The sequence below is a fragment of the Streptomyces coeruleorubidus genome (assembly GCF_008705135.1).
Lineage (GTDB): Bacteria > Actinomycetota > Actinomycetes > Streptomycetales > Streptomycetaceae > Streptomyces > Streptomyces coeruleofuscus.
This window is the reverse complement of sequence record NZ_CP023694.1, coordinates 3199191-3256861: the sequence shown is the minus strand read 5'-3', so window position 1 is coordinate 3256861 and position 57671 is coordinate 3199191. Positions and strand designations below refer to the sequence as shown.

At 71.4% G+C, this 57671-nt stretch carries 50 protein-coding genes and 2 tRNA genes (1 of these 52 only partly in view); 41 read left to right on the top strand and 11 right to left on the bottom strand.

Annotation, left to right across the window (positions count from 1 at the left end; all coding sequences use genetic code 11):
* From CP976_RS42910 to CP976_RS14980, 9 genes are all read left to right on the top strand, one after another.
* Nucleotides 1-142: the 3' portion of a hypothetical protein gene (locus CP976_RS42910; protein ID WP_086602241.1), read on the top strand. Its footprint begins 23 nt before the window's first position; 142 of the gene's 165 nt are visible here — the last part of the coding sequence; its start codon lies off the left edge, out of view; it ends in the stop codon at nt 140-142.
* An 84-nt stretch (nt 143-226) separates the two neighbouring features.
* Nucleotides 227-970, top strand: coding sequence for a nicotinate-nucleotide adenylyltransferase (gene nadD / locus CP976_RS15015; protein ID WP_150480819.1), 744 nt, complete (start codon nt 227-229; stop codon nt 968-970).
* A gap of 16 nt (nt 971-986) precedes the next feature.
* On the top strand, nt 987-2684 hold the full coding sequence (locus tag CP976_RS15010; protein ID WP_150480818.1) for a LytR C-terminal domain-containing protein: 1698 nt from the start codon (nt 987-989) through the stop codon (nt 2682-2684).
* Nucleotides 2685-2788: 104 nt separating this feature from the next.
* Nucleotides 2789-3235: a ribosome silencing factor gene (rsfS, locus tag CP976_RS15005; protein WP_086843922.1), complete on the top strand. Its 447-nt coding sequence runs from the start codon at nt 2789-2791 to the stop codon at nt 3233-3235.
* Nucleotides 3226-3900 (top strand): histidine phosphatase family protein, encoded by a 675-nt coding sequence (locus CP976_RS15000; RefSeq protein ID WP_150480817.1) that lies wholly within the window; start codon nt 3226-3228, stop codon nt 3898-3900. Before rsfS ends, CP976_RS15000 begins: the two co-directional genes overlap by 10 nt.
* Nucleotides 3901-3974: 74 nt before the next feature.
* Nucleotides 3975-4047 (top strand) — tRNA-Ala (locus CP976_RS14995).
* A gap of 200 nt (nt 4048-4247) precedes the next feature.
* Nucleotides 4248-4418, top strand: a complete 171-nt coding sequence (locus tag CP976_RS14990; protein ID WP_150480816.1) for a hypothetical protein — start codon at nt 4248-4250, stop codon at nt 4416-4418.
* 3 nt (nt 4419-4421) lie between these two features.
* Nucleotides 4422-4655 carry a hypothetical protein gene (locus tag CP976_RS14985; RefSeq protein WP_006136074.1) on the top strand — a complete coding sequence of 78 codons (234 nt, stop codon included), beginning with the start codon at nt 4422-4424 and terminating at the stop codon, nt 4653-4655.
* Nucleotides 4656-4783: 128 nt separating this feature from the next.
* A tRNA-Ala gene (locus tag CP976_RS14980) sits at nt 4784-4856 on the top strand.
* 109 nt (nt 4857-4965) lie between these two features.
* Here the strand turns inward: CP976_RS14980 and CP976_RS14975 are convergent.
* Nucleotides 4966-6582: an NADH-quinone oxidoreductase subunit NuoF family protein gene (locus tag CP976_RS14975; RefSeq protein WP_167537343.1), complete on the bottom strand. Its 1617-nt coding sequence runs from the start codon at nt 6580-6582 to the stop codon at nt 4966-4968.
* Nucleotides 6579-7844 (bottom strand): cytochrome b/b6 domain-containing protein, encoded by a 1266-nt coding sequence (locus CP976_RS14970; protein WP_150480815.1) that lies wholly within the window; start codon nt 7842-7844, stop codon nt 6579-6581. The genes CP976_RS14975 and CP976_RS14970 overlap by 4 nt, the downstream gene beginning before the upstream one ends.
* Before the next feature lie 467 nt (nt 7845-8311).
* Between CP976_RS14970 and leuS the strand changes: the two genes are divergently transcribed.
* The 9 genes from leuS to holA all read left to right on the top strand — a co-directional run bounded on the left by leuS (nt 8312) and on the right by holA (nt 20310).
* The gene (gene leuS / locus CP976_RS14960; protein WP_150480812.1) at nt 8312-11185 is read left to right on the top strand and encodes a leucine--tRNA ligase; all 2874 of its coding nucleotides are present in this window, start codon (nt 8312-8314) and stop codon (nt 11183-11185) included.
* A gap of 138 nt (nt 11186-11323) precedes the next feature.
* Nucleotides 11324-12085 carry a hypothetical protein gene (locus CP976_RS14955; RefSeq protein ID WP_150480811.1) on the top strand — a complete coding sequence of 254 codons (762 nt, stop codon included), beginning with the start codon at nt 11324-11326 and terminating at the stop codon, nt 12083-12085.
* A 72-nt stretch (nt 12086-12157) separates the two neighbouring features.
* Nucleotides 12158-13003: a DegV family protein gene (locus CP976_RS14950; protein ID WP_150480810.1), complete on the top strand. Its 846-nt coding sequence runs from the start codon at nt 12158-12160 to the stop codon at nt 13001-13003.
* A gap of 119 nt (nt 13004-13122) precedes the next feature.
* Nucleotides 13123-14271, top strand: a complete 1149-nt coding sequence (locus CP976_RS14945; protein ID WP_150480809.1) for a ComEA family DNA-binding protein — start codon at nt 13123-13125, stop codon at nt 14269-14271.
* Nucleotides 14268-16994, top strand: coding sequence for a ComEC/Rec2 family competence protein (locus CP976_RS14940; RefSeq protein WP_373304839.1), 2727 nt, complete (start codon nt 14268-14270; stop codon nt 16992-16994). The genes CP976_RS14945 and CP976_RS14940 overlap by 4 nt, the downstream gene beginning before the upstream one ends.
* Before the next feature lie 4 nt (nt 16995-16998).
* A complete protein-coding gene (locus CP976_RS14935; protein WP_150480808.1) occupies nt 16999-17838 on the top strand; it encodes an arylamine N-acetyltransferase family protein in 840 nt (279 codons plus the stop codon).
* Nucleotides 17839-18072: 234 nt separating this feature from the next.
* Entirely contained in the window at nt 18073-18954 is an 882-nt protein-coding gene (locus tag CP976_RS14930; RefSeq protein ID WP_150480807.1) for a YceI family protein, read from the top strand.
* A 38-nt stretch (nt 18955-18992) separates the two neighbouring features.
* Nucleotides 18993-19238: a ubiquitin family protein gene (locus CP976_RS14925; RefSeq protein WP_078945276.1), complete on the top strand. Its 246-nt coding sequence runs from the start codon at nt 18993-18995 to the stop codon at nt 19236-19238.
* An 82-nt stretch (nt 19239-19320) separates the two neighbouring features.
* Complete coding sequence (gene holA / locus CP976_RS14920) at nt 19321-20310, top strand: DNA polymerase III subunit delta (RefSeq protein WP_190146794.1); 990 nt, start codon at nt 19321-19323, stop codon at nt 20308-20310.
* A 94-nt stretch (nt 20311-20404) separates the two neighbouring features.
* Here holA and CP976_RS14915 read toward each other — a convergent pair whose 3' ends face one another.
* Complete coding sequence (locus CP976_RS14915; RefSeq protein ID WP_150480805.1) at nt 20405-20842, bottom strand: VOC family protein; 438 nt, start codon at nt 20840-20842, stop codon at nt 20405-20407.
* A gap of 85 nt (nt 20843-20927) precedes the next feature.
* Here CP976_RS14915 and CP976_RS14910 point away from each other — a divergent pair, with 85 nt between their 5' ends.
* Nucleotides 20928-21323: a nuclear transport factor 2 family protein gene (locus CP976_RS14910; protein WP_150480804.1), complete on the top strand. Its 396-nt coding sequence runs from the start codon at nt 20928-20930 to the stop codon at nt 21321-21323.
* A 175-nt stretch (nt 21324-21498) separates the two neighbouring features.
* Here CP976_RS14910 and rpsT read toward each other — a convergent pair whose 3' ends face one another.
* Entirely contained in the window at nt 21499-21765 is a 267-nt protein-coding gene (gene rpsT, locus CP976_RS14905; RefSeq protein ID WP_086849999.1) for a 30S ribosomal protein S20, read from the bottom strand.
* A gap of 238 nt (nt 21766-22003) precedes the next feature.
* On the opposite strand from rpsT, the gene lepA reads away from it, so the two are divergent.
* Together lepA and CP976_RS14890 are read left to right on the top strand one after the other, a co-directional pair.
* Nucleotides 22004-23872 carry a translation elongation factor 4 gene (lepA, locus tag CP976_RS14895; protein ID WP_150480803.1) on the top strand — a complete coding sequence of 623 codons (1869 nt, stop codon included), beginning with the start codon at nt 22004-22006 and terminating at the stop codon, nt 23870-23872.
* A gap of 261 nt (nt 23873-24133) precedes the next feature.
* Entirely contained in the window at nt 24134-26008 is a 1875-nt protein-coding gene (locus tag CP976_RS14890; RefSeq protein ID WP_150480802.1) for an AMP-dependent synthetase/ligase, read from the top strand.
* A gap of 92 nt (nt 26009-26100) precedes the next feature.
* On the opposite strand, the gene CP976_RS14885 is transcribed toward CP976_RS14890, so the two are convergent.
* Nucleotides 26101-26571, bottom strand: coding sequence for a response regulator (locus CP976_RS14885; RefSeq protein WP_150480801.1), 471 nt, complete (start codon nt 26569-26571; stop codon nt 26101-26103).
* Complete coding sequence (locus CP976_RS14880) at nt 26568-30638, bottom strand: HAMP domain-containing protein (protein ID WP_150480800.1); 4071 nt, start codon at nt 30636-30638, stop codon at nt 26568-26570. Before CP976_RS14880 ends, CP976_RS14885 begins: the two co-directional genes overlap by 4 nt.
* Nucleotides 30639-30905: 267 nt before the next feature.
* Between CP976_RS14880 and CP976_RS14875 the strand changes: the two genes are divergently transcribed.
* Together CP976_RS14875 and hemW are read left to right on the top strand one after the other, a co-directional pair.
* Complete coding sequence (locus tag CP976_RS14875) at nt 30906-33197, top strand: ATP-binding SpoIIE family protein phosphatase (RefSeq protein WP_373304848.1); 2292 nt, start codon at nt 30906-30908, stop codon at nt 33195-33197.
* 27 nt (nt 33198-33224) lie between these two features.
* Nucleotides 33225-34457 carry a radical SAM family heme chaperone HemW gene (hemW, locus tag CP976_RS14870; RefSeq protein ID WP_150480798.1) on the top strand — a complete coding sequence of 411 codons (1233 nt, stop codon included), beginning with the start codon at nt 33225-33227 and terminating at the stop codon, nt 34455-34457.
* A gap of 157 nt (nt 34458-34614) precedes the next feature.
* On the opposite strand, the gene CP976_RS14865 is transcribed toward hemW, so the two are convergent.
* Nucleotides 34615-35424 carry a DUF3097 domain-containing protein gene (locus CP976_RS14865; protein WP_150480797.1) on the bottom strand — a complete coding sequence of 270 codons (810 nt, stop codon included), beginning with the start codon at nt 35422-35424 and terminating at the stop codon, nt 34615-34617.
* A gap of 31 nt (nt 35425-35455) precedes the next feature.
* Nucleotides 35456-36187, bottom strand: a complete 732-nt coding sequence (locus tag CP976_RS14860; protein WP_150480796.1) for an MBL fold metallo-hydrolase — start codon at nt 36185-36187, stop codon at nt 35456-35458.
* Between the two features lie 171 nt (nt 36188-36358).
* Between CP976_RS14860 and hrcA the strand changes: the two genes are divergently transcribed.
* The 9 genes from hrcA (at nt 36359) to CP976_RS14815 (ending at nt 46766) form a co-directional block, all read left to right on the top strand.
* Entirely contained in the window at nt 36359-37375 is a 1017-nt protein-coding gene (gene hrcA / locus CP976_RS14855; RefSeq protein ID WP_086854047.1) for a heat-inducible transcriptional repressor HrcA, read from the top strand.
* Complete coding sequence (gene dnaJ / locus CP976_RS14850; RefSeq protein ID WP_086603819.1) at nt 37375-38511, top strand: molecular chaperone DnaJ; 1137 nt, start codon at nt 37375-37377, stop codon at nt 38509-38511. Before hrcA ends, dnaJ begins: the two co-directional genes overlap by 1 nt.
* 100 nt (nt 38512-38611) lie before the next feature.
* On the top strand, nt 38612-39688 hold the full coding sequence (locus CP976_RS14845) for a nitronate monooxygenase (RefSeq protein ID WP_150480795.1): 1077 nt from the start codon (nt 38612-38614) through the stop codon (nt 39686-39688).
* On the top strand, nt 39685-40425 hold the full coding sequence (locus CP976_RS14840; RefSeq protein ID WP_150480794.1) for a 16S rRNA (uracil(1498)-N(3))-methyltransferase: 741 nt from the start codon (nt 39685-39687) through the stop codon (nt 40423-40425). The genes CP976_RS14845 and CP976_RS14840 overlap by 4 nt, the downstream gene beginning before the upstream one ends.
* 105 nt (nt 40426-40530) lie before the next feature.
* Entirely contained in the window at nt 40531-41088 is a 558-nt protein-coding gene (locus CP976_RS14835) for a hypothetical protein (protein ID WP_150480793.1), read from the top strand.
* A 72-nt stretch (nt 41089-41160) separates the two neighbouring features.
* Nucleotides 41161-44364: a S41 family peptidase gene (locus CP976_RS14830; RefSeq protein WP_150480792.1), complete on the top strand. Its 3204-nt coding sequence runs from the start codon at nt 41161-41163 to the stop codon at nt 44362-44364.
* A 123-nt stretch (nt 44365-44487) separates the two neighbouring features.
* Nucleotides 44488-44841 (top strand): histidine triad nucleotide-binding protein, encoded by a 354-nt coding sequence (locus tag CP976_RS14825; RefSeq protein WP_150480791.1) that lies wholly within the window; start codon nt 44488-44490, stop codon nt 44839-44841.
* A 6-nt stretch (nt 44842-44847) separates the two neighbouring features.
* On the top strand, nt 44848-45753 hold the full coding sequence (locus CP976_RS14820) for a ribonuclease Z (protein WP_150480790.1): 906 nt from the start codon (nt 44848-44850) through the stop codon (nt 45751-45753).
* A gap of 20 nt (nt 45754-45773) precedes the next feature.
* Entirely contained in the window at nt 45774-46766 is a 993-nt protein-coding gene (locus CP976_RS14815; RefSeq protein ID WP_167537341.1) for an adenosine deaminase, read from the top strand.
* A 78-nt stretch (nt 46767-46844) separates the two neighbouring features.
* Here CP976_RS14815 and CP976_RS14810 read toward each other — a convergent pair whose 3' ends face one another.
* Nucleotides 46845-48158 (bottom strand): MFS transporter, encoded by a 1314-nt coding sequence (locus tag CP976_RS14810; RefSeq protein ID WP_150480788.1) that lies wholly within the window; start codon nt 48156-48158, stop codon nt 46845-46847.
* A 203-nt stretch (nt 48159-48361) separates the two neighbouring features.
* Entirely contained in the window at nt 48362-49141 is a 780-nt protein-coding gene (locus tag CP976_RS14805; RefSeq protein ID WP_150480787.1) for an IclR family transcriptional regulator, read from the bottom strand.
* A gap of 99 nt (nt 49142-49240) precedes the next feature.
* On the opposite strand from CP976_RS14805, the gene CP976_RS14800 reads away from it, so the two are divergent.
* From CP976_RS14800 to CP976_RS14760, 9 genes are all read left to right on the top strand, one after another.
* The gene (locus CP976_RS14800; RefSeq protein WP_373304841.1) at nt 49241-50200 is read left to right on the top strand and encodes a 5-dehydro-4-deoxyglucarate dehydratase; all 960 of its coding nucleotides are present in this window, start codon (nt 49241-49243) and stop codon (nt 50198-50200) included.
* Nucleotides 50197-51495 carry a glucarate dehydratase family protein gene (locus tag CP976_RS14795; RefSeq protein ID WP_150480786.1) on the top strand — a complete coding sequence of 433 codons (1299 nt, stop codon included), beginning with the start codon at nt 50197-50199 and terminating at the stop codon, nt 51493-51495. The genes CP976_RS14800 and CP976_RS14795 overlap by 4 nt, the downstream gene beginning before the upstream one ends.
* Nucleotides 51496-51634: 139 nt before the next feature.
* A complete protein-coding gene (locus CP976_RS14790) occupies nt 51635-52771 on the top strand; it encodes a carbohydrate kinase family protein (RefSeq protein WP_150480785.1) in 1137 nt (378 codons plus the stop codon).
* 177 nt (nt 52772-52948) lie between these two features.
* On the top strand, nt 52949-54016 hold the full coding sequence (locus tag CP976_RS14785; protein WP_150480784.1) for a PhoH family protein: 1068 nt from the start codon (nt 52949-52951) through the stop codon (nt 54014-54016).
* A 13-nt stretch (nt 54017-54029) separates the two neighbouring features.
* Complete coding sequence (gene ybeY, locus CP976_RS14780) at nt 54030-54527, top strand: rRNA maturation RNase YbeY (RefSeq protein WP_150480783.1); 498 nt, start codon at nt 54030-54032, stop codon at nt 54525-54527.
* Between the two features lie 8 nt (nt 54528-54535).
* Nucleotides 54536-55840, top strand: a complete 1305-nt coding sequence (locus CP976_RS14775; RefSeq protein ID WP_150480782.1) for a hemolysin family protein — start codon at nt 54536-54538, stop codon at nt 55838-55840.
* Entirely contained in the window at nt 55837-56196 is a 360-nt protein-coding gene (locus tag CP976_RS14770) for an MmcQ/YjbR family DNA-binding protein (RefSeq protein WP_150480781.1), read from the top strand. The genes CP976_RS14775 and CP976_RS14770 overlap by 4 nt, the downstream gene beginning before the upstream one ends.
* A 20-nt stretch (nt 56197-56216) precedes the next feature.
* The gene (locus CP976_RS14765; protein ID WP_150480780.1) at nt 56217-56570 is read left to right on the top strand and encodes a cytidine/deoxycytidylate deaminase family protein; all 354 of its coding nucleotides are present in this window, start codon (nt 56217-56219) and stop codon (nt 56568-56570) included.
* Nucleotides 56571-56741: 171 nt separating this feature from the next.
* Nucleotides 56742-57218 carry a hypothetical protein gene (locus CP976_RS14760; protein ID WP_150480779.1) on the top strand — a complete coding sequence of 159 codons (477 nt, stop codon included), beginning with the start codon at nt 56742-56744 and terminating at the stop codon, nt 57216-57218.
* A gap of 21 nt (nt 57219-57239) precedes the next feature.
* Here the strand turns inward: CP976_RS14760 and CP976_RS14755 are convergent, their stop codons facing one another.
* Nucleotides 57240-57578, bottom strand: a complete 339-nt coding sequence (locus CP976_RS14755) for a P-II family nitrogen regulator (RefSeq protein WP_086847395.1) — start codon at nt 57576-57578, stop codon at nt 57240-57242.
* Between the last annotated feature and the right edge of the window lie 93 nt (nt 57579-57671).

Sequence of the window (57671 nt, the reverse complement as noted above, 5' to 3'; positions counted from 1 at the left end):
CCAGTTGGTCACCCTCGCCGCCGAGGGCGAGGAGCACGGCGGAAACCACGAGAGCCTCAGCCCCTACCTCACCGGTGGTGCCGCTCTCTTCATCCTGCTGCTGATGCTGTGGGTCACCACCCGCTTCAACCGCGACCGCTGAGCCCGGCGGGGCGCCCCGCGCGGGGCGCCCAGGGAACCCGGGGGCGGCCGGAGCCCTCAGGCAGGGCCGGTAGGGTCTGCACGCATGGGAGAGCAGGACATGCCTACCGGTCCGGCGAACGAGACGCCGCACGACTCGGCACAGGACACGGCGAGCGGCACCGAGCGACACTCGGAGCCTCGCCGTGCCGTCACGGCGCACCGCCAGATCGACGGCCCCGGAAACGACCGGCCCCGGCTGGGCAAGCGCCGCCTCGGCGTCATGGGCGGCACCTTCGACCCGATCCACCACGGGCACCTCGTGGCGGCCAGCGAGGTCGCCGCGGCGTTCCGCCTCGACGAGGTGGTCTTCGTCCCGACCGGCCAGCCATGGCAGAAGTCCCACCGCAAGGTCTCCCCGGCCGAGGACCGCTACCTGATGACGGTCATCGCGACCGCCGAGAACCCGCAGTTCTCGGTGAGCCGCATCGACATCGACCGCGGCGGCCCCACCTACACCGTGGACACCCTGCGTGACCTGCGCGCGCTCAACCCCGAGACGGACCTGTTCTTCATCACGGGCGCCGACGCGCTGTCCCAGATCCTCACCTGGCGGGACAGCGAGGAACTGATCTCCCTCGCGCACTTCATCGGGGTCACCCGGCCGGGCCACCACCTGAACGACCCAGGACTTCCGGAGGGCGGCGTCTCCCTCGTCGAGGTCCCCGCCCTCGCCATCTCCTCCACGGACTGCCGTGCGAGAGTCGCCAAGGGCGACCCCATCTGGTATCTGGTGCCGGACGGAGTCGTGCGCTACATCGACAAGCGCGAGCTGTACCGCGGCGAGTGAGCCGAGAGGGGCACCGGTGAACGACCGATACGACCCGGGGTACGGGGACGACCAGTACGAGCTCGTCGGCTACGACGAGTACGGCCGGCCTGTCTACCGCCAGGTCCCGGCACAGCAGACCCAGCAGCAGACGTACGACCCGTACGCCCAGCAGCAACAGCAGGGCTACGGCTACGACCCGTACGCCACGACAGGGCAGCAGCCCCCGGCCGCGTACGACTACGGCACCGGTCAGCAGCAGCAGTCTGCTTACGGCTCCTACGACCCCTACGCCTCCGGGCAGCACCAGCACGGCACCGCGCCCCACGACCCCTATGGCCAGGCCGCGGCCGGCGCCGGTACGGCCCAGCAGCCCCGGGTCGCCGAACAGACCGCCCACATCCCGCAGCAGGCGGGCCCGGCCGACGAGGAGGACGTCCGCGACCGGCCCGAACGGGAGTACCACACCGAGCAGTTCGCCTTCGTCGAGGATCCCGACGACAACTCCGAAGACGTCATCGACTGGCTGAAGTTCACCGAGAACCGCACCGAGCGCCGCGAGGAGGCCCGGCGCCGCGCCCGCAGCCGGATCGTCGCCCTGGTCGTCGTCCTCGCGCTCGCCGCGGTCGGCGGTGTCGGTTACCTCTGGTACGCGGGGAAGCTGCCCGCCCTGTCCTCCGACGACTCCGCGACGGGCACCGCCACGGCCGCGGGCGCCCAGAAGCGCGACGTGATCGTCGTCCACCTGCACGACACCAAGGGCGGCGGCACCGCCACGGCCCTCCTCGTGGACAACACCACCACCAAGCGGGGCACCACCGTCCTGCTGCCCAACTCCCTCGCCCTGACCAGCGACGACGGCACCACGACGACGCTCGCCAAGTCGGTCGAGGACGACGGCTCCGACGGCACCCGCGACGCACTCGACACGGTCCTCGGCACCGACATCCAGGGCACCTGGCGCCTGGACACCCCCTACCTCCAGAACCTCGTAGACCTCGTCGGCAACATCGACGTCGACACCGACACGGACGTCCCCGACCCCGGCGCCGAGAAGAAGGGCGCGGCCCCCCTGGTCAACCAGGGCAAGGCACAGACCCTCAGCGGCAAGATGGCCGTCGCCTACGCCACCTACCGCGCCCCCGGCGAGGCCCAGAACGCCCAGCTGGAGCGCTTCGGGCAGGTCCTGCAAGGCGTACTGCGCAAGCTGTCCTCCGACCCGCAGGCCGCGACGACCACGATCCAGACCCTGGCGCAGATCCTGGACCCGTCCCTGACCGACAAGGACCTCGGCACCTTCCTCGCCGGGCTCTCCGACCTCGCCAAGGGCGGCGACTACCGGACGGACCTGCTGCCCGTCCGGACGGACGGCACGCTCAGCGCCCAGGCCAGTGAGGGCGTGGTCAAGAACGTCCTCGGCGGCACCGCCAAGAGCCCCGACAAGGACGCCGCCGTCAGCGTCTCCGTCCAGAACGCCAGCGGTGTGAAGGACAACACGGAGAAGGCCCGCGTCGTGCTCCTCAACGGCGGCTTCACCTTCCTGGAGGGCGGCACGCCCGGCTCCGCCCAGGCCACGTCCAAGGTCACCTACGCCGACGCCGCCGGCAAGGCCGACGCGGCCGAGGTCGCCAAGACCCTGGGCCTGCCAGAGGGCTCCGTCACCAAGGGCCGGATCTCCGCGGGCGCCGACGTCGCCGTCGTCCTCGGCCAGGACTACAAGCCGTCGTCCGACTAGCCGGCAGGAGTACGCCCCCCACCCGGTCCCCGTAATCGCGTGGGGGGCGCACGGCGGTCCGTGAGACCCTTGGTGGCAAGTGACCGCCGACGGAAAGCCTTGTAGTGACCGTGACCGACCGCTCTCACGAGCTGATCAACACCGCCGCCCAGGCGGCCGCCGACAAGCTGGCACACGACATCGTCGCCTACGACGTCAGTGACGTGCTGTCCATCACGGACGCCTTCCTGCTGGCCTCCGCTCCCAACGACCGTCAGGTCAAGTCGATCGTCGACGAGATCGAGGAGCGCCTCAGCAAGGAGCTCGGCGCCAAGCCGGTGCGCCGCGAGGGCGACCGCGAGGCCCGCTGGGTGCTGCTCGACTACGTCGACATCGTCGTCCACGTCCAGCACAGCGAGGAGCGCGTCTTCTACGCCCTGGAGCGGCTGTGGAAGGACTGCCCCGAGCTGGAGCTGCCCGAGGACGCCAAGGCCACCCGCGGCAAGGCCGAGGAGCACGCCAAGCTGCGAGCGGCCGAGGAGGCGGCGGAGCTGGAAGGTGACTGGCGGTGACCTCCTTCAGTGAGGCGTCCGCCGGCAAGGGCCGGGGCCGCCGCATCATCCTCTGGCGGCACGGCCAGACCGCGTGGAACGTGGAGCGCCGCTTCCAGGGCACCACGGACGTCGAGCTCACCGAGACCGGCGTCGCCCAGGCCCGCCGCGCCGCCCGGCTGCTCGTCGGCCTGAAGCCGGCCGCGATCGTCGCCTCCGACCTGAAGCGGGCCGCGAACACGGCCGCCGAGCTCGCCGCGCTCACCGGCCTCGACGTGACCCACGACGAGGGGCTGCGCGAGACCTACGCGGGTGTCTGGCAGGGCCTGACGCACGAGGAGATCATCGCCCGGCACGGCGAGGAGTACGCCGCGTGGAAGCGCGGCGAGCCGGTGCGCCGCGGTGGTGGCGAACTGGAGACCGAGGTCGCCGACCGCGCCGCCCCCGTGGTGCTGCGGCACGCCGAGAAGCTCCCGGAGGACGGCACGCTCGTCGTGGTCAGCCACGGCGGCACCATCCGCACCACCATCGGCCGCCTCCTCGCCCTGGACCCCCACGACTGGGAGAGCCTCGGCGGACTCTCCAACTGCTGCTGGTCCGTCCTCGGCGAAGGCGCCCGCGGCTGGCGCCTGCTGGAGCACAACGCCGGCACGCTGCCGGAACCGGTGCTCGGCGACGACGACTGACCCGGATTTCACTTTCCGGCAGGTCGCAGGCTAAAGTTCTTCTTGTTCGCCCGGCCCGCCGGGAAGGAACAAGAGGGGCTATAGCTCAGTTGGTAGAGCGCCTGCATGGCATGCAGGAGGTCAGGAGTTCAATTCTCCTTAGCTCCACGTCAAGATCCCGTTCCCGTCCAGGGGGCGGGATTTTTCGTGCCCCGGGTTGAGTCACTCGGGCCCGCTGAGGCGTATACCTCTACGGCCACGACGCCTGCCGTGTCCGGACTGGTACTGAGGCGTCGCTGACCGTATTGCTCCGGCCGTGGCAGAATCAAACGGCCGGAAGGGGGCGCGGCCCGACGGGAGGAGTAGCGATGCCTGCGAGCATCCAGGAGGTCGACCACCTCCTCGGAGCAGCATTGACAGGGGATATGTCGACCCGCCTCAGCTGCCCTTCCTGCGGATCCGCGCACGTGGCCCAGATGCTCGGCGACAACGGCGGGATCTCCTACGTGTGCACGGCCTGCGGCCACAGCTGGAGCTGATCGATGGGTGCACACAGGCGGAAATGCGACTGGTGTGGCAGCGGGACTCCGATCGTCCGCGACATGGAGCCGATCAATCCCGACTACCAGTACTGGTGCGAGGAGTGCGCGCGGGCGCTGATCATAAAGGGCGACCCGATCGAGACGTACCGCGAGCTGGAGGGCGAGCCGATCTACGGCCGGCTTCTGGAGGAGCACTGCACGCTCAAGCGGTTCTATTCGTTCGTCACGGCGTAGAGCCCGCAAGGTCGGTGTAAATCCGACATAGCGGGCATCCCCGTACGAGGCGAAATCGATTTGGTGTTGGGCCCGCCGGACCAGTAAAGTTGGCGTCGCCGCCGGGGAAACCCGGAGGGACGCAGCAAGGGGCTATAGCTCAGTTGGTAGAGCGCCTGCATGGCATGCAGGAGGTCAGGAGTTCAATTCTCCTTAGCTCCACAGCAGATGAGAAGGCGGGCCATCCGATCGGATGGCCCGCCTTCTTCGTGTGTGGTGTCCCTGTGCGCGTACGGCGGGCTCCCCTGAGGGGAGCCCGCCGTACGTGTGCTCAGCGGCCGAGAGCGCGGCGGCCGCGGCCCTGGGACAGGACGGGGAGGTTGCGGGACGGCGCGCCGCCCTGAGCGCGCGTGTCCTCCTCGATGCGCAGGGCCAGCGCCGGGCAGCGGCGCACCGCGCGTAGAGCCTTGTCCTCGGCGTACCGCGGCACCTTCGCCTGCGCCACGGTCGGGAAGCCGTCGGCGCCGAGCTGGAACACCTCGGGGAGGATGTCCGCGCACAGGCCGTGGCCCCGGCACAGCGTCCAGTCGACGAAGATCTTCTGACGGCTGGGGCCGTTCTCCTCGGACTCGCCGCCGCCCGGGATGCCCGTAGGGGCCCTGCCGCCCTCGAAGAGCGGCAGAACGCCCTCCACGGGCCGTCCGCAGCCGTTTCCGAGGACATGGGCGGCCAGGTCGTCCGTGAACGCCTTGATGGTCGACTCGATGAACATCGCGGAGCCGTCCGGGTGCGAGCACGCGCCGCGCCGCTTCACGTTCTTGGCGACCTGCTTGAGGGCTTCGAGGGCGGCCGGTCCGCCGCCGTTGAGGATGTCCTCCAGGCCGCGCGCGGCGGCCGGCAGGCCGAGGTAGCAGGGGCCGCACTGGCCCGCGCTCTCCTCCGCCAGCCACTGGGCGACACGCAGTGACTCGCCCAGTGGGCAGGTCTCCTGAGTGATCGGCAGGATCGCGCCGGCGCCGAGCGCGCCGCCCACCGCGTCCAGGGAGTTGCGGGAGACGATCGCCTCGTTGACCGTCGCCGCGTCGATCCACTTGCCGTGGTAGCCGCCGGTGAGCACGCCCTGCGGCACCGGCGGGGCGCCGGCGAGCTGGAGGACGTACCGCAGCGGCACGCCCGTCGGGACCTCGATCACCATGGGGCGGGCGACCGCCCCGGAGACCGTGAGCATGACGGTGCCCGGCTCGTCGTACAGGCCGGTGTTGCCGTAGCGCTCCGGGCCGATGCGGGCGGCGATGGCCAGTTGGGCGAAGGTCTCGGCGTTGGACAGCAGCGTGGGCGCGCCGCCGACGCCGTTCTGCGAGGCGCTGACCTTGCGGCCCGGTGGGATGGCCGGACCGCCGTCGATGGAGCGGATCAGCGACGCGGCGGCGCCGGTGACCATCCGGACCGGATTGCGCTGCACACGCGCGCGGAGTGCCGATCTGCGGCCGTTGCTGAGGCCGCGTTCGGCCAGCGCGGCCTCCATGGAGCGCTGTGTGGACTCACGGGTGACCCCCACCACGAGCGTGCGGGCACCCAGCGCCTCCGCGCACAGCAGTGCGCCGTCCAGGATCAGATGGGGAGCGCGGTTGATCAGCACCGTGTCCTTGCGGCAGGCCGGCTCGTCCTCGCTTCCGTTCACGACGACGACCGGCCGGACGCCGCGTTTGATCGCGGCCTCGGCGACCGAGCGCAGCTTCTTGTGGAAGGGGAAGCCCGCGCCGCCGCGGCCCTTCAGGTTGATGCGTTCGGCGAGTTGCGCGAGCTGCTCGCCGCCCATCGGCTCGAGTGGCCCATGCACCTTCAGGTGCATGGGCAGATCGAGCCGATCGACAAGGTCGAAGCCGGACGTGAGCTGGGGAAGGCCGACCACGCGGACTTCGGGTACGTCAGGCAAAGCCTCGTTCACTTAAAGCCTCCGGAAGGCGTGTTCCAAGGTTCGCCCGAGCCCGGAGCGTCGAAGTCGTAGGACGCACCGGGCAGTGTTTCAGTGGCGGGACCGCTGTTGTACGTGTCGTTCGGGTAGTACGTGTCATAGACGGCGTTCGTCTCACCCGTGTCGTACACGTCACTCGATCCATAGCCGGAGGCGCCTGGATTGTCATAGGCCGGAACGCTTTGACCGGTGTCTTGCAGGGGGTCGTAGGGCGGGATGTTGAAGCCCGTGTCCTGGAGCGGGTCGTAGGCCGACGGCGGGGCCTCGCCGACCGGCGGCGGGGACGGGATCGGCCAGTTGCCCGAGGTGCTGGAGGGGCCGTCCACGGTCGGGATGGTCTGGGTGGGCTGCATGTCCAGCGGCAGTTCCGTGCGGTCGGTCGGCCCCGGCGCGAACGCCTGCTGGCCCAGGGGCGGGCTCGAGACGGCCCGGTAGGCCGCGGCGAAGCCGCTCGTGGACTCCTGGGGAGCGGCGCGCTCCGCCTTCTCGTACCGCGGCCCCGACGAGGAGGCCATGGCCCCCACGGGCGTGTCCCGGCCCCCGTAGCCGGGCAGCGCGGAGCCGGTGCCCGCCCGGGCCCGGCTCTCCTCCAGGTCCCTGCGTCCCAGGCCCTCTCCGGGCCCGATGAGCTGGGCGAACTTGTCGGCGACCTTGCGCTTGACCGGGCGCGGAGCGGTGCGCAGGGCGAGGGCTCCGGCCACGCCGACCAGGGCCAGGCAGTACAGGACGACGAAGATCGGCTTGGCTTGGCGACCCGCGTAGAGGCCGTGGACCAGCGCGGCGCACCAGGCCGGGTAGGCCAGCATGTGCATGGCCCGCCAGCGGGCCGCGACGGGCGCCGGGGACGCGAAGCGGTTGCGCAGCACGCCCGTGATGCCCACGAAGATCATGAGCATGCCCGCCAGGGTGCCCAGGCCGATCAGGAAGGACCTGCCCGCGACCACCTCTTCGTCGGTGAACAGCAGCCCGAAGGGGATCACCGCGGCGATCCACGAGGTGTGCTCCAGCGCCAGCTTCACTCCGATGTGCACCAGCAGGAAGGCGATCGAGGCGACGGCCGTGGTCCGGTGCACGGCCTGCGCCAGGATGCGCCTGCGGGCGTCGAGGAGGATCCGGTCCTGGGCGACCAGGCCCCAGATCACCGAGCAGGTCAGGCATACCAGGGACAGCACGCCCGCGCCGAAGTTGAGGAACTCGGCGAAGGAGTCGTCTGCCGTGGAGTCGTTGGGGTTCACGACCGGCCTCCCCACATCCCGGTGACCGGGTGTAGCGAGCTGTTACTGCGATGAGGGTTCATGGGGGCAACTCCGAGCGGTTCGGGAAAGCGGTCCCGCTGCCGCACTCTAAGCCGCGCCATACCGATGGGTACGAGGTTTGAGTTATTGCGTTGTTATCAAAGGACAATGTGGTTGTTGTGATGTCCCTTAGCGACTGTTACGCGAAGTAACTTTTGACCTTGGTTCAGCTTTTTGGGCAACGAGACGGCCCACCGGAAGCGCGTCGCGACGCGCTGGGGGCCTGCGGTACCCTAACGCCATGCGTGCCGTACGCCTTCTGCTTAGCGGGCCGCGCTGATCAGTCCCGGCCGCCGGACGAGTCGAGTGGCCGGAATCGGCGCGGCGTCCCCTCCTGTGCGAGGGGATTTTTCGTTTCTCGAACGACACAGCCGCAGGCAGAGACGATCGATGGAGCTTTGAGGATCATGAGCGAGACGAACCCCGCTGCCGCCTCCGAGGTGGCAGCGCCGCACCGCTACACGGCCGCCATGGCAGCCGAGATCGAGGCACGCTGGCAGGACTTCTGGGACGCCGACGGCACCTACGGCGCGCCCAACCCGAAGGGCGACCTGGCGGGCGACCGGTCGGTCGTCGCCAAGCCCAAGAAGTTCGTCATGGACATGTTCCCGTACCCGTCGGGTGCGGGCCTGCACGTCGGACACCCGCTGGGCTACATCGCCACGGACGTGTTCGCGCGCTTCCAGCGCATGACCGGCCACAACGTCCTGCACACCCTGGGCTTCGACGCCTTCGGCCTGCCCGCCGAGCAGTACGCCGTGCAGACCGGCACGCACCCGCGCGCGTCCACCGAAGCCAACATGGAGAACATGAAGTCCCAGCTGCGCCGGCTGGGCCTGGGCCACGACAAGCGCCGGTCGTTCGCCACGATCGACCCGGAGTACTACAAGTGGACCCAGTGGATCTTCGTACAGATCTTCAACTCCTGGTACGACCACGAGGCCGGGAAGGCCCGCCCGATCTCCGAACTGATCGGCCAGTTCGAGTCCGGTGAGCGGCCCGTACCGGGACACACGCGCGCGTGGAGCGACCTGAGCGCCGCAGAGCAGGCCGACGTCCTGGGCGAGTTCCGGCTGGCGTACGCCTCCGACGCGCCGGTCAACTGGTGCCCCGGGCTGGGCACCGTACTGGCCAACGAGGAGGTCACCGCCGACGGCCGCTCCGAGCGCGGCAACTTCCCGGTCTTCAAGGCCAAGCTGCGCCAGTGGAACATGCGCATCACGGCCTACGCCGACCGGCTGCTGGAGGACCTGGAGGAGCTGGACTGGCCCGAGGCCATCAAGCTGCAGCAGCGCAACTGGATCGGCCGCTCCGAGGGCGCCCGCGTCGACTTCCCCATCGACGGCGAGCGCATCACCGTCTTCACCACCCGCCCCGACACCCTGTTCGGCGCCACCTACATGGTCCTGGCGCCCGAGCACCCGCTGGTCGAGAAGTTCACCCCGGCCGCCTGGCCGGAGGGCACCCACGAGGTGTGGACCGGCGGCCACGCGACCCCCGGGGATGCCGTCGCCGCCTACCGCGCCCAGGCCGCCTCCAAGTCCGACGTGGAGCGCCAGGCCGAGGCCAAGGACAAGACCGGCGTCTTCATCGGCGCCTACGCGACCAACCCGGTCAACGGCGAGCAGATCCCGGTCTTCATCGCCGACTACGTGCTGATGGGCTACGGCACCGGCGCGATCATGGCGGTCCCGGCACACGACACGCGTGACTTCGAGTTCGCGCGCGCCTTCGAGCTGCCGATCAACTGCGTCGTCGAGCCGACCGACGGCCGCGGCACCGACACCTCGACGTGGGACGCGGCCTTCGTGTCGTACGACGCGAAGATCGTCAACTCCACGGGGGAGAGTGTCTCCCTGGACGGCCTGGGGGTCGTCGACGCCAAGGCACGCATCACCGAGTGGCTGGAGCGGTCCGGCACCGGCGAGGGCACCGTCAACTTCCGGCTGCGCGACTGGCTGTTCAGCCGCCAGCGCTACTGGGGCGAGCCCTTCCCGATCGTCTACGACGAGGACGGCATCGCCCACGCGCTGCCCGAGTCGATGCTGCCCCTGGAACTGCCCGAGGTCGAGGACTACTCGCCGCGCACGTTCGACCCGGACGACGCCGACACCCAGCCCGAGACCCCGCTGTCCCGCAACGAGGACTGGGTCAACGTCACGCTGGACCTGGGCGACGGCCCGAAGAAGTACCGGCGTGAGACCAACACCATGCCCAACTGGGCCGGTTCCTGCTGGTACGAGCTGCGCTACCTGGACCCGCACAACAGCGAGAAGCTGGTCGACCCGGAGATCGAGCAGTACTGGATGGGCCCGCGCGAGGGACAGCCGCACGGCGGTGTCGACCTGTACGTCGGCGGCGCCGAGCACGCCGTGCTGCACCTGCTGTACGCGCGCTTCTGGTCCAAGGTCCTGTACGACCTGGGGCACGTCTCCTCCGCCGAGCCGTTCCACAAGCTGTTCAACCAGGGCATGATCCAGGCCTACGTCTACCGCGACAGCCGTGGCATCGCGGTGCCGGCCGCCGAGGTGGAGGAGCGCGACGGCGCGTACTACTACCAGGGCGAGAAGGTCTCCCGCCTGCTGGGCAAGATGGGCAAGTCCCTGAAGAACGCGGTCACTCCGGACGAGATCTGCGAGGAGTACGGCGCCGACACACTGCGTCTGTACGAGATGGCGATGGGCCCGCTGGACGTCTCCCGGCCCTGGGACACGCGCGCCGTGGTGGGCCAGTTCCGGCTGCTCCAGCGGCTGTGGCGCAACATCGTCGACGAGGCGACCGGCGAGGTCACCGTCGTGGACGCCGAGCCGGAAGAGGAGACGCTGCGCGCCCTGCACAAGGCGATCGACGGGGTGCGCGGGGACCTGGAGGGCATGCGGTTCAACACCGCCATCGCCAAGGTCACCGAGCTGAACAACCACCTGACCAAGGCGGGCGGCGCGGTGCCGCGCTCGGTGGCCGAGCCGCTGGTGCTGATGGTCGCGCCGCTGGCCCCGCACGTCGCCGAGGAGCTGTGGCGCAAGCTGGGGCACGAGGACTCCGTGGTGCACCAGGACTTCCCGGTGGCCGACCCGGCGTACGTGGTCGACGAGACCGTGACCTGCGTCGTGCAGATCAAGGGCAAGGTCAAGGCGCGGCTGGAGGTCTCGCCGTCGATCTCCGAGGACGAGCTGGAGAAGGCCGCGCTGGCCGACGAGAAGGTCGTCGCCGCGCTGGGCGGGGCCGGGATCCGGAAGGTGATCGTGCGGGCGCCGAAGCTGGTGAACATCGTTCCGGCGTAGCCGCCAGGCAGTGCGGACGGCTCTCAGGGTGGTCCCCTACGGGCAGGTTCGGGGTTCTTGTGGAACTCCGGGCCTGCCTGTTGCGTTTACCGTTGAAGAGCGGCGTGAGACGTGCCGATACGCCCTGAGGAGGAGCCGGTGGAAGCAGTGATCGCAGTATTCGCCCTGCTCTTCGTGCTCTTTCTCGGGCTCGGTGTGTACGCCACGGTGAAGGTGGTCGGCGCCGCCAAGCGCGGCGTGGACCGCGGCATCTCGCAGGCCCGCCGCACGGTCGAGGACCACACCCTGCGGGCCAAGTCCTTCGCCCAGCCGGGCGCCGCGGGCGAACTCGCCCAACTCCGGCTGAAACTGCGCACCTCCATGCGTGCCACCCAGGACGCGCTGCACGCGGCCGTCGCCGAGGACGAGTCCCTGAAGGAGTCCCTCGGCCTCTTCGAACGCCTCAGTGCGCACGGGCACGAGCTGGACGACGAGCTGAAGCGCCTGGAGTCCGAGCCCGACCGCGGCGCGCTCGGCGGGCGGCTGCCCGAGCTGCGGGAGCGCACCGAACGCATCACTCAGTCGGCGGACGCCCTGCGCTGGGCCGCCCGTGACCGCGCCCACCGCTTCGCGGAGGACGACCTGGACACACTCAGCGCCCAGATCCACATGGAGGCCGGGGCGCTGCGGCACTGGACGACGACGCCGGAGTCCCAGCCCGCCTCCTCTCCGGAACCGCAGCCCGCCGCGAGGCCGTGGCCCGAGGCTCCCGCCGCCGATGCCGCGACGGCCGGGCAGACCTGGCCGGAGACCCCGCAGTCGAGCCCGGCGGACGAGCCGGCGCGGCCCGCCATCACCCCGCCGGGGCCGCGTCCCACCTACCCCTGGCAGAAGAAGCCCCGCCCCGAGAGCACCACTTGATCCGGCCAGTCGCGTCACAGGGCACGGGGGCCGGGCTGCCGCACGGGCGCTACGGCAGGTAACCTCCAGCTCATGTCCCGCCATGTCGCGATCGTCACCGATTCAACGGCCTACCTGCCGACCCGGACGATGGAGCGCCACGGCATCACAGCGGTACCTCTGACCGTCGTCCTCGGCGACCGGGCGCTGGAGGAGGGCACCGAGATCTCGACCCGCGCCCTCGCCCAGGCTTTGCAGAAGCGGCGCCCGGTGACGACCTCGCGGCCCAGCCCCGCCCTCTTCGAGGAGACGTACCGCAAGGTCGCCGAGTCCGGCGCCACCGGCATCGTCTCCCTCCATCTCTCCGCCGAGCTCTCCGGTACGTACGACGCGGCGGTCGTCGCCGCACGGCAGGCGCCGGTGCCGGTGCGGGTGGTGGACACCGGCATGATCGCGATGGCGCTCGGCTTCTGCGCGCTCTCCGCGGCGGAGACGGCGGAGTCGGGCGGCACGGTGGACGAGGCCGTCACAGCCGCGGAGAAGCGGGCCGCGGGCACGTCCGCCTACTTCTACGTCGACACCCTCGACTACCTGCGCCGCGGCGGCCGTATCGGTGCCGCGCAGGCCCTGCTGGGCTCGGCGCTCGCGGTGAAGCCGCTGCTGCAACTGACCGACGGCCGTATCCAACCGCTGGAGAAGGTGCGGACCGCGTCGAAGGCGATCGCACGCCTGGAGGAGATCGCGGCCGAGCGCGCGGGCAGCGCCAAGGTCGACATCGCCGTTCACCATCTCGCCGCCCCGGACCGGGCATCAGCCCTCGCCGACCGGTTGCGGGCACGGGTGTCCGGGCTTGCCGATCTGCATGTCAGCGAGGTCGGGGCGGTGATCGGGGCGCACACCGGGCCCGGGTTGCTGGGAGTCGTGGTTTCGCCGCAGTGAACGGTCACGGCGGGCTCTGATCACCCGTGTGGGTGGCCCGGTTATCCACAAGTCGGCCGCGGTCCCCGGGAATTGCGCAAGATCATCGCGAGTGTGCCGACGTGGCCGATCCTCGTCGCATGGCACTTCGATCACGTTCACGCACAGCGACTGCGACCAGCGGGCCCGGCCGTGGACCGGCGTCCGACGGCCGCATCCGTCACCGCCGTCACCGGCCTGTCGCACACGGCCGGGCACGGCACCGCCATGCCTCGGCGGAGGAACTCCGCCGCCGCGCGGAAGTGCTGTTCGGCGGGCCTGCCGAACGGGGCGGGGAGCGGCGGGAGTCGGGCCATGGTCCGCCCGAGGAGACGATTGCCGTAGGACGTGCCCGGCATGGGCTGGATCGGCCGGAGACCGTTACGGCAGCCGGTGTGGATGTCGGTGTGGATGTCGAGGTGGCGTCCGCCCGCGTCCCCGACGGTGTCGGCGGTGGGGCGGGCGCCGGGGCAGTCGGCGGGGACGGTCGCCTTGCGGAAGGGGCCTGGCGGGAGCGGGCCCGGCTCGCGGTGCGGGAGCGCATGCCCGTGTGGTTGCAGGCGAGGTGTGGCCTGGAGCGGCGGAGCGTGCTCGCGCTGACGGTGGTGCTCGTCGTCGCGGCGGCGTTCGCCGCGCAGCACTTCTGGGCGGGCCGGACCCAGTCCGTACGGCCGCCCGAGGTGGTGCGAGCGGCCGCACCCTACGGTGAGCGGGCGCAGAGCGGGCCGGCGGAGCCGGGACACGGAGCGGGCGCGCCGGCAGGAGCGGCGAAGGCGGCAGGGGCGGCAGGGGCGGCCGAGATCGTCGTGGACGTCGGCGGCAAGGTCCGTGAACCCGGGATCCACCGGCTGCCGGCCGGTTCGCGCGTCGCGGACGCCCTGCGCGCGGCGGGCGGGGTGAAGCCCGGCACGAAGACCGACGGTCTCAACCGCGCCCGGTTCCTCGTGGACGGCGAGCAGGTGATCGTGGGCGGACCGGCTCCCGCCGCGGGGACCGGCACGGACGGTACGGCTGCCGGAGGCACGGCCGGTGCGGCGGCGGGCGGCGTGCTGCCGGCGGCTCCCGTCTCCCTCAACACGGCCACCGCCGACCAGCTCGACACCCTGCCGGGTGTCGGCCCGGTGCTGGCGCAGCACATCATCGACTACCGCACGCAGCACGGAGGTTTCCGTTCCGTGGACGAGCTGCGCGAGGTGAACGGCATCGGCGAGCGCCGCTTCGCCGACCTGCGGAATCTCGTACGGCCATGAGCGGGGCCCCCGAGCTGCCGGCGCGGCGGGACGAGGCGGCACCTGAGACGCTGACCGCCGGACCGGCCCCTCCCACCGGGTCCGCATCTCCCGCCAGGTCGTCCGTGCACGCCTCCTCCGGCAAGCGGCTGGGCAGCGCCCGTCCGCGGCAGGAAGGACCCACGGACCTACGGCTCGTCCCACCCGCTCTCGCGGCCTGGGGTACGGCGGCGTTGGTGCTGGACGCGCCGCCGGGGTGGGTCCTGGGCATCGTGGCCGGATGTCTGGCCGCCATCGGCCTGCTGCCCCTGGCCCGGCGAGCGGGGTGGGCCTCCTGGTCGCGGGCGTCGGCCGCCGCCGTGCTGCTGTGCGTGGCCGCGGCTGCCGCCTCGGCCGGGCTGCACGGGGCGGACCTGCGCCGGGGGCCCGTGCCCGGCCTGGCGCGGGAGTACGCGACGGTGACCGCCGAGGTCGAGGTCACCTCCGACCCCCGGCTCACCCGGCCGAAGGTCCGGGGCGATCATGTCGCTCCGACCGCCGTGCTGATCGACGCCGAGGTACGGCGCGTCCAGGAGGCGGGTGGCGCGACGGTGGTGACGCGGGCGCCGGTGCTGATGATCGTCGACGTGGAGTCGGCCGGCCGGGTCGTCGAGGGTGGGCGGTCGGCACCCGCGGGCGGGGCGAGCGGGGCCGTCAGGGATGGACAACCCGTGCCCGCGACGGGGTCTGCCGGAGGTGGGCGGCAGACCGCGGGCGGGCCGGTGCGGTCGCCGTGGCTGGGGCTGCTGCCGTCGACGCGGCTGCGGGTCGGCGCGCGGCTGGCGCCCGCGATGACGGGCGGAGACCGGGTCGCGGCGGTGCTGCGGGTGCGGGGGCGGGCCGAACCGGAGGTGGTGGGGGAACCCTCGGCTGCTCAGCGGCTTGCCGGGCGGTTGCGGGCCGGGCTGCGGGAGGCGACCGACGGGTTGCCGGCGGATGCCCGGGCCCTGTTGCCGGGGCTGGTCGTGGGGGACACCTCGCGGATCACCCCGGAGCTGGAGGAGGCCTTCAAGGAGACCGACCTCACGCACACTCTGGCCGTATCCGGGGCCAACTTCACGATCCTGCTCGCCCTGCTGCTCGGGCCGCCGGGCCTGGCGCAGCACGTCGAGCGGCGGGGGCTCGCGCCTCGCCTCGGTGTCTCCCTGCGGGCGACCGCGGTGCTCGGGGGTGTGCTCTCACTCGGGTTCGTCGTCGTGTGCAGACCGGACCCGAGCGTGCTGCGGGCCGCGGCCTGCGGAGCCGTCGCGCTGCTCGCCCTCGCGACCGGCCGCCGCAGGTCACTCATCCCGGCGCTGGCGACGGCGGTTCTGCTTCTGGTCATGTACGACCCGTGGCTGGCCCGGAGTTACGGCTTCCTGCTCTCCGTCGTGGCCACCGGCGCCCTGCTCACACTCGCGCCGCGCTGGAGTGCCGGGCTGCGGCGGCGCGGGGTGCCGCCGCGGCTCGCCGAGGCGCTGGCCGCCGCTGCCGCCGCGCAGGCCCTGTGCGCGCCCGTCGTGGCCGTGCTGTCGGCGCGGGTGAGCCTGGTGGCGGTGCCGTGCAATCTGATCGCGGAGTTCGCGATCGCGCCGGCCACCGTGCTGGGCTTCGCGGCACTGGCCACGGCACCGGTGGCGATGCCGGTGGCCCAGGTCGTGGCATGGTGCGCGCACTGGCCCGCCGAGTGGATCGCACAGGTCGCCCGTACCGGGGCGGCGCTGCCGGGAGCGGGAGTGGACTGGCCGGGCAGTTGGGCGGGTGCGGCGCTGCTCGCGGCCGTGACATTGGTGGTGCTGCTCGTGGGGCGGCGGCTGCTCGGGCACCCCTGGTGGTGCGGTGTCTGCGGCCTGGCGCTGGTGCTGGTGGTCGTGCAGCCGCCGCCGCTGACCCGGGTGGTCACGGGCTGGCCGCCGCCCGGCTGGCGGCTGGTGATGTGCGACGTGGGACAGGGCGACGCCATGGTGCTCGCGGCGGGCGAGGGCAGCGGAGTGGTGGTGGACGCGGGACCCGATCCGCAGCTTGTCGACCACTGCCTGCGCTCACTCGGCATCACCAGGATTCCGCTGGTCGTGCTCACCCACTTCCACGCCGATCATGTGGCGGGCCTGCCGGGGGTGCTGCGCGGACGGGCGGTGGGCGCGATCGAGACGACCGGCTTCGAAGAGCCCGCCGACCAGGCCGCGTTCGTACGGAGACAGGCGACGGCCCGGCGGGTTCCCCTGACGCGGGCCGCCGCCGGGGAGCAGCGCCGCACGGGGGAGTTGTCCTGGCAGGTGGTGTGGCCGCCCCCGAGCCGGCCCCCGACCCCTCCGCCGGGCTCGCATCCGCACCTGCTCCCGCCCCACCCGGCGCCGGAGGGGCCGAACGACGCCAGTGTCGCCATGCTGGTCCGGTCGGCCGGGCTGCGCCTGCTGCTCCTCGGAGACCTCGAACCCCCGGCCCAGCGGGCGCTGGCGAGATCACCGGCGGCCGAGGAACTGGAGAGCGTGGACGTGCTGAAGGTCGCCCACCACGGTTCGGCCTACCAGGACCCCGGCCTGATGGACCGGGCGGCCCCGCGGCTGGCCCTGATCAGTTGCGGTGCGGACAACAGCTACGGGCATCCGGCGCCCGGCACGGTCGCGGCGCTGCGCGCCGGGGGTGCGGCGGTGCTGCGGACGGACCGGGACGGCGCGCTCGCGGTCGTAGGAGGGGGCGGGGAGCTGAGGGTGGCGCGAGACTGAGGGCATGCACTCAGCACAGGTTGATGCCTATCTCCGCCGCCTGGGAGTCGAGCACCCGGCGTGGCCCACCGTCGACGTGCTCCGCGAACTGCACCTACGCCACCTGCGGACCGTGCCGTTCGAGAACCTGTCGATCCACCTCGGCGAGGAGATCGTGCTGGAGGAGAAGCGGCTGCTGGACAAGGTGGTCGGCGCCCGGCGGGGCGGGTTCTGTTACGAACTCAACGGAGCCTTCGGGGCGTTGCTGGCCGCGCTGGGGTACGACGTGGCGCTGCTCGCCGCGCGGGTCTACGGGGACGAGGAGCGGCTCGGGATCCCGTACGACCATCTCGCGCTGCGGGTGCGGACGGTGGACGGGGGCGACTGGCTGGCCGACGTCGGGTTCGGGGCGCACAGCCACCTGCCGCTGGCGTTCGGGGAGAGGGGAGAACAGGAGGATCCAGGGGGCACGTTCCGGATCGTCGAGGCACAGCCGGACGCGGCGGGGGTGCGCGGCGGGCACGACACGGTGGAGGCGGCGGACCTGGACGTGATCCGCGACGGCAGACCGCAGTACCGGCTGGAGGTACGGCCGCGGGTGCTCGGGGACTTCGTGGCCGGGGTGTGGTGGCACAGCACGTCGCCGGTGTCGCACTTCACGCGGTCGCTGGTCTGTTCGCGGGTCACGGAGGACGGAGGGCGGATCACGCTCAGCGGCCGCAGGTTCACGGTGACCGGGGCCGACGGCGGCCGTCAGGAGCGGGAGCTGGGGACGGACGAGGAGGTCCTCGGGGTGTACCGGGAGCGGTTCGGCATCGAGCTGGGCTCGGTGCCGACGGTTCGGGGCAGCGGCCAGGAGAGCTGATCCCAACAGAGGAGCAAGAAGGGAGAAAAGGGGCGATGAGGTAGCGAGGGCAGAAGGGGTAGAGAGGCTCAGAAGCCCCACTTGGGCCACATGGTGCTACTCGTGCGTAGTCCCAGCACAAGTGCTGGATTCCCGTGATGTGGTCTCGTGTTGCCTCGAATGCCTCATCGGTGGTCGAATGCCTCCTCGGTTAACCGTGATCAAACAGCTGACTTCGAGTCGCGCGAGGTGTCCATGATCGGCCGCTGGCTGGGAAGCCGAACCAATCGGGTGCAACGGACGAGTCCCCTGGCGGCGGTGCTGATGCCGCCGAGCGCCGGGGTGCTGGCCTGCCGGGCACTCGACCCGGTCAACGAACCGGTCAGACACGCGGAGTTCGCGGTCACCGACACCATGGGGCGTCCCGTGGTCAGCGGGGGAGCGGATCCGTTCGGGTCGTTCATGACGACGGTGCCCGCGGGGGAGTACCGGCTCGCCGTGTCGGCGGAGGGGTACACGCCGTACCGGGCGACCACGCAGGTCGCCGAGAACTCGCTCGCTTCGCTCGGTGACGTGACGCTCCAGGTGGCCCGGCCGGCGGAGCTGCCGGGGCCCGGCGACTGGGAGATCGAGTCGGCGCACTCCTCGATCGGCTTCACCGCGCGGCACATCGGACTCGCCCGGATCCACGGACAGTTCAAGTCCTTCGCGGGAGTCATACGCATCAGCGAGCCGGTGGAGCATTCGGCGATGCACGTGGTGATCGACGCGGCGTCCATCGACACCAACATGAGGATGCGCGACGACCATCTGCGGTCGGCGGACTTCCTGGACGTCGCGAAGTTCCCGACCCTCGAGTTCTACAGCGACCGGTTCGTGCACAAGGGCGGGAACCGGTGGGCCGTGACGGGGGCGCTGTCGCTGCACGGCGTGACGCGCACGGTCACGCTGGACACGGAGTACCTGGGGCTGGGCAACGGCATGGAGGGCGAGGTGCGGGCGGCCTGCCGGGCCACGACCGAGCTGCACCGGGACGACTTCACGGTGAGCTGGCAGACGATGCTGGCCCGGGGCATCGCGGTGGTCGGGCCGAGCATCAAGGTCGACCTCGACGTGCAGGTCGTGCGCAAGGGCTGAGCGGCCGGGCCGTGAGCCGGTGTCGGACAATGGCCGGCGTGAGTGATGTGCGACATGTGCTGGTGCTGCCCGACCGTGATGCCGCGGAAGAGGTGGTGGAGGCGCTGCGGGAGCGGTTCGCGGTCGTCGAGGAGCCGCAGCTGGTGCGGGACGCGCTGGCCGGTGAGGACGACGCCGAGGACGCGCAGTGGCTGGTCGTCCTGAGGGACGAGGAGGAGCGTCTGGACCCCGGGGAGCTGGACCGGTTCGCCGGTGAGTGGGAGGGCTGGCGGGAGGAGCCGTAGGCCTTTGGGGTCCGGTCCGCAGGCGTGCGAGCCGTAAGCCCTTCGGGGTCCGTTGTCAGTGCCGCGTGGGATGCTTGTCGCGATGGCCAGGAAGACTGCGAATGACGACCCTCTCGCCCCCCTGACGCTCGCCGTGGGCCAGGAGGAGCTGCTGCTCGACCGTGCCGTGCAGGAGGTGGTGGCCGCCGCGAAGGCCTCCGACGCCGACACGGACGTACGGGACCTGACCCCGGACCAGTTGCAGCCCGGCACGCTCGCCGAGCTGACGAGTCCGTCCCTCTTCGCGGAGCGCAAGGTCGTCGTCGTACGCAACGCGCAGGACCTGTCGGCCGACACGATCAAGGACGTGAAGGCCTATCTCGGCGCGCCCGCCGAGGAGATCACTTTGGTACTGCTGCACGCCGGCGGGGCCAAGGGCAAGGGGCTGCTCGATGCGGCGCGCAAGGCGGGCGCACGCGAGGTGGCCTGCCCGAAGATGACCAAGCCGGCGGACCGGCTGGCGTTCGTGCGGCAGGAGTTCCGGGCGGTGGGCAGGTCCGCCACGCCGGAGGCGTGCCAGACGCTCGTCGACGCGATCGGGAGCGACCTGCGGGAGCTGGCGTCGGCGGTGTCGCAGCTGGTCGCGGATGTCGAGGGGACGATCGACGAGGAGGTCGTCGGACGGTACTACACGGGCCGGGCCGAGGCGTCGAGCTTCACGGTCGCCGACCGGGCGGTCGAAGGGCGGGCGGCGGAGGCGCTGGAGGCGTTGCGCTGGTCGCTGTCGACCGGAGTGGCGCCCGTACTGATCACGAGTGCGCTGGCGCAGGGCGTCCGGGCGATCGGCAAGCTGTCGTCGGCGCGTGGCGGACGGCCGGCCGATCTCGCCCGGGAGCTGGGCATGCCGCCGTGGAAGATCGACCGGGTGCGGCAGCAGATGCGGGGCTGGACCCCGGACGGGGTGGCCGTGGCGCTGCGGGCCGTGGCCGAGGCGGACGCGGGGGTGAAGGGCGGCGGGGACGATCCCGGGTACGCCCTGGAGAAGGCGGTGGTCACCATCGCACGGGCGGCGCGGTCCAGGGGCCGGGCGTAATCCCAGCAGCGCCCCGCGCCCCGATCCGGGCCCGGGTGGGTGATCCCAGCAGCACCCCTCGCCCCCGACCGGGCCCAAGTGGCCGAGCCCCCGCTCAGACCACCGGCTCCCCGATCCCCAGCAGGTTCCCCTCGCTGTCACGGAACCAGGCGCCGCGTTCGCCCCGTGCGCCCTTGCTCGGGTAGTTCCCCTCGATCTCGGCGATCCCGCCCTCCGTGCGGAAGCCGGGCACGTCGACCTCCTCGAAGACCACGCCGCGGCGCTTGAGCTCCGCCACGGCGGCCTCGATGTCGCCGACCTCCAGCGCCATCTGGGTGAAGGTGCCGGGCGAGGCTCCCGTCGACCGGAACAGCACGAACTCCGCGCCGCCGCACCGGTACAGCAGCCCACCGGGCCGTTCGTCGGCCGGTTCCAGGCCGAGTTTCTCGGCGTAGAAGCGCCGTGCCCGGTCCAGGTCCTGAGCGGGGAGCCGGGTCGCCACACGGGCTCCGGCCAGCACGTTCCTGTTGTCTGCGTCATCGCCTGCGTCCATGTCTCCACTGTGCCGCCGGAGCCGCCCGGAGGGAGAATCGGGAGTGCAGCCGTACTCGCCAAGTGACGGAGAGGTGGCGACGGACATGGCTGAGCACCCGCACGCGGCGCTGGTCCGCAAGGGATTCGATGCCTTCTCGCGCGGTGACATGGACGCCTTGCGCGGGCTGATAGCGGCGGACGCCACACACCACGTACCCGGAGAGCACCCGCTGTCGGGTGACTTCAAAGGCGTGAACGCGATCATCGAGATGTACGAACGGCTCGGCGCGGAGACCGACGGGACGGCGCGTGCCGAACTGATCGGCATCTGTGTCGACGGCCGCGGTCACGCGGTCGGCATGACCCGCTTCACGGCCGAGCGGGGCGGCAAGCGCCTGGACGACACCGGATGCATCATCTTCCGGATCGTCGGGGACAAGGTCACCGACCTCGACGAGTGTGTCGAGGACATCGACGCGAACAACGAATTCTGGTCCTGAACAGGCCGAAGGCCGCGTGCCCTCCCATGGGGAACAGGAGGACACCCGGCCTTCGCTTCAAGCTGTTGGATCCGCGCCCGCGTGGCGAACGCAGGCCGCGCGCGGACCCGAGGGGTGCCGGACGGGAGCGGATGAGAGAGGGCCCGCTCGATTCCCTCCGGCGTCACATCAGACGTCAGCCCTTGAGCGCGGCGACCTTCTGAGCCAGCGCCGACTTCTTGTTGGCAGCCTGGTTCTTGTGGATGACGCCCTTCGAGACGGCCTTGTCGAGCTGGCGCGCGGCAGCGCGCTGGTACTCGGTGGCCTTCTCGGCGTCACCCGCGGCAGCAGCCTCACGGGCCTTGCGGATCGCGGTCTTGAGGGAGGACTTGACGGCCTTGTTGCGCAGCCGAGCCTTCTCGTTGGTCTTGATCCGCTTGATCTGGGACTTGATGTTCGCCACGAATGAGCCTTCTCAGGTTCTGGCACGGGGCCGCACGGATGCCGCACGGTCTGTACCGGGTGATTTCTTGAGGAGTGCCTCCTGCGAGAGGGCATGAGGCACAGCCCCCCACGGTACCAGCGGGCTCATTCATGGCCCAAACCCGTCCATGGTCCCCACCCGTGGGACCATGGAGGCTACGTATCGATCCGACCCGAGACCGCAGACACTGCGGACGCCTCAAGAATCAGGACCCTGCGTGCCCGCGATCCCTAGCCATGTGCCCGAACCGAGCCGTACCGACCCGGCTCTGATCCGCAACTTCTGCATCATCGCGCACATCGACCACGGCAAGTCCACGCTCGCCGACCGGATGCTCCAGCTGACCGGAGTGGTCGAGCAGCGGCAGATGCGAGCTCAGTACCTCGACCGCATGGACATCGAGCGTGAGCGCGGCATCACGATCAAGTCCCAGGCGGTGCGACTCCCGTGGGCCCCGTCCCACGACAAGAGCAAGACGCACATCCTGAACATGATCGACACCCCGGGGCACGTCGACTTCACCTACGAGGTCTCGCGGTCGCTCGCCGCCTGTGAGGGCACCATCCTCCTGGTCGACGCCGCCCAGGGCATCGAGGCGCAGACCCTCGCCAACCTCTACCTGGCGATGGAGAACGACCTCACGATCATCCCCGTGCTGAACAAGATCGACCTGCCGGCCGCGCAGCCCGAGAAGTTCGCCGAGGAGCTCGCCCACCTCATCGGGTGCGAGCCCGACGACGTGCTCAAGGTCTCCGCCAAGACCGGGCTCGGTGTCGAGGCGCTGCTGGACAAGGTCGTCGAACAGGTCCCGGCCCCGGTCGGCGTGAAGGACGCCCCCGCGCGCGCCATGATCTTCGACTCCGTCTACGACTCCTACCGGGGCGTGGTGACGTACGTCCGTGTCATCGACGGGCAGCTCAACAAGCGTGAGCGCATCAGGATGATGTCCACCGGTGCCACGCACGAGCTCCTGGAGATCGGCACCAACTCGCCGGAGATGCTGTCGTCCGACGGTCTCGGCGTCGGCGAGGTGGGCTACCTCATCACCGGTGTGAAGGACGTGCGCCAGTCCAAGGTCGGTGACACCGTCACCAGCCAGCACAAGGGGGCCCAGGAGGCGCTCGGCGGGTACAAGGATCCCAAGCCGATGGTGTTCTCCGGCCTCTACCCCCTGGACGGCTCGGACTACCCGGAGCTGCGCGAGGCCCTCGACAAGCTCCAGCTCAACGACGCCGCGCTGGTCTACGAGCCGGAGACCTCCGCCGCCCTCGGCTTCGGCTTCCGCGTCGGTTTCCTCGGCCTGCTGCACCTGGACGTGATCCGGGAGCGGCTGGAGCGCGAGTTCGGGCTCGACCTGATCGCGACCGCCCCGAACGTGGTCTACCGCGTCCTCATGGAGGACGGCAGCGAGCACACGGTCACCAACCCGAGCGAGTTCCCCGAGGGCAAGATCTCGGAGGTCTACGAGCCGGTCGTGCGGGCCACCATCCTGGCGCCCAGCGAGTTCACCGGCTCGATCATGGAGCTGTGCCAGACCCGGCGCGGTGTCCTGCTCGGCATGGACTACCTCTCCGAGGAGCGGGTCGAGATCCGCTACACCCTCCCGCTCGCGGAGATCGTCTTCGACTTCTTCGACCAGCTGAAGTCCAAGACCCGCGGCTACGCCTCGCTGGACTACGAGCCCACCGGCGAGCAGACCTCCAGCCTGGTCAAGGTCGACATCCTGCTGCACGGCGACAAGGTCGACGCCTTCTCGGCGATCACCCACAAGGACCAGGCGTACGCCTATGGTGTGCGGCTCGTCGCGAAGCTCAAGGAGCTCATCCCGCGGCAGGCCTTCGAGGTGCCGGTCCAGGCCGCCATCGGCTCCCGGGTCATCGCCCGCGAGACCATCCGCGCCATCCGCAAGGACGTCCTCGCCAAGTGCTACGGCGGTGACATCTCCCGTAAGCGGAAGCTGCTGGAGAAGCAGAAGGAGGGCAAGAAGCGGATGAAGATGGTGGGTTCCGTGGAAGTTCCGCAGGAGGCGTTCATCGCCGTCCTGTCGAGCGATGACAGCGCGGGGTCGGGCAAGGGCAAGAAGTAATCACAGTTACCGTGGGTTACACCCCGAACCGGGTGGAACCGGGGCCCGTCGTGCGGAAGTGCGGCGGGCCCTGTGCGTACGCGGGGTAGCTCTCTGTATGAAGTGACAGGCCGCGGACCCTTACGAAGCGGCCGGTCGCCCTTTACTCTGATCCCTGCTCGATAGTTACTCGCGAGTTAAACAACGCTCGCGAACAGCAGCTCGTGAGTGAAAACCAGCCGCACCTGAGCCAGCCGCACTGTCGCGGGCCCGGAGGATGTCGTGAGCGACACACAGACACTGATCGAGAACCGTCCGCCGTCCGTGGCGGGCCTCTTCCTGGAGCGCGTGGCGGCCACGCCGGACGCCGAGGCCTACCGCTATCCGGTGCCCGCGTCCTCCGGACAGGGGCCGGACGAATGGAAGTCGCTGAGCTGGGCGCAGTCCGCCGAGCGGGTCTACGCCATCGCGGCCGGGCTCATCGAGCTGGGCGTGCAGTCCGAGCAGCGCGTCGCCCTCGCTTCCAGCACCCGTATCGAGTGGATCCTCGCCGACCTGGGCATCATGTGCGCCGGCGCGGCGACGACCACGGTCTATCCGCAGACCAACGCCGAGGAGTCGGCGTACATCCTGTCGGACTCCGAGAGCCGGGTGCTCATCGCGGAGAACGTGGATCAGCTCGCCAAGGCGCAGGAGAAGCGCGCCGAGCTGACCGATCTCACACACGTCGTGGTCATCGACCCGGCCGGGGTCGAGACCGCCGACTGGATCCTCACCCTCGACGAGCTGGAGAAGCGCGGTGCGGCCCGGCTGGAGAAGGACCCCGACCTGATCAAGGAACGGGTCGGCGCCATCACCAGGGACCAGCTGGCCACCCTCATCTACACCTCCGGCACCACCGGCCGCCCCAAGGGCGTGCGCCTGCCGCACGACAACTGGTCGTACATGGCCAAGGCGACCGCCGCGACCGGGCTGATCAGCAGCGAGGACGTGCAGTACCTGTGGCTGCCCCTCGCGCATGTCTTCGGCAAGGTGCTCACCTCCGGCCAGATCGATGTCGGGCACGTCACCGCCGTGGACGGCCGCGTCGACAAGATCATCGAGAACCTGCCGGTGGTGCAGCCGACGTACATGGCGGCCGTGCCGCGCATCTTCGAGAAGGTCTACAACGGCGTCGCCGCGAAGGCCCGCGCGGGCGGTGGTGCCAAGTACAAGATCTTCCAGTGGGCCGCCGAGGTCGCCCGCGAGTACGCCAAGGTCTCCCAGGACAACTTCCGGCGCACCGGGACCGCGTCCGTGCCGTTCGGGCTGGGCGCGAAGCACAAGGTCGCCGACGCGCTGGTGTTCGCCAAGATCCGGGAGGCCTTCGGCGGGAACCTGCGGGCCTGCGTCTCGGGTTCGGCGGCACTGGCCCCCGAGATCGGGTACTTCTTCTCCGGCGCCGGCATCCACATCCTGGAGGGCTACGGCCTGACCGAGTCCTCGGCCGCGTCGTTCGTGAACCCCGGCGAGGCCTACCGCACCGGTACGGTCGGCAAGCCGCTGCCTGGCACGGAGGTGCGGATCGCCGACGACGGGGAGATCCTGCTGCGCGGCCCGGGCATCATGGAGGGCTACCACAAGCTGCCCGAGAAGACCGCCGAGGTGCTGGAGGCGGACGGCTGGTTCCACACCGGGGACATCGGGGAGCTGTCGCCCGACGGGTACCTGCGGATCACCGACCGCAAGAAGGACCTCATCAAGACGTCGGGCGGCAAGTACATCGCGCCGGCGGAGGTCGAGGGGCAGTTCAAGGCGGTGTGCCCGTACGTGTCCAACATCCTCGTGCACGGAGCCGACCGGAACTTCTGCACGGCGCTCATCGCGCTCGACGAGGCCGCGATCACGGAGTGGGCGAAGGAGAACGGGCTGGGGGGGAAGCCGTACGCGGAGATCGTTTCCTCGCCGGTCACGGTGGAGATGGTCGACGGGTATGTGAAGCAGCTCAACGAGGGGCTTCAGCGGTGGCAGACGATCAAGAAGTTCCGGTTGCTGCCGCGGGATCTCGATGTGGAGCACGGTGAGATCACGCCGAGTCTGAAGCTGAAGCGGCCGGTTGTGGAGCGGGAGTACAAGCATCTGATCGAGGAGATGTACGAGGGGTCTCGCGAGGCGTAACCGGGGGGCGCGCGGATCGTCGGCGGCTGCGGGTCGTTCGTGGTTGCTCGCGCCCACGCGGCGGAGCCGCAAATCGACACAGCCCCGCGCCCCTAAGTACCCTTTTCCACCCGGCGTTTCAGGTCCTGGATCTCTGCGCGCAGGCGTTCCACCTCTCTTCCTTTGCGGTAGAGGTCCAGGAAGACGCTGACCTTCGCCCTCAGCACCCAGGGGTCGAAGGGCTTGGTCACGTAGTCGGCGGCGCCTGTCGCGTAGCCGCGGAAGGCGTAGCCCGAGTCGTCGTCCGCGCCCGTCAGGAAGATGATCGGGACGTCGCGGGTCTGGTCCAGGCGCTTGATGTGGGCGGCCGTCTCGAAGCCGTCCATGCCGGGCATGCGGATGTCGAGCAGGACCAGCGCGATGGGCTGCCGCAGCAGGGCCTTCAGCGCCTCCTCGCCGGAACGGGCGCGCACCAGCGGCTCGTTGAGGGAGGCGAGGACGGCCTCCAGGGCGGTCAGGTTGTCCTCCATGTCGTCGACCAGGAGGATTCCGGCGCGTTCGGGGTGGCCGGCCGTGCCGTTCATGCTTCCTCTTCCCCGTCCTCGGGGTTCAGCAATTCGCAGACGACCGTCAGCAGCCGGTCGATGTCCACCGGCTTGGGCACGTAGTCGTGGGCGCCGCGGGCGATGGACTTCTCGCGGTCGCCGGGCATCGCCTTCGCGGTCAGGGCGACGATGGGCAGGCCCGCCCAGCGCGGCGTGCGGCGGATGGCGGAGATGGTCTCGTAGCCGTCCATCTCCGGCATCATGATGTCCATCAGGACCAGTTCGACGTCCGGGCTGCGCTCCAGCGTCTCGATGCCCTCGCGGCCGTTCTCCGCGTACAGCACGGTCATGCCGACGCGACCCAGGACGTGGGTGAGGGCGAAGACGTTGCGGATGTCGTCGTCGACGATCAGCACGCGCCGCCCGGCCAGGATCCGGCCCGGCCTGCCGGACGTCCACGCCTCCAGCCTGGTCGGCAAGGGCCAGGCGTCGTCCGTGTCGTTGGCGGCCGGGAACGGTCCGTCGGTGGCCGGCTGGAGGGCCAGGGGCAACGGCAGTTCGGGGCGGTCCTCCAGGGCCGGTCCCGGGGCCGTGTGACCGGGGCTCACGACAGGCACGTACAGGGTGAACGTCGAGCCCTTGCCGGGTTCGCTCTCGGCGACGATCCGGCCGCCGAGCAGGCCCGCGATCTCCCGGCTGATGGACAGGCCGAGCCCGGTGCCGCCGTACTTGCGGTTGGTGGTGCCGTCGGCCTGCTGGAACGCCTCGAAGATCACGGGGAGTTTCTCCGGCGCGATCCCGATGCCGGTGTCGGACACGGCGAAGGCGATGACGTCGTCGGTGTCCCTGACTCCCCCACTCTCGATGTCTCCCCCACTCTCGACTTCGCTCGAGCGGGGGGACCCCCATGAGCGGGGGGAACCCCATCGCTGCTCGGTGTCCTTCACCCGGTCGACCCGCAGCTCGACCTTGCCCGACGCGGTGAACTTGATCGCGTTGGAGAGGAGGTTGCGCAGGATCTGCTGGAGCCGCTGCTCGTCCGAGTACATCTCGCGCGGTACGTCCTCGCCGACCGCCAGTTCGAAGGCGAGCCCCCGGTCGATGGTGAGGGGGCGGAACGTGGCGTGGACGTAGTCGAGCAGCTTGATGAGGGGGAGCCGCTTGGGGCGTACGTCCATCCGGCCGGCCTCGATCTTCGACAGGTCCAGGATGTCGTTGATCAGCTGGAGCAGGTCCGAGCCCGAGCGGTGGATCGTCGTCGCGAACTGCACCTCCTGGTCCGAGAGATGGCCGTCCGGGTTGTCGGAGAGCAGCCGGGCCAGGATCAGCAGGGAGTTGAGCGGTGTGCGCAGCTCGTGCGACATGTTCGCCAGGAACTCCGACTTGTACTGGGAGGACGTGGCCAGCAGGGCGGCCTTCTCCTCCAGCTCGGCGTTGGAGCGCTGAAGTTCGCCCTGCTGCTTCTGGAGTTCGTCCGAGCGCTCCTGGAGCTGCATGGCGAGGCGCTGGGACTCGCCGAGCAGGGACTCCGTGCGGGAGTTGGCGATGATCGTGTTGATGGCGACGCCGATGGTGTTGACGAACTGGTCGAAGAAGGCCAGGTGCACGTCGGAGAAGCGGGAGAAGGAGGCGAGTTCGATGACGCCGAGGAGCTTGTCCTCGAAGAGGATCGGGATGATGACGATCGTCGTGGGGGCCGCCTCGCCGAGGCCGCTGTTGATCTTGATGTAGTCGGGCGGGGCGCCCTCGACCAGGATCCGCTTCTTCTCCCGGGCCGCCTGCGCCACCAGGCCGTGCACCGGGAGGGCGCCGGTCTCGACGGTCGCGTCCTGGGCGGCGCCGTAGCCGGCGATGAAGGCGAGCCCCTTGGTGGGAACCGTTGCTCCGGCCTCTTCCGGGTCGGCCAGGTAGAACGCGCCGTACTGGGCGTTCACCAGCGGGGTCAGCTCGCGGAGTATCAGGTCGGCGACCTCCATCAGGTCGCGGTGGCCCTGCATCAGGGCGGCGAGCCGGGCCAGGTTGGACTCCAGCCAGTCCTTCGCGCGGGTCGTCTCGCGCAGGTTGGCCACCATCAGGTTGATGTTGTCCTTCAGCTCGGTGACCTCGCCGCGGGTCTCGACCGTGATCGAGCGGGACATGTCGCCCTGGGCCACGGCGGAGGCGACCTCGGCGATCGCGCGGACCTGGGTGGTGAGGTTCGAGGCCAGCTCGTTGACGTTCGTCGTCAGGCGCTTCCAGGTGCCGTAGACGCCCTCGACCCGGGCCTGGCCGCCGAGCTGGCCCTCGGAGCCGACCTCGCGGGCCACGCGCGTGACCTCCGAGGAGAAGGAGGACAGCGTGTCGACCATCGTGTTGATCGTGGTCTTCAGCTCCAGGATCTCGCCCCGGGCGTCCACGTCGATCTTCCGGGACAGGTCGCCCTGCGCCACGGCCGTCGCGACCTGGGCGATGTTGCGCACCTGGGAGGTGAGGTTGTCGGCCATGGAGTTGACGTTGTCCGTCAGGTCGCGCCAGACGCCGGAGACGCCCAGCACCTGGGCCCGGCCGCCGAGCCGGCCGTCGGTGCCGACCTCGCGGGCGACGCGGGTGACCTCGTCGGCGAAGGCGCGAAGCTGCTCCACCATCGTGTTGACGGTGTCCTTCAGTTCGAGGATCTCGCCGCGCGCGTCGACGGTGATCTTCTTCGACAGGTCGCCGTTGGCCACGGCCGTCGTCACCTGGGCGATGTTGCGGACCTGCGAGGTCAGGTTCAGCGCCATGAAGTTGACGTTGTCGGTGAGTTCCTTCCAGACGCCGGAGACGCCCCGGACCTGGGCCTGACCGCCGAGGTTGCCCTCGGTGCCGACCTCGCGGGCGACGCGGGTGACCTCGTCGGCGAAGGCGGAGAGCTGGTCGACCATCGTGTTGATCGTGGACTTGAGCTCCAGGATCTCGCCCTTGGCCTCCACCGTGATCTTCTTGCCGAGGTCGCCCTGGGCGACGGCGGTGGACACGAGCGCGATGTTCCGCACCTGGGAGGTGAGGTTGTCGGCCATGAAGTTGACGTTGTCGGTGAGGTCCTTCCAGACGCCGGAGACGCCCCGGACCTGGGCCCGGCCGCCGAGGTTGCCCTCGGTGCCGACCTCGCGGGCGACGCGGGTGACCTCGTCGGCGAAGGCGGAGAGCTGGTCGACCATCGTGTTGATGGTCGACTTGAGCTCCAGGATCTCGCCCTGCGCGTCGACCGTGATCTTCTGGGACAGGTCGCCGTTGGCCACGGCCGTCGTCACCTGGGCGATGTTGCGGACCTGCGAGGTCAGGTTCGACGCCATGAAGTTGACGTTGTCGGTGAGGTCCTTCCAGACCCCGGAGACGCCGCGCACCTGGGCCCGGCCGCCGAGCTGGCCCTCGGTGCCGACCTCGCGGGCGACGCGGGTCACCTCGTCGGCGAAGGCGGAGAGCTGGTCGACCATCGTGTTCACGGTCAGCTTCAGCTCCAGCAACTCGCCGGTCGCCTCCACCGTGACCGTGCGGGTCAGGTCGCCGCGCGCCACCGCCGTCGTCACCGCCGCGATGTCCCGCACCTGTGCCGTCAGCCGGGCCGCCATCGTGTTGACGGCCTCGGTCACGTCCCGCCAACTGCCCGAAAGCCCCTGCACCTTGGCCCGGCCGCCGAGCCGCCCCTCGGTGCCCACCTCGCGCGCGACCCGTGTCACCTCGCCGGTGAACAGGGAGAGCTGGTCCACCATCTTGTTCACGGCCCGGCCGAGGCGCCGCAGGTCGCCGCGTAACTCCCGGGTGCCGTCGTGCAGATCGACCCGCTGGGTCAGATCGCCGCCGGCCACCGCGTCCAGCACGCGTGTGGCGTTCGCCGCCGGGGCGACCAGGGCGTCGAGCAACTGGTTCACGTCGTTGACGCGCGACGTCCACAGGCCCTGACCCGGGCTGGCCGAGAGCCGCTCGTCGAGCCGGCCGTACCGCACCAGCTCCCGTCTCACCCGGCGCACCTCGGTGGTGAAGTGGACACTGCGGTCCATGATCTGGTTGAAGACCGCGGTGAGTTCGGCCACCATGCCGTGGCCGGTTTCCGGCACCTTGCTGAAGTCGCCGTCGCGTGCGGCTGTCATGGCTGCGAGCAGGGGACGGAGATCGGATGTACGAATCTGACCGTCTTCGTACCCGTCTTCGACCACAGGAGTAGCACTGTTCTCACTCATGGCGGCCCACTTCGGTAACTCGGCGCTTATGGGCGTGGCCAGTCTGTCACCCTGTCGGCATCGACTGTGGCGTATTCGTACGAACTGCCCGGGGAGCTGTCCATGGGGGCCATTCCGACGCAACGGGAGACCGCTTCCCGTGCCTCAGAGGCGCCTGCCCACGCTTCGGAGATGCCGGTGCCCGTGCACGAGGGGGCCGTCTCCGAGGAGTGCGCACCGTCTTCCGAGGCGCCGGGGCCCGCATCCGAGGCGCCCCTGCTGACCGCTGAGGCGCCGGCGCTCGTGTCCGAGGAGCCGGTGGCCGGGTCCGAGGTGTCCGTGCTCGTGTCCGAGGAGCCGGTGGCCGGGTCCGAGGTGTCCGTGCTCGCGTCCGAGGAGCCGGTGGCCGGGTCGGAGGTGTCCGTGGTTGCTTCAGAGGCGCCTGAGAAGGAGCGCGCGCGGGCGTACGCGACCCTGTCCGGCAGCTCCCTCGCGCCGGGCTCCGCCCGCGCCCTGGTGCGCGCGGCGCTCGCCGAGTGGACCGGGCTCGGACTGCCCGGCGCCGAGCACCTCACCGACCGTCTCGCCGACGACGCGCTGCTCGTCGTCAGCGAGCTCGTCACCAACGCCGTCGTGCACGCCGGCACCGACGTCGAGCTGGAGTGCCGGCTGGAAGCCGACGACAAGGACACGGCCGCGCTCGTCGTCGAGGTCTCCGACCACCACCCCTCACGCGCCCCGCGCGGCGGCGAGCCGGAAACGCCGCACGACACCCCGGAGTACGGGCGCGGCCTGCGGCTCGTCGGCGCGCTCTCCGAGGCCTGGGGCATCACGTACCGCACGGGCCGGAAGACCGTGTGGGCGAGGCTGCCCGCCGGGGGTTGCGCGGCGGCCGAGCAGATCGAGGCGTACGCCGGGGAGCACGCGCTGGCGCGCGGGCTGCGGGTGGCGGAGATCCTGGCACCGGAGCCGCCCCCCGGAGAGGACGACCGGGAGGACTACCGGGGCCGACGGCGTGCCGGACGCGGCGCGAACGAGCCACCGGATGGGCCCTTGCGGGAGGCGCGCGACGCACGGGACGCGGATGACCCCGGCGGCTCCCACGACCTGCGTGACTGGCACGACCTGCGGGACTGGCGGGACCGGTACGAGGACTGTGACGGCCGTGACGGTCGCGACGGCGCCTGGCTGGGCCGCGGTGCACTCTCCTTCCTCGCCGAGGCCTCCGACCTCCTCGCCGGACAACTGGACGAGGACCTGGTCGCCGCCCTCGCCGGGCAGTTGATCGTGCCCCGGCTGGCCGACTGGTGCGCGGTGTGGCTGGAGGACGAGGCCACCGGAGGCGGCTGGGGCGGGGCCGGAGCGGGCGGGGCCCGGCTGGCCCGGGTCTGGCACGGCAGCGAGAACCGCATCGAGGAGCTGCGCCGGGCCCTGGAGAAGGACGCGCCGCACCCGTCCGACCCGATGGGGTCCGGGCCGGTCGACTACCCCTGGCCCGGCGAGGCGCTCGGTGACGAGCCCGGCGAGCCGGGCTCGGCCCTCGCGTACCGGCTCGTCGCCGGTGGACGCCCGCTGGGCACCCTCGTCATCGGACGGTCCGGTGCCGCCGGGTTCCCCGACGAGATCACCGGCCTTGCCGAGGACCTCAGCCGCCGGGTCGCGCTCGCCATCGGCGCCGCCCGCCAGTACGCCCGCCAGGCCACCATCAGCGCCGTACTCCAGCGCGGACTGCTGCCCGGCGCCGTGGCCGAGATCCCCGGGGTGCGCAGCGCCCTCGTCTACGAGCCGTGCGACAAGGGCGGGCCCAGCGGCGACTTCTACGATCTGTTCCCGGCCGGTGACGGCCGCTGGTGCTTCGCCGTCGGCGACGTCCAGGGCAAGGGCCCCGAGGCCGCCGTCGTGATCGGCCTGGCCCGGCCCTGGCTGCGGCTGCTGGCCCGGGAGGGCTACCGGGTCGCCGACGTCCTGGACCGCCTCAACCAGCTCCTGCTCGACGACGCCACGGAGGCCGCGGACGCGGCGGCCCGCGCGCTGGTGGCCGCGGGCGCCCGCCCGACCCCGCCCGGCGACGGCCCCCAGACGCGCTTCCTGTCCCTGCTGTACGGCGAGCTGGTCCCCTTCGACGGCGGCGTCCGCTGCACCGTCGCCTCCGCCGGGCACCCGCTGCCCCTGGTGCTCGGGACGGGCGGCGAGGTGCACACGGCCGCTCAGCCCCAGACCCTCCTGGGCGTCGTCGAGGACGCCACGTACACCAGTGAGACCTTCGAGCTGCGGTCCGGCGACACGCTGCTGTGCGTCACCGACGGCGTGACCGAGCGCCGCTCCGGCTCCCGCCAGTTCGACGACGGGGACGGGCTCGCGGCGGCGCTGGCCGGGTGCGCGGGGCTGGACGCCGAGCTGATAGCCGAGCGGATCAGGCGGCTCGTGCACGAGTTCGGGGCGCGGCCCCCGGCGGACGATCTGGCGCTGCTGGTGCTCCAGGCCGAGTGACCGCCCGGGTGCTGGACAATGGAACGTATGCCTTCCGCACTCCCCGACGGTGAGCCCGTCCCCGACGACGGCGCGCTGCCCGCGTCCGCCCTCGCCGGGGCCGCCGACCGCCCGCTCGGGTTCTACCTGCACGTCCCATACTGCGCGACCCGCTGCGGCTACTGCGACTTCAACACCTACACGGCGACCGAGCTGCGCGGCACCGGTGGCGTGCTGGCCTCGCGCGACAACTACGCCGAGACGCTGGTGGACGAGGTCCGGCTGGCGCGGAAGGTGCTGGGGGACGACCCCCGGCCCGTTCGTACGGTGTTCGTGGGCGGGGGTACGCCCACCCTGCTCGACGCCGGTGACCTGGTGCGGATGCTCGCGGCCGTCCGTGACGAGTTCGGGCTCGCGGAGGACGCCGAGGTCACGACCGAGGCGAACCCGGAGTCGGTGGATCCGGCGTATCTGGCGGCTCTGCGCGAGGGGGGCTTCAACCGGATCTCGTTCGGCATGCAGAGCGCGAGGCAGCATGTGCTGAAGGTGCTGGACCGGACGCACACGCCGGGGCGGCCCGAGGCGTGTGTGGCCGAGGCTCGTGCGGCTGGGTTCGAGCATGTGAATCTCGACCTGATCTACGGCACGCCGGGGGAGTCCGACGACGACTGGCGGGCGTCGCTGGACGCGGTGCTGGGTGCGGGGCCGGACCATGTCAGCGCGTACGCCCTGATCGTCGAGGAGGGGACGCAGCTGGCTCGTCGGATCCGCCGGGGCGAGGTGCCGATGACCGACGACGATGTGCATGCCGACCGGTATCTGATCGCGGACGAGACCCTCTCGGGCGCGGGCTTCGAGTGGTACGAGGTGTCGAACTGGGCGACCTCGGAAGCAGGGCGATGCCTGCACAACGAGCTGTACTGGCGGGGGGCCGACTGGTGGGGGGCCGGGCCGGGCGCGCACAGTCATGTGGGCGGGGTGCGGTGGTGGAACGTGAAGCATCCCGGGGCGTATGCGGGGGCGCTGGCGGCGGGGCGGTCGCCCGGTGCCGGGCGTGAGGTGCTGTCGGGGGAGGACCGGCGGGTCGAGCGGATTCTGCTGGAGTTGCGGCTTCGGGAAGGGGTGCCGTTGTCGCTGTTGCGGGAGGAGGGGTTGGCTGCCTCACGCAGGGCGCTGTCGGACGGGCTTCTGGATGCCGCTCCGTACGAGGAGGGGCGTGCGGTGCTGACGTTGCGGGGGCGGTTGCTGGCGGATGCGGTGGTGCGGGACCTCGTGGACTGAGGTGCTCGGCGTTGGTGCTGGGGCGGGGTGGGTCCGCAGCCCGGCGTAGCGGGGTGCCGCTGCGCCCACCCGTGCCGCCCTGGGGGCACCTCCCAGGCCCTTAAGGCACTGGGGGAGGCACGATTGCCCGCAGCTGAGCAGCTGAGCAGCTGAGCAGCTACGTCGGCGTCGTCACGAAGTCGATCAGTTCCTCCACCCTGCCCAGCAGTTCCGGCTCCAGGTCCTTGTACGACCGGACGCCCGACAGGATCCGCTGCCAAGCCGCCCCCGTGTTCTCCGGCCAGCCCAGAGCCCTGCACACACCCGTCTTCCAGTCCTGGCCGCGCGGGACCCGGGGCCAGGCCTCGATGCCCAGGGACGACGGTTTCACCGCCTCCCAGATGTCGATGTAGGGGTGGCCGACGACCAGGGCGTGGTCGCTCGTCACCGACTCGGCGATGCGCCACTCCTTGCTGCCCGGCACCAGGTGGTCCACCAGGACGCCGAGGCGGGCGTCGGGGCCGGGGGCGAAGGAGTCGACGATGGACGGCAGGTCGTCGACCCCCTCCAGGTACTCCACGACCACGCCCTCGATGCGCAGGTCGTCGCCCCAGACCTTCTCGACCAGCTCGGCGTCGTGGCGGCCCTCGACGTAGATGCGGCCGGCGCGGGCCACGCGTGCGCGGGCACCGGGGACGGCGACCGAACCGGAGGCGGTGCGGGTGGGACGCGCGGGGCCGCCCGCCGAGGGGCGGATCAGTGTCACGGCCCTGCCCTCCAGGAGGAAGCCGCGCGGCTCCATGGGGAACACCCGGTGCTTGCCGAAGCGGTCCTCCAGCGTCACCGTGCCCGCCTCGCAGCGGATCACCGCACCGCAGAAGCCGGTCCCGGCCTCCTCGACGACCAGACCCGGCTCCGCCGGAACCTCGGGCACCGGCTGCTGCGGCTTCTTCCACGGCGGGGTCAGATCGGGCGAGTACTGGCGCATTCGAATGACGATAGGAGAAGCCGGCGGGTCGTCACGGAGACACGCCGAAACGCGCCGCCAGCGAGTCCCGCTGGGCCCGGACGAACGCCGCGTCCACCACCGCTCCGTGACCGGGCACGTACAGCGCGTCCTCCCCGCCCAGGTCGAGCAGCCGGTCCAGGGCGGCCGGCCAGTGCGACGGCACGGCGTCGGGGCCCGCCTGCGGCTCGCCGGACTCCTCGACCAGATCGCCGCAGAACACCACCTCCGGATCACCCGGCACCAGCACCGCCAGATCGTGCGCGGTGTGCCCGGGGCCCACGTTCGCCAGCAGCACCTGGCGCCCGCCGCCCAGATCGAGGGTCCACTCGCCGGAGACCAGGTGGCCGGGCGGGGTCAGCCGCTCCGCCGCCTCCCGGGCCGTGGGCGCCGCCAGGCCTTGGCGCACCCCGTCCTCGCGCAGTTCCTCGCGGTCCCGCACCCGTGTCAGCAGCGCGTCCACGCCCACCGCGCCGAACACCTCGGTGTCCGGGAGCGCCGCGGCGCCGAAGACATGGTCGAAGTGCGGGTGGGTCAGCGCGAGATGTGTCACACGGTGACCGGTGAGTGCCCGCGCCTGCGCGCCCAGTTTCGCCCCCTCGGCGAGGCTCGACCCCGCGTCGATCATGAGGACCGCCCCCTCCCCGGCGACCAGCCCGGTCGTGCAGTCCCACACCGGCAGCCGGCACCGTCCCACACCGGCGGCCACGCGCTCCCATCCGAGGTCTTCCCAAGTCACCGTCATACGGCGACGCTAGCGGTGCGCCCCGCTCGGGGCACGACAGCGCGCGACCAGCCTTGCCGGGGGTGTACCCCACGGCCGTACACTGGGCGGGGAATGCTGGCACTCGCACGCGCAGAGTGCCAGGCACGACAGGCAGGACACCGGGCGGACGACTTCTGGAGGTGTGCGCGAATGCTCAGTGAACGCAGGCTTCAGGTGCTGCGCGCCATCGTCCAGGACTACGTCGGCACCGAGGAGCCGGTCGGCTCCAAGGCCCTCACCGAGCGGCACAGCCTCGGCGTCTCCCCGGCCACCGTCCGCAACGACATGGCGGCCCTCGAGGACGAGGGGTACATCGCCCAGCCGCACACCAGCGCCGGGCGCATCCCCACCGACAAGGGCTACCGGCTGTTCGTGGACAAGCTGGCCGGCGTCAAGCCGATGACCGCGCCCGAGCGGCGCGCGATCCAGAACTTCCTCGAGGGTGCCGTCGACCTCGACGACGTCGTGGCGCGTACGGTACGGCTGCTGGCCCAGCTCACACGCCAGGTCGCCGTCGTGCAGTACCCGTCGCTGACCCGCTCGACCGTGCGGCATGTGGAGTTGCTCTCCCTCGCGCCCGCGCGCGTGATGCTGGTGCTGATCACGGACACCGGGCGGGTCGAGCAGCGCGTGGTCGACTGCCCGGCCCCCTTCGGCGAGGCCTCGCTCGCGGATCTGCGCGCGCGGCTCAACAGCCGTGTGGCGAACCGCCGTTTCACGGATGTGCCGAGTCTGGTGGAGGATCTGCCGGAGGCGTTCGAGCACGAGGACCGGGGTACGGTTTCCACGGTGCTCTCCACACTTCTGGAGACGCTCGTCGAGGAGAACGAGGAGCGGCTGATGATCGGCGGCACCGCCAACCTGACCCGCTTCGGGCACGACTTTCCCCTCACGATCCGGCCGGTGCTGGAAGCGCTGGAGGAGCAGGTGGTGCTCCTCAAGCTGCTCGGCGAGGCGCAGGATCCGGGCGTGACCGTACGTATCGGTCATGAGAACGCCCACGAAGGACTCAACTCCACGTCCGTCGTGTCGGTCGGCTACGGTTCGGGCGGCGAGGCTGTCGCCAAGCTCGGCGTGGTCGGACCGACCCGCATGGACTACCCGGGAACGATGGGAGCGGTACGCGCAGTGGCACGGTACGTCGGACAGATCCTGGCGGAGTCGTAGTGGCCACGGACTACTACGCCGTACTCGGCGTGCGCCGCGACGCGTCGCAGGAAGAGATCAAGAAGGCCTTCCGGCGGCTCGCGCGCGAGCTGCATCCGGACGTCAACCCCGATCCGAAGACCCAGGAGCGGTTCAAGGAGATCAACGCCGCCTACGAGGTGTTGTCGGACCCGCAGAAGAAGCAGGTCTACGACCTCGGCGGCGACCCGCTCTCGCAGGCCGGAGGCGGCGGCGCGGGCGGCTTCGGGGCCGGTGGCTTCGGGAACTTCTCCGACATCATGGACGCGTTCTTCGGCACGGCGTCGCAGCGCGGACCGCGTTCGCGCACCCGGCGCGGCCAGGACGCCATGATCCGCATCGAGATCGAGCTCGACGAGGCGGCCTTCGGCACGACGAAGGACATCCAGGTCGACACGGCGGTCGTCTGCAACACCTGTAGCGGTGAGGGCGCGGCGCCGGGGACCTCCGCTCAGACGTGTGACATGTGCCGCGGCCGCGGTGAGGTGTCCCAGGTCACGCGGTCCTTCCTGGGCCAGGTCATGACCTCGCGGCCCTGCCCGCAGTGCCAGGGCTTCGGCACGGTCGTCCCGACCCCCTGCCCGGAGTGCGCCGGCGACGGCCGTGTCCGCTCCCGTCGCACGCTGACGGTGAAGATCCCCGCCGGTGTCGACAACGGCACGCGCATCCAGCTCGCCGGTGAGGGCGAGGTCGGCCCCGGCGGCGGCCCCGCGGGCGACCTGTACGTCGAGATCCACGAACTCCCCCACTCGCAGTTCCAGCGGCGCGGCGACGACCTGCACTGCACGGTCACGCTCCCGATGACGGCGGCCGCCCTCGGCACGAAGGTGCCGCTGGAGACGCTGGACGGCCTGGAGGAGGTCGACATCCGCCCGGGCACCCAGTCCGGCCAGTCGATCCCGCTGCACGGCCGCGGTGTCACGCACCTGCGCGGCGGCGGACGCGGCGACCTCATCGTCCACGTCGAGGTCCAGACCCCGAGCAAGCTGGACGTCGAGCAGGAGCGCCTGCTCCGCGAGCTGGCCAAGCTACGCGGCGAGGAGCGGCCTCAGGGGCAGTTCCAGCCGGGGCAGCAGGGACTGTTCTCGCGGTTGAAGGACGCGTTCAACGGCCGGTGACGCCGGCTCCCCCGGGGGTCGGCAGATGCCTGTTCCTCTGGTCTATGCCACACGGCAGGCCGGTTTCGGCGTTGTTCGGAGGACGTGACAACATGCGGTCATGTCCTCCGCGCTGACCGATCTCTTCCCCCACCCGATCGTGCAGGCCCCCATGGCGGGCGGCGTCTCCGTACCGAAGCTCGCCGCCGCCGTGTGCGAGGCGGGCGGACTCGGGTTCCTCGCCGCCGGGTACAAGACCGCCGACGGGATGTACGAGGAGATCAAGCAACTCCGGAGCCTCACCGGCAGGCCCTTCGGAGTGAACCTCTTCATGCCGCAGCCGGAGTACGCCGACCCCGCCGCCATCGACGTCTACGCCCACCAGCTGGCCGGCGAGGCCTCCTGGTACGAGGCCGAGCTCGGTGACCCCGACAGCGGCCGCGACGACGGCTACGAGACCAAGCTCGCGGTCCTGCGCGACAACCCCGTGCCGGTGGTGTCGTTCCACTTCGGCACGCCGAGCCGGGAGGTCGTCGACGCCCTGCACCGGGTCGGCACCTTCGTCCTGGTCACCGCCACCACCCCGGACGAGGCCCGGGCCGTCGAGCGGGCGGGCGCGGACGCGGTCATCGCGCAGGGCGTCGAGGCCGGCGGCCACCAGGGCACGCACCGGGACATCCCCGAGACGGACGGTTCCGGCATCGGGCTGCTGTCGCTGGTCGCCCAGATCCGGGAGACCGTGAGCCTCCCGATCATCGCCGCCGGCGGCATCATGCGCGGCGGCCAGATCGCCGCGGTCCTCGCAGCGGGCGCGAGCGCGGCCCAGCTCGGCACCGCGTTCCTCGCCACGGCCGAGTCGGGCGCGAACGCCCTGCACAAGCAGGCGCTGACCAACCCCCTGTTCGTCCGTACGGAGTTGACCCGGGCCTTCTCCGGGCGCCCGGCACGCGGCCTCGTCAACCGCTTCCTGCGCGAGCACGGACCGTACGCACCCGCCGCCTATCCCGAGATCCACCACCTCACCTCGCCACTGCGCAAGGCCGCCGCCAAGGCGGGGGACGCGCAGGGCATGGCACTGTGGGCCGGGCAGGGGCACTGGATGGCGCGGGAGCTGCCCGCCGGGCAGCTGGTGGAGGTGCTGGCCGGTGAACTCGCCGCGGCGCGGACGGCGTTGTCGGGCGGAGGCGGCATCCGATGACGGCTCCGGTGTTCGTGGTCGAGCACTTCGACGCGGTCGGGGGCGGCCGCTACGTCCTCGACGGCCCGGAGGGACGGCACGCCGTCTCCGTGAAGCGGCTGCGCGCCGGTGAGGACGTCGTCCTCACGGACGGGGCCGGGCGCTGGGCGGATGGTGTCGTGCTCGACACCGAGGGCAAGGACCGGCTGATCGTCCGGCTGGACCCGGTGATCGAGGAGCCGCCGGAGCAGCCCCGGGTGACCGTCGTCCAGGCGCTGCCCAAGGGCGACCGCGGGGAGCTGGCCGTCGAGACGATGACCGAGGTCGGCGTCGACGCGATCGTGCCGTGGGCGGCGGCGCGCTGCATCACGCAGTGGAAGGGCGAGCGCGGGGCGAAGGCGCTGGGGAAGTGGCGGGCCACCGCCCGGGAGGCCGGTAAGCAGTCGCGCCGGGTCCGGTTCCCCGAGGTCGCCGAGGCGGCTACGACCAAGCAGGTCGCGGCGCTGCTGGCGGAGGCGGAGTTCGCCGCCGTGCTGCACGAGAGCGGGGACTCGCCGCTGGCGACGGCCGAACTGCCGTCGTCCGGTGAGATCGTGCTGGTGGTGGGGCCCGAAGGGGGCGTGGCGCCGGAGGAGTTGGCGCTGTTCGCCCAAGCGGGGGCCGAGGCGTTCCGCCTCGGGCGCAGTGTGCTGCGCACATCGACCGCCGGGACCGCGGCCGCGGCCGTGCTCCTGGCTCGCACCGGCCGCTGGACCTGACCCCTCTCGGATACGCCGGGCCGCGCAACACCCCGCCCCAGCCACAACGCCGGGTGGCCATTTGCGCTCTACCGCCCCGCCCCCGACGGTGGCAGGCTGCCCTCCATGGGGGCTTTGAGGAGGATTTGGCGAGGGCTGCGCAACCGGAGGGTGGCGGTCGCGGTGACCTTCGCGGTGGCTGCCGTCGGCGGCGCGGTCGCGTGTGAACCCGGTGCCGGGATCAGCTCCGCGGCCGTCGCGTACACCACTGACGAGGCCGTCACCAAGGAACTCAACCGGCAGAAGGCGGGCGTGCGGTGGCTGACGTGCACCGCCTCCTACGGGGATTCAGGCCAGGGCGCGAAGCCGTCGCCCTCGGCGAGTGAGAAGACCGTCGCCACCGTCGACTGCGGGGGCGAGACGGACGACGGCAAGGACATCACCGTCGACGGCAAGGTCACCCACGCGGTGGACGGCGCATGTGTCCGCGGGAACATCACCGCCAAGGTGGACGGCAAGGTGTGGTTCGAGGTCGACGGGCTCGGCGACTGCAACTCCACCAGCCCGTCGCCCGTGGGGGGCGGCCCCACGAACGGGCAGCCCGGCGCCACCGTCACCGTGACCGTCACCCAGACCATCTGGTGCGACCGGTACCCCGACTGCCGGCCCGTCGAGGGCAAGTGACGTGCGCCAGAGGCGAACGGCAAGTGATCCGAAGTCTGTCCCCAGGACGCCGTCCCTGCATAGGGTGATCGGGTGACACAGTCCGCATCGCCTGCTTACCTCCGGTTCCCCCACGTGCACGGTGACCTGGTCGCCTTCACCGCCGAGGACGACGTGTGGCTCGCTCCTCTCGACGGCGGACGGGCCTGGCGGGTCAGCGCCGAGAACGTGCCGGTGACCCTGCCCCGTATCTCGCCCGACGGCACCACCGTCGCCTGGACCTCCACCCGCGACGGCGCGCCCGAGGTGCACATCGCCCCGGTCGACGGCGGCCCCGCCAAGCGCCTGACGTACTGGGGCAGTCTGAAGACCCAGGTGCGCGGCTGGACCCCGGACGGCGAGGTACTCGCGATCAGTTCCCAGGGGCAGGCGAGCCTGCGCCGCACCTGGGCGCGTGCCGTTCCGCTCGACGGCGGTCCGGCCACCACCCTGCCGTACGGGCCGGTCGGTGACATCGCCTACGGGCCGAGCGTCGTCCTGCTGTCCGCGCCGATGGGGCGCGAGGCCGCCTGGTGGAAGCGCTACCGGGGCGGTACCGCCGGGAAGTTGTGGATCGACCCCGACGGAGACGGCGAGTTCGTACGGCTCCACGAGGGGCTGGACGGGAACATCGAGTACCCGCTGTGGGTGGGGGAGCGGGTGGCCTTCCTCTCCGACCACGAGGGCACCGGCGCGCTGTACTCCTCCCTCGCCGACGGATCGGACCTGCGCCGGCACACTCCGCTCGACGGTTTCTACGCCCGGCACGCCGCGACCGACGGCAGCCGTGTCGTCTACTCCAGCGTCGGTGAGCTGTGGGTGCTGGACGACCTGGACGGGGCCGAGCCGCGGCGGCTGGACGTGCGGCTGGGCGGGCAGCGCGTCGATCTCCAGCCGTTCCCGGTCAACGCCTCCCGCTGGTTCGGGTCGGCGTCCCCGGATCACACCGCGCGCGGCAGTGCCGTGTCCGTACGCGGCTGCGTCCACTGGGTCACCCACCGCTCCGGCCCGGCCCGCGCGCTGGCCGCGACGCCCGGGGTGCGGGCCCGGCTGCCACGTGCGTTCCGCGCGGACGGCGAGGAGTGGGTGGTGTGGGTGACGGACGCCGAGGGCGACGACGCCCTGGAGTTCGCGCCCGCCACCGGCCTCACCCCGGGGGCGACACCGCGCCGGCTCGCCGCCGGGCAGCTCGGCAGGGTGCTGGACCTCGCCATGGCACCGGACGGCAGCCGCGCGGCCGTGGCCTCCCACGACGGGCGCCTGCTGCTCGTCGAGAGGGAGACGGGCGAGGTACGGGAGGTGGACCGCAGCGAGGACGGTGACGTGTCCGGGCTCGTCTTCTCGCCCGACTCGGCCTGGCTCGCCTGGTCCCACCCCGGCCCGCGGCCCCTGAGCCAGCTGAAGCTCGCCAACACCACCGACCTGTCGGTCACCGAGGCGACCCCGCTGCGCTTCCAGGACTACGCGCCGGCGTTCACGGCGGACGGCAAGCACCTCGCGTTCCTGTCGACCCGCTCCTTCGACCCGGTCTACGACGAGCACGTCTTCGACCTGGCCTTCGTGGAGGGCGCCCGGCCGCATCTGATCACGCTCGCGGCCACCACGCCCTCCCCGTTCGGGCCGCAGCGGCACGGCCGGTCCTTCGAGACGCCCGACCGGGAGGAGACCCCCGACAGCGAGGGCACCCCCACCACCCGCATCGACCTCGAAGGCCTCGCCGACCGCATCGTGCCCTTCCCGGTCGAAGCCGCCCGCTACTCCAACCTGCGCGCCGCCAAGGACGGTGTCCTGTGGCTGCGCCACCCGGTCGCCGGAGTGCTCGGCGCGTCCCGGGCCACCCCGGACGACCCCGACCCCAAGTCCGAGCTGGAGCGGTACGACCTCGCCCAGCAGCGGATCGAGCATCTCGCCGTCGACGCCGACCACTTCGAGGTCAGCGGCGACGGCAAGCGGGTGCTGCTGTGGACCGACGGGCGGCTGAAGGTCGTCCCCAGCGACCGGCGCGCCTCCAGCGACGACGACAGCGACACCAACATCACCGTCGACCTGGGCCGCGTGCGCCAGTTCGTCGACCCGGCCGCCGAGTGGCGGCAGATGTTCGACGAGAACGGCCGCATCATGCGGGACCACTTCTGGCGGCCTGACATGAGCGGCGTCGACTGGGCCGGCGTCCTCGACCGCTACCGGCCGGTCGTGGACCGGCTCGCCACCCACGACGACCTGGTCGACCTGCTGTGGGAGGTACAGGGCGAGCTCGGCACCTCGCACGCCTACGTCACCCCGCGCGGCGGATTCGGCGGCGGTCCCCGCCAGGGCCTGCTCGGCGCCGACATCTCCCGCCACGAGGACGGCAGCTGGCGCGTCGACCGCATCCTGCCCTCCGAGACCTCCGACCCGGACGCCCGCAGCCCGCTGGCCGCGCCCGGCGTCGCCGTACGCCCCGGGGACGCGATCCTCGCGATCGCCGGACAGCCGGTCGACCCGGTGGCAGGCCCCGGCCCGCTGCTGATCGGCACGGCGGGCAAGCCGGTGGAGCTGACCGTCTCCCCGTCCGGCGGGGGCGATCCGCGGCACGCCGTCGTCGTCCCGATCGCGGACGAGGAGCCGCTGCGCTACCACGCCTGGGTCGCCGACCGGCGCGCCTACGTCCACGAGAAGTCCGGCGGCCGCCTCGGCTACCTCCACGTCCCGGACATGCAGGCGCCCGGCTGGGCCCAGATCCACCGCGACCTGCGCGTCGAGGTCGCCCGTGAGGGTCTGGTCGTCGATGTCCGCGAGAACCGCGGCGGCCACACCTCCCAGCTGGTCGTCGAGAAACTCGCCCGCCGCATCGTCGGCTGGGCCGTCCCGCGCGGCATGCGCCCCTACAGCTACCCCGAGGACGCCCCCCGCGGCCCCGTCGTGGCGGTCGCCAACGAGTTCTCCGGCTCCGACGGCGACATCGTCAACGCCGCGATCAAGGCCCTGGGCCTCGGCCCGGTCGTCGGCACCCGCACGTGGGGCGGCGTCATCGGCATCGACAGCCGCTACCGGTTGATGGACGGCACCCTGGTAACCCAGCCCAAGTACGCCTTCTGGCTGGAGGGTTACGAGTGGGGGGTGGAGAACCACGGGGTGGATCCGGACGTGGAGGTCCTCCAGCGGCCCCAGGACTACGTGGCGGGGAGGGACGCCCAACTGGACGAGGCCATCCGACTCGCTCTGGAGAGTCTGGAGGGCAGTCCGGCGAAAACGCCGCCGGCTGTGCCGACCTCTTAAGGGGCGCGGGGCTGTATCGATTCGTGGCTCCGCCGCGTGGGCGCGACCAGCCACAAACCACCCGCACCCGACGACGATACGATGGCCGACCAAGACCACATTCGGCCAACCCCCGGAGGGACGATGGCAGGGGAACCCCAGGACGACTGCCTGTTCTGCAAGATCGTCGCCGGAACCATCCCGGCGACGATCGTCCGCCAGACGGACACCACCGTCGCGTTCCGCGACATCAACCCCCAGGCCCCCACGCACGTCCTGATCATCCCCAAGGCGCACTACAAGAACGCCGCCGCCCTCGCCGAAGCCGACCCGGCCCTCACCGCGGACGTGCTCCGCGAGGCCCAGGCCGTCGCCGACGAGGAGAAGCTGGACAGCTACCGCCTCGTGTTCAACACCGGCAGCGGCGCCGGCCAGACGGTCTGGCACGTGCACGGCCACGTGCTCGGCGGCCGCGGCCTCGACTGGCCCCCGGGGTAATCCGCCTTGTCCGTACGCGAACTCGTGGTGCTCGGCACCGCCAGCCAGGTCCCGACCCGCCACCGCAACCACAACGGCTACCTGCTCCGCTGGGACGGCGAGGGCATCCTGTTCGACCCCGGCGAGGGCACGCAGCGCCAGATGGTGCGGGCCGGGGTCGCCGCGCACGACCTGAACCGGATCTGCGTCACGCACTTCCACGGCGACCACGCACTCGGACTGCCCGGGGTCATCCAGCGCATCAACCTCGACCAGGTGCCGCACGAGATCACCGCCCACTACCCGAAGTCCGGGCAGCGCTTCTACGAGCGGCTCCAGTACGCCACGCCCTACCGCGCGACCGTCTTCCTCACCGAGGCCCCGGCCGACGGGGACGGCGTGCTCGCGGTCACGCCGTCGTACACGCTGGACACCCGCAGGCTGTCGCACTCGATCGAGTCGTACGGCTACCGGATCACCGAGCACGACGGCCGCCGCATGCTGCCCGAGCGGCTCGCCGCGCACGGCATCAAGGGACCGGACGTCGGCCGGATCCAGCGCGAGGGATCGCTCGGCGGGGTCTCCCTTGAGGACGTCAGCGAGGTGCGGCGCGGGCAGCGGTTCGCGTTCGTCATGGACACCCGGCTCTGCGAGGGGGTGTACGCGCTCGCCGAGGGCTGCGACATGCTCGTCATCGAGTCGACCTTCCTCGACGAGGACGAGCAACTCGCGGTGGAGCACGGACACCTGACGGCAGGGCAGGCCGCGCGGGTGGCCCGGGACGGCGGTGTGCGGCACCTCGTGCTGACCCACTTCAGCCAGCGCTACAACGACCCCGACGAGTTCGAGCGGCAGGCGCGGGCGGCGGGGTACGAGGGGGAGCTGACCGTGGCGCACGATCTGCTGAGGGTGCCGGTTCCGAAGCGTCGGTGAAACGCCCGTACGATAAATTGATGTCCCTCCCCAAAGCCGAACTGCACCTTCATATCGAAGGCACCCTGGAACCGGAACTCGCCTTTGAGCTCGCCACGCGCAATGGCCTCACGCTGCCGTACGCGGACACGGACGAGCTGCGCGAGGCCTACCGGTTCGAGGACCTCCAGTCGTTCCTGAACCTGTACTACGAGCTCATGGCCGTCCTGCGCACCGAGCGGGACTTCGAGGACCTGGCGAACGAGTACCTCGAACGCGCCGCCGCCCAGGGCGTGCGGCACGCCGAGATCTTCTTCGACCCGCAGGCGCACACCAGCCGCGGGCTGGAGCTCGGCACGGTCGTCGAGGGGCTGTGGCGGGCGCTGGGCGACAGCGAGTCCCGGCACGGTGTCTCGACGCGGCTGATCCTGTGCTTCCTGCGCGACGAGTCCGCCGAGTCGGCCCTGGCGACCCTGGAGGCGGCCAAGCCGTACCTGGACCGGATCACCGGCGTCGGCCTCGACTCGGCCGAGGTCGGGCACCCGCCGGCGAAGTTCCGCGAGGTGTACGAGGCCGCCGCCGCGCTCGGGCTGCGGCGGGTCGCGCACGCCGGTGAGGAGGGGCCGCCGGAGTACATCACCGAGGCGCTGGACGTCCTCGGCGTCGAGCGGGTCGACCACGGGCTGCGCTGTGTGGAGGACCCGGTGCTGGTGGAGCGGCTGGTGCGGGAGCGGGTGCCGCTGACGCTGTGTCCGCTGTCGAACGTCCGGCTGCGGACCGTCGACACCCTCGCCGACCATCCGCTGCCCGCCATGCTGGACGCCGGCCTGATGTGCACGGTGCACTCGGACGATCCGGCGTACTTCGGCGGCTACGCCGGCGACAACTTCGACGCCGTGCGCGACACCCTCGGCCTGAGCGAGGAGCGGCTGCGCGAGCTCGCCCGCAACTCCTTCCTCGCCTCGTTCCTGGAGGACGACGAGGAGCTGCGGGCGCGGTATCTCGCCGAGGTGGAGGCCTACGAGTTCCGCTGAGGAACCCGCGGCCTCGCAAGACCCCGGCCTCAGAGAGCCCCCGGTCTCAGAGACCCCCGGTCTCAGAGACCCCCGGCCTCAGAGGACCTCCGACCCCGCCTTGCCGTAGGCGCGCTGGGCGGGGACGGCCGGGGTGTCCACGGTGATCTCCACCACCGGCTGTTCCGGAGCGCCGATCTCGGGGACCGCGCCGGTGGGGGTGCCCGTGGTGGCGGCGACCAGGGCGGCCGGGTGGCCACCGCGGCGGCGGATCGCCCCGGCCAGCAGCGGCCGCCCGCTCGTGTGCAGGGCGACGGCGGTCATCGGCAGGGCGATCACCAGCAGACCGGCGGCCAGGATCGCGCCCATGGCCGGGAACCCGGCCTGCGCCGACAGCACGCTGCCGGTGAGCGGCCCGGCGGCCGTGCCCAGCGAGGAGGCCGAGCCGACGAGCACCGCCCAGCGGCCGCGCGGGTCGAGCGAGGCGGCGAGCCCGATCACGTACGACAGCACCACCGGATACAGGGTGTTCCAGGCGATCTCGCCGGTCGCGAAGCTCGCCAGGTCGGTCGCGGAGGCGCTGAGCACGATGCAGCCGGCGATGAGGACCGTGCCCGCCCCGATCGGCACCGCGCGTCCCAGCCGCGCCCCGAGAGCGCCCGCCGCGAGGACGCCGGTCAGTCCGGTGCCCAGCGCCACGGCGAAGACCGCGCCGACGGTGGCCTCGCCGAGGTGGGCCTGGGTCAGCCCGATCTGTCCGCTCACGCCCCACAGGGAGTTCTGGGCGAGCGACCAGCACAGCATGGCGGCGGCCAGCACCAGACCCGAACGGGCGTGTGGCAGCCGGGCCTTGTGGTGCCGCGCGGGCGCGGCGGGCGTACCGGCGGGCAGGCGGCCGGTCAGCGGCCACACGGCCAGGGCCGTGAGGGCGATCGCGGCCAGGGGCAGACCGTGCCCCGGGCCGAGGTGCGGGACCGTCAGATACACGGCGCCCGCGAGGGCGGAGACGGTGAGCAGACCGGCCGTGGAGGCCCGGTGCGGATCCCGCTGGGCGGCTATGAGGGTGGCGGCGACGGTGGTGGCCGTGCCGGATCCGAACCCGCCGACGACCGCGCCGGCGACGACGGCGGGGACGGCGGTGGTCAGCGCGGCGGCGCCGTAGCCGAGCAGGGCCAGTGCGAGCCCGAATCGCGCGAGGGTACGGGCCCCGATCCGTTCGACCCGTGAGGCCAGGGCGAATCCGGCGGTCGCCGAACTCAGCAGCAGGGCACTGCCGACGGCGCCGGCCTGGGTGGCGGAGAGCGGAAGGCCCGAGTCGAGTCTGCCGACGGTGGTCGGCAGCAGATACGGGGCGAGGTACCCGGCCGTGAAAAGGGCGACGAGGGGCCAGGGGGTGGTGCGGGGGGCGAACACGGGCGTTCCCAGGGCATGCGAAAGGAGCGGCGGAGGAGGGGGATTGGGCGACGACCGTCGACGGACAGGAACGCGCGGGCAATTTGTATCAAGCAAGTAGTCGTACGAGTTAACCCGCGGGGTGTGATGTGGCGCACGTTGCGTTTGGTGCGGTGAAGTCCGGGTAGACGAACGCCTTTTCCGAGGTGGCGTGCGGGTTTCCGCTAACGCCAGCGCACCGGCCCGGACCCCGGAACCGTCGCCTCCACCTTCGCCCGGATCTCCCGCATCACGGCGACGATCCGCTCCTCGTGCTCCGGCGTGAGCCGGGCCACCGGCACCGAGCAGCTGATCGCGTCCAGCGCCGGGGTGTCGTAGCGCAGCGCGAACCCGAAGCCGACGATGCCGAGCACGCCCTCCTCCCGGTCCACGGACCAGCCACGGGCCCGGACCTGGGCGAGGTCGGCCGACAGGGACTCCCGGCTGGTGTGCGAGTTCGCGGTCAGCGCCTCGTACGGCCCCTCGGGCAGTTCCGCGTCCGGGCGTTCCGCCAGCAGGGCCTTGCCCAAAGCCCCGGCGTGCGCGGGCAGTCGCCGCCCCACCCGGCTGATCGTCCGCAGGTACTCGTGCGACTCCCGCGTCGCCAGATACGCCACGTCCCGGCCGTCCAGCCGGCCCATGTGGATCGTCTCGCCGAGCGCCTCGGACGCCTCGTCGAGATACGGCCGTACGACCCGGACCCGGGGGTCGGAGTCGAGGTAGCTGGTGCCGGTGAGCAGGGCGTGGATGCCGATGCCGTACAGGGAGCCGGTGACGTCGGTGCGGACCCAGCCGCGCGAGATCAGGGTCTGGAGCAGCGCGTACATCGAGCTGCGCGGCACGCCGAGTTCGTCGGCCAGCTCCTGGAGCCGGGCCGGGCGGTCGCCGCGGGCCGCGAGGAGTTCCAGCAGCTCGACCGTGCGGGCCGCGGACTTCACTTCGCGGACGCCCCCTGTGTCTGACATGCGCCGATCGTAATCGGACCGCGCCGTGCGGTTGACGTTCGCGTATCCAGCCATCATTCTCATACATAAATGGTGTCTACATAAGGAGATGGCGAGGGGATGACCGAGGAGATGACGGTGAGCGCCGGCCCGGGCGGGGTCGCGCACCGGCTGCGGGAGGGCATGGCGGGCGGCGTGCTGTCGTTCCCGCTGACCAGCTTCCGCGATGACGGCACCCTCGACCCGGACGGCTTCCGCGCCTACGTCGCGGACCGGCTCGCCACCTCGCCCGGCGCCGTCTTCCCCGCCTGCGGCACCGGCGAGTTCTTCTCGCTCGACGAGGACGAGTACCGGCAGGTCGTCACCATCACGGTCGAGGAGGCGGCGGGCCGCGTACCGGTCGTGGCCGGGACCGGGTACGGCTGGGCGCAGGCCGTCCGGTTCGCGCGCATCGCCGAGGACGCCGGCGCCGACGCGCTCCTCGTGCTGCCGCACTACCTCGTCGCCGCCCCGCAGGACGGGCTGGTCGCCCAGCTCGAACAGATCGCCGCCCGCACCCGGCTGCCGCTGATCGCCTACCAGCGCGGACAGGTCGCGTTCACCGCCGAGTCGCTCAGGCGCGTCGCGGCCCTGCCGGGCGTCATCGGCCTCAAGGACGGCCACAGCGACCTCGACCGGCTCCAGCGCCTCACGCTCGCCGCGCCCGAGGACTTCCTGTTCTTCAACGGCGCCGCCACCGCCGAGATCCAGGCCCGCGCCTACGCCGCCGTAGGCGTCCCCGCCTACTCCTCCGCCGTCCACGCCTTCGCCCCCGAGATCTCCGACGCCTTCTTCACCGCCCTGCGCGACGGCGACCACGGCACCGTCGACAAGCTGCTGCGCGGCTTCTACGTCCCGCTCGTCGAACTGCGCGACCGCGTCCCCGGGTACGCCGTGTCGCTGGTGAAGGCGGCGGCCCGGCTGCGCGGCCATCCGGTGGGTCCCGTACGCGCCCCGCTCACCGACCCCTCGCCCGCCGACCTGGCCGCCCTCACCACCCTCCTCGAGGCGGGACTCGACCTCGTGGGAGCCGCCCTGTGAACCTCGCCGTCACCGACGTACGCCTGACGCCGATCCTGGTCGCGGACCCGCCGCTGCTCAACACGCAGGGCGTGCACCAGCCGTACACGCCCCGGCTGATCGTCGAGGTCGTCACGGCGGACGGGGTCACGGGTCTGGGGGAGACCTACGGCGACACCAAGTACCTGGAGCTGGCCCGGCCCTTCGCCGAGCGGCTGAAGGGACGGCAGGTCAGTGATCTGAACGGGCTCTTCACGCTGGCGGACCAGGTCGCGGTGGACGCCGCCCGGGTCGAGAACGCCGTCGACGTCGGCGGGCTGCGCGGTGTCCAGACCGCCGACAAGCTGCGTCTTTCCGTCGTCTCCGCCTTCGAGGTGGCCTGCCTCGACGCCCTCGGCAAGACCCTCGGACTGCCCGTGCACGCGCTGCTCGGCGGCAAGGTGCGCGACGCCGTCGAGTACAGCGCCTACCTGTTCTACAAGTGGGCCGGCCACCCGGAGGGCGTCGCCTGCGAGAAGGACGACTGGGGGGCAGCCGTCGACCCGGCCGGAGTGGTGGAACAGGCCCGCCGGTTCACCGAGCGGTACGGCTTCACCTCCTTCAAGCTCAAGGGCGGCGTCTTCCCGCCCGACGAGGAGATCGCGGCCGTACGGGCGCTCGCCGAGGCGTTCCCCGGGCACCCGCTGCGGCTCGATCCCAACGGCGCCTGGTCCCTGGAGACCTCGCTGAAGGTGGCGCGGGAGCTCGGGGACGTCCTGGAGTACCTGGAGGACCCGACCCTCGGCATCCCCGCCATGGCCGAGGTCGCCGAGCGGACCGGGGTGCCGCTCGCCACCAACATGTGCGTGACGACCTTCGCCGAGATCAAGGAGGCGTTCACCACGGGCGCCGGCGGCGCTGTCCAGGTGGTGCTCTCCGACCACCACTACTGGGGCGGACTGCGCAACACCCAGCAGCTCGCCGCCGTCTGCCGCACCTTCGGCGTCGGAGTGTCGATGCACTCCAACACCCACCTGGGCATCTCGCTCGCCGCGATGACCCACGTGGCGGCCACCGTCCCGAACCTCCACCACGCCTGCGACTCCCACTACCCCTGGCAGTCGGAGGACGTGCTCACCGAGCGGCTCGCCTTCGAGGGCGGCAAGGTGCCCGTGTCCGACGCGCCCGGGCTCGGCGTGGAGCTCGACCGTGAGCGGCTGGCCGTGCTGCACCGGCGGTGGCTGGACGACGACGGGGCGCTGCGGGACCGCGACGACGCGGCGGCCATGCGGGTCGCCGACCCGGAGTGGGTGACGCCCTCGGTGCCCCGCTGGTAGGCCCGGTTCTCCGGCCGGCCAAGGGGCGCGCGGGGGCGGGCGTGAGCTGACGGAACGAGTGGGTCTGGCGTGATCGGCGTCACGTTGTCAGTGATGTGGTGCAGACTGGCCTGATCCGCACCACGTCAGGGAGCGCATCGTGATCGCGTCCACCGCCCCGGCAGGAAAGGGCCCGGCCGGAAAGGGATCGCACCGCCAGACCCAGGTCGATCCCCTCGCCCCGCTGCGCGCGCCGGACGACCCGCCCTGGGACGTCTATCTCACCGGCACCGTCTTCCTCGACATCATCTTCACCGGGCTCGACTCCGCCCCGGTGCGCGGGACCGAGTCCTGGGCGCGCGGGATGGGGTCGAGCCCCGGCGGCGTCGCCAACATGGCCACCGCCCTGGCCCGCCTCGGCCTGCGTACGTCCCTCGCGGCGGCCTTCGGCGACGACCACTACGGCGACTACTGCTGGGACGCCCTGGAGCACGGTGAGGGCATCGACCTCTCCCCGTCGCGCACGGTGCCCGGCTGGCACTCCCCGGTGACGGTCTCCATGGCCTACGAGGGGGAGCGCACCATGGTCTCGCACGGCCACGAGCCGCCCCCGGAGGAGCCCGCCCCCGAGTGCCCGCCCCGCGCGCGTGCCGCCGTCGCCTCCCTCGCCCCCGGCGTGAGCGCGCCCTGGATCGCCCAGGCCGCGAGCAAGGGCACGCGGGTCTTCGGCGACGTCGGCTGGGACGACACCGGCGCGTGGGACCTGGCGGCGCTGCCCGACCTGCGGCACTGCGAGGCGTTCCTGCCGAACGCGGAGGAGGCCATGCGGTACACGGGCGCGGACTGCCCCAGGGCGGCGGCGCACGCGCTGACCGAGCACGTGCCGCTCGCGGTGGTCACGCTCGGGGCGGACGGGGCGTATGCGGTGGACCGGCGTACGGGGGAGACGGCGGAGGTGCCGGCGATCGAGGTCGAGGCGCTCGATCCGACGGGGGCGGGGGACGTGTTCGTCGCCGGGTTCGTGACGGGGACGCTGGCGGACTGGCCGCTGGCGGACCGGCTGGCCTTCGCCGGGCTGACCGCGGCGCTGTCGGTGCAGGAGTTCGGGGGGTCGTTGTCGGCGCCGGGGTGGTCGGAGATCGCGGCGTGGTGGCGGCGGGTGCAGTCGGTGGAGGGGCAGTCGGCGGTGGCGTTGGAGAGGTACGGGTTCCTGGCCGACCTGGTGTCCGAGGAGCTGGTCAGGCCCTGGCCGTTGCGGCGCGCCGTACCTACGATCGGCTTTCGGCGCTCGGCGTGACGCCCTGGCCGCCCAGGGGAATCGCCCGGTCAAGAGCCGCTGTCGTCCCCGGTTGCAAACCCCACCCCCAAAACCCCTACGGCGTTGTCAGTCCACCGTCGTACCCTGGGAATCGCGAGGCCGCCCTCAGCTACGCGGCCGTGAAGAGGAGGAACCGCAGGCCTTCAGCGCCGGCCCATGACTCAGACACCCACAGCTCACACCCCCGCGCAGGAGCAGGCGAGAGCACAGTTCACCGTCCCCGCCCAGCACCCGATGGTGACGGTGCTGGGGTCCGGCGACGCCCTCCTGCGCGTGATCGAGAAGGCCTTCCCGGCGGCCGACATCCACGTCCGGGGCAATGAGATCAGCGCGGTCGGCGACCCTGTGGACGTCGCCCTCATCGCCCGCGTGTTCGACGAGATGATGCTGGTGCTCCGCACCGGACAGCCGATGACGGAGGACGCAGTGGAACGCTCGATCGCCATGCTCAAGGCGAGCGAGAACGGGGAGAGCGACGGCCAGGAGACCCCTGCCCAGGTGCTCACGCAGAACATCCTGTCCTCGCGAGGCCGCACGATCCGCCCCAAGACGCTCAACCAGAAGCGCTACGTGGACGCGATCGACAAGCACACGATCGTCTTCGGCATCGGCCCGGCGGGTACCGGCAAGACGTACCTGGCCATGGCCAAGGCCGTCCAGGCCCTCCAGTCCAAGCAGGTCAACCGCATCATCCTGACCCGCCCGGCGGTCGAGGCCGGAGAGCGGCTCGGATTCCTCCCGGGCACGCTCTACGAGAAGATCGACCCGTACCTGCGCCCGCTTTACGACGCGCTGCACGACATGCTCGACCCGGACTCGATCCCGCGGCTGATGGCGGCGGGCACGATCGAGGTCGCGCCGCTCGCCTACATGCGCGGCCGCACGCTCAACGACGCCTTCATCATCCTGGACGAGGCCCAGAACACGAGCCCCGAGCAGATGAAGATGTTCCTCACCCGCCTCGGCTTCGACTCGAAGATCGTGATCACGGGCGACGTGACGCAGGTCGACCTCCCGGAGGGGACGAAGAGCGGTCTGCGGCAGGTCCAGGACATCCTGGACGGCGTCGAGGACGTCCACTTCTCCCGCCTGTCGTCCCACGACGTCGTCCGGCACAAGCTGGTGGGCCGTATCGTCGACGCGTACGAGCAGTACGACACCAAGCACGGCACCCAGAACGGCGCGCACAAGGGCCGCGGCAAGTCCGGGCACAAGGGGAAGTAGCACACACAGCACCATGTCGATCGACGTCAACAACGAGTCCGGTACCGAGGTCGACGAGCAGGCGATCCTCGACATCGCCCGTTACGCGCTCGCGCGGATGCGCATCCACCCGCTCTCCGAGCTCTCGGTGATCGTCGTGGACGCCGCCGCCATGGAGCAGCTGCACATCCAGTGGATGGACCTGCCGGGCCCGACGGATGTCATGTCCTTCCCGATGGACGAGCTGCGCCCGCCCTCCAAGGACGACGACGAGCCGCCGCAGGGGCTGCTCGGCGACATCGTGCTGTGCCCCGAGGTCGCTCAGAAGCAGGGCAAGGAAGCCGACACGCAGCACTCCATGGACGAGGAGCTCCAACTGCTCACCGTCCACGGAGTGCTGCACCTGCTGGGCTACGACCACGAGGAACCGGACGAGAAGGCCGAGATGTTCGGCCTCCAGGCGGCCATCGTGGACGGCTGGCGCGCGGAGCGGGGCCTGACCGGCCCGTCCCCGGCGCCGACGGTCTCGTAGCGCCGCCGATGAGTCCGCAACTCGCCCTGGGCGCGGTCGCCCTGGTCGTCGTGGCCTGGCTCTTCGCCTGCGCGGAGGCGGGCCTCGCGCGGGTCTCCAGCTTCCGCGCCGAGGAGGCCGTGCGCTCCGGCCGCCGGGGCAGCGCCAAGCTGTCCCAGGTCGCCGCCGACCCGACCCGCTACCTGAACGTGGCGCTGCTGGTGCGCGTCGCCTGCGAGATGGCCGCCGCCGCGCTGATCACGTACGGCTGCCTGATGGAGTTCGACAACACGACCGAGGCCCTCCTGATCGCCATCGCGGTCATGGTCCTCGTGTCGTACGTCGCCGTCGGCGTCTCCCCGCGCACCATCGGCCGCCAGCACCCGCTGAACACGGCGACGGTCTCGGCGTACGTCCTGGTGCCGCTGGCCCGGGTCATGGGCCCGATCCCGTCGCTGCTGATCCTCATCGGCAACGCGCTCACCCCCGGCAAGGGCTTCCGGCGCGGTCCCTTCGCCTCCGAGGCGGAGCTGCGCGCGCTGGTCGACCTGGCCGAGAAGGAGTCGCTCATCGAGGACGACGAGCGCCGCATGGTGCACTCGGTCTTCGAGCTGGGCGACACCCTCGTCCGCGAGGTCATGGTCCCGCGCACGGACCTGGTGGTCATCGAGCGCTACAAGACCATCCGCCAGGCCCTCACCCTCGCCCTGCGCTCCGGTTTCTCCCGGATCCCGGTGACCGGCGAGAGCGAGGACGACATCGTCGGGATCGTGTACCTGAAGGACCTGGTCCGCAAGACGCACATCAGCCGCGACGCCGAGTCCGAGCAGGTGTCCACGGCGATGCGCCCGGCGTTCTTCGTGCCCGACACCAAGAACGCGGGCGACCTGCTGCGCGAGATGCAGAAGGAGCGCAACCACGTCGCCGTCGCCGTCGACGAGTACGGCGGCACCGCCGGCATCGTCACCATCGAGGACATCCTGGAGGAGATCGTCGGCGAGATCACCGACGAGTACGACCGCGAACTGCCGCCGGTGGAGGACCTCGGCAAGGACCGCTACCGGGTCACCGCCCGCCTGGACATCGGAGACCTGGGCGAGCTGTACGGCCTGGAGGCGTTCGACGACGAGGACGTCGAGACGGTCGGCGGTCTGCTCGCGAAGGCGCTGGGCCGGGTCCCCATCGCCGGCGCGTCCTCCGTCGTGGAACTCCCCGACGGCCGGGAACTGCGCCTGACCGCGGAGGCCGCGGCGGGCCGCCGGAACAAGATCGTCACGGTGCTGGCGGAGCCGGTGGACCCGGCGGATCCCGTGGAGGAGGAGAAGCCGGAATGACCCCGCAGGAACTGCGCGCGTTCTGCCTGTCCTTCAACGCGGCCGTCGAGGACTTCCCGTTCAGCCCGGAGATCTCGGTCTTCAAGGTCCAGGGCAAGCTGTTCGCCCTGTCGCACCTCGACGCGCGCCCCCTGAAGGTCAACCTCAAGTGCGACCCGGACGACGCGATCCGGCTGCGCCACGAGCACGAGGGCCTGATCGTCCCGGGCTGGCACATGAACAAGCGGCACTGGAACACGGTCACGTGCGACGGGGGACTCCCGGACCGGTTGGTCCGTGAGCTCGTCGAGGACTCCTACGACCTCGTCGTCGCGGGCCTGCCGCGAGCTGACCGCCTCCGCCTCGACCGGCCCTGACGCTTCCGTATGCTCGGATCATGACCGACAGCAGCGCGCTCGACCCCGAGGACCGCAAGATCGTCACCCTGGCCCGTTCCGCACGGGCCCGCAACGGCGTGCCCGAGGGGGCGGCCGTGCGGGACGAGACCGGACGTACGTATGTCGCGGGAACCGTGGCCCTGGACTCCCTGAAGCTCACTGCCCTGCAGACAGCCGTGGCGATGGCGGTGGCCTCGGGCGCGAAGTCCCTGGAGGCCGCGGCCGTGGTGACGGAGGCGGAGACCGCGTCCGACGAGGACCGGGCGGCGGTGCGGGATCTCGGTGGCGCGCAGACGCCGGTGTTGGTGGCCGGGCCCGACGGGACGGTGCGGACGACCGTGACCGCCGGCTGAAGTCCGCTGTAACCGGCGGTAATTAGGCGCGAATTCAACCTTGCCGCCGTCTGCCCCACGCGCATCAATGGGATCCGTACATTCCGACGGACCGTCAGGTTCGGCGCTCGCGTGACGTGCCCGCACTCATCTGCCGAGCGTCCCCCCACACGGAAACGGAGCCGGAATCCCATGAGATGCAAGCGCACAGGAGCAGGCGCGGCCCTGGCGGCCGGGGCCCTCGCGGTCACCGGGCTCGCCTTCGCCCCCGCCGCACTCGCCGTCACCCCCCAGACGGCGACGATCAGCGCCGACTGCGGCACCTTCGGCAGTGGCGAGGCCACGCTCACGGCCACGCAGGACGGCACCGCCGCCACCCTCACCGTCAAGTCGTCCGCGATCACCGCGCCGATCGCCCTCGGCGAGGACTCGATCGCGTCCACGCTCAGTCTGGTGAAGGCCGGCGGCGGCACCGTCGACTTCACCGGCACTCAGAATCCGGCGATGGCCGCCGGCGCCCCCGTCGAGGTCGGCCCCCTCAGCGGCACCGTGGCCTCCGGCGACAGCCTGGAGGCCTTCGGCGGCTCGCTGAAGATGACCGTCTTCGGCATCACCATCACCTGCACGGCGACCGGGCCCCAGTCGCCGGGCCCGTTCGTCTTCGACTGATCCCGGCGGGCCGGGCGCGACCTACAGCGCGTCCGGCCCGCGCTCGCCCGTCCGCACCCGCACGACCGTGTCCACCGGCAGCGCCCACACCTTGCCGTCGCCGATCTTGCCGGTGTGCGCGGCCTTCACGACCGCGTCGATGACGGCCTCGGCGTCCGCGTCGTCGACGACGACCTCGATGCGGATCTTCGGCACCAGGTCGACCTGGTACTCGGCGCCGCGGTACACCTCGGTGTGGCCGCGCTGCCGGCCGTAGCCGCTGGCCTCGCTCACGGTCAGGCCGTGCACGCCGAGCTCCTGCAAGGCGTTCTTGATCTCGTCGAGGCGGTACGGCTTGACGATCGCGGTGATGAGCTTCATGCCTGGGGTGACCTTCTGCGCGGGGGAGACGACGGAGGGGGAGACCGGGGCGCCGTGGCCCAGGATGCCGTGATCGTAGGCCGTCCCGCAGTG

Excerpts from the sequence above, each read along its gene's own strand:
- CP976_RS14755 (WP_086847395.1), bottom strand. The coding sequence starts at position 57,578 with ATGAAGCTCATCACCGCGATCGTCAAGCCGTACCGCCTCGACGAGATC.
- CP976_RS14915 (WP_150480805.1), bottom strand. The coding sequence starts at position 20,842 with ATGGACGCAGGCGATGACGCAGACAACAGGAACGTGCTGGCCGGAGCC.
- CP976_RS14940 (WP_373304839.1), top strand. The coding sequence starts at position 14,268 with ATGAGCGGGGCCCCCGAGCTGCCGGCGCGGCGGGACGAGGCGGCACCT.
- CP976_RS14815 (WP_167537341.1), top strand. The coding sequence starts at position 45,774 with ATGTCCCTCCCCAAAGCCGAACTGCACCTTCATATCGAAGGCACCCTG.
- CP976_RS14765 (WP_150480780.1), top strand. The coding sequence starts at position 56,217 with ATGACCGACAGCAGCGCGCTCGACCCCGAGGACCGCAAGATCGTCACC.
- CP976_RS14845 (WP_150480795.1), top strand. The coding sequence starts at position 38,612 with ATGTCCTCCGCGCTGACCGATCTCTTCCCCCACCCGATCGTGCAGGCC.
- CP976_RS14770 (WP_150480781.1), top strand. The coding sequence starts at position 55,837 with ATGACCCCGCAGGAACTGCGCGCGTTCTGCCTGTCCTTCAACGCGGCC.
- CP976_RS14985 (WP_006136074.1), top strand. The coding sequence starts at position 4,422 with ATGGGTGCACACAGGCGGAAATGCGACTGGTGTGGCAGCGGGACTCCG.
- CP976_RS14945 (WP_150480809.1), top strand. The coding sequence starts at position 13,123 with ATGGCACTTCGATCACGTTCACGCACAGCGACTGCGACCAGCGGGCCC.
- CP976_RS14950 (WP_150480810.1), top strand. The coding sequence starts at position 12,158 with ATGTCCCGCCATGTCGCGATCGTCACCGATTCAACGGCCTACCTGCCG.
- CP976_RS14840 (WP_150480794.1), top strand. The coding sequence starts at position 39,685 with ATGACGGCTCCGGTGTTCGTGGTCGAGCACTTCGACGCGGTCGGGGGC.
- hrcA (WP_086854047.1), top strand. The coding sequence starts at position 36,359 with ATGCTCAGTGAACGCAGGCTTCAGGTGCTGCGCGCCATCGTCCAGGAC.
- nadD (WP_150480819.1), top strand. The coding sequence starts at position 227 with ATGGGAGAGCAGGACATGCCTACCGGTCCGGCGAACGAGACGCCGCAC.
- CP976_RS14865 (WP_150480797.1), bottom strand. The coding sequence starts at position 35,424 with ATGCGCCAGTACTCGCCCGATCTGACCCCGCCGTGGAAGAAGCCGCAG.
- CP976_RS14785 (WP_150480784.1), top strand. The coding sequence starts at position 52,949 with ATGACTCAGACACCCACAGCTCACACCCCCGCGCAGGAGCAGGCGAGA.
- CP976_RS14775 (WP_150480782.1), top strand. The coding sequence starts at position 54,536 with ATGAGTCCGCAACTCGCCCTGGGCGCGGTCGCCCTGGTCGTCGTGGCC.
- CP976_RS14805 (WP_150480787.1), bottom strand. The coding sequence starts at position 49,141 with ATGTCAGACACAGGGGGCGTCCGCGAAGTGAAGTCCGCGGCCCGCACG.
- ybeY (WP_150480783.1), top strand. The coding sequence starts at position 54,030 with ATGTCGATCGACGTCAACAACGAGTCCGGTACCGAGGTCGACGAGCAG.
- CP976_RS14990 (WP_150480816.1), top strand. The coding sequence starts at position 4,248 with ATGCCTGCGAGCATCCAGGAGGTCGACCACCTCCTCGGAGCAGCATTG.
- CP976_RS14910 (WP_150480804.1), top strand. The coding sequence starts at position 20,928 with ATGGCTGAGCACCCGCACGCGGCGCTGGTCCGCAAGGGATTCGATGCC.
- leuS (WP_150480812.1), top strand. The coding sequence starts at position 8,312 with ATGAGCGAGACGAACCCCGCTGCCGCCTCCGAGGTGGCAGCGCCGCAC.
- CP976_RS14760 (WP_150480779.1), top strand. The coding sequence starts at position 56,742 with ATGAGATGCAAGCGCACAGGAGCAGGCGCGGCCCTGGCGGCCGGGGCC.
- CP976_RS14885 (WP_150480801.1), bottom strand. The coding sequence starts at position 26,571 with ATGAACGGCACGGCCGGCCACCCCGAACGCGCCGGAATCCTCCTGGTC.
- holA (WP_190146794.1), top strand. The coding sequence starts at position 19,321 with ATGGCCAGGAAGACTGCGAATGACGACCCTCTCGCCCCCCTGACGCTC.
- CP976_RS14935 (WP_150480808.1), top strand. The coding sequence starts at position 16,999 with ATGCACTCAGCACAGGTTGATGCCTATCTCCGCCGCCTGGGAGTCGAG.
- hemW (WP_150480798.1), top strand. The coding sequence starts at position 33,225 with ATGCCTTCCGCACTCCCCGACGGTGAGCCCGTCCCCGACGACGGCGCG.
- CP976_RS14825 (WP_150480791.1), top strand. The coding sequence starts at position 44,488 with ATGGCAGGGGAACCCCAGGACGACTGCCTGTTCTGCAAGATCGTCGCC.
- CP976_RS14835 (WP_150480793.1), top strand. The coding sequence starts at position 40,531 with ATGGGGGCTTTGAGGAGGATTTGGCGAGGGCTGCGCAACCGGAGGGTG.
- CP976_RS14800 (WP_373304841.1), top strand. The coding sequence starts at position 49,241 with ATGACCGAGGAGATGACGGTGAGCGCCGGCCCGGGCGGGGTCGCGCAC.
- CP976_RS14930 (WP_150480807.1), top strand. The coding sequence starts at position 18,073 with ATGATCGGCCGCTGGCTGGGAAGCCGAACCAATCGGGTGCAACGGACG.
- CP976_RS14860 (WP_150480796.1), bottom strand. The coding sequence starts at position 36,187 with ATGACGGTGACTTGGGAAGACCTCGGATGGGAGCGCGTGGCCGCCGGT.
- CP976_RS14880 (WP_150480800.1), bottom strand. The coding sequence starts at position 30,638 with ATGACAGCCGCACGCGACGGCGACTTCAGCAAGGTGCCGGAAACCGGC.